Genomic DNA, 56287 nt, shown 5'->3' with positions numbered 1-56287 from the left:
CGGTCACCCGCAGCACGCCCTGCCGCAGGTTCACCGCCGTTGCCGGCAGCAGTACCAGTTCGCTCACGCGCAGGCCCGCGGCGTACATGAGCTCCAGCATGGCCCGATCGCGCAGCCCCAGCGGACTGCCGACATCCGGCGCGGCCAGCAACGCATCGATCTGGCTTTCGGCCAGCGCCTTGGGCAGCAGGCGTGGCAGCTTCGGCGGATCCAGCAGAGCGCCGGGGTCCTCGCTGCGCTCGCCGCGACGCACGCCATCGGCGAAGAACGCACGCAGCGCCGACAGCAGGCGCGCATTGCTGCGTGGCGACCAGCCATGGCGCGTGCGCCAGGCCAGGTAGTCGAACAACCCGGCGCGTTCGACGCCGGCCAGGCCCCCTTCGCGGCCGTCCAGCCAGCGTGCCAACCCTTCCAGATCGCGTCGGTAGCTGTCCAGGGTGGCCCTGGCCAGACCGTTCTCCGCCCAGATGGCATCAAGGAAGCGCTGGATGCGCATGCTGTCGTCGGCACGCAGTGCAGGCAGTTGCTGGACCAGCTGACGGCGCTCGGCGGGGGTGGAAATGACGGCCATGCGTGGAGGATACGAGGGTGACTGCGGACGCGGCCAGCTTTGCGTATGCTCGGCGCATGTCCAGCCCTGCCACCGACGTGTCTTCCACTGCCACGCCCGAGGCGCAGCGCCCCCGTGCGCTGCTGCCGTGGCGCGTGCTGGCGATGGTCTACGACGCGCTGCCCGTGCTCGCGCTGTGGATGCTGGCCGGCACGGCGTTTACCCTGGCCTATACCTTCAGTGGCCATGCACAGCGCGAGAACATCGCGCCCTTCAGTGCCTGGCAATGGCTGTTGTGGGCGGTGTGCTGGGTCGTCACCGGGGCCTATGCAACCGCCAGCTGGCGCCGGGGTGGGCAGACCCTTGGCATGCGGCCGTGGCGGCTGAAACTGGTGTCGGCCGACGGCACCGCGCTGCGGCGCGCGCAGCTGTGGCTGCGGTTTGCGGTGGCAACGCTGTCGCTGCTGCTGGGCGGGCTGGGCTTCTGGTGGGCCCTGCTGGATCGCCAACGCCTGGCGTGGCACGACCGTGCCAGTGGCACGCGTCTGGTGCGGATGCCCAAGCGCTGAAGTGTCCTGCTGGCGCCGGGCATGGCCCGGCGTTGCCGGAATCAGCCCGATTTCCGCCGGAACAGCAGGCCTGACACCACCAGCATCACGATCGGCGGCAGCGCGTAGGCGATGCGGTAATCAAACTTCAGTGCGCCGGCCATGCGCCCGAAGAACAGCTGCAGCAGCCAGAAGCCCAACGCGAACAGGATGCCGAGGAACAGGCGCTTGCCCATGCCACCACTGCGCAGCGAACCAAACGCGAACGGCACGGCGGCCAGGCACAGCGCCAGTACGTTCACCGGATAGAACCAGCGGCTCCAGTACACATCCTCGAAGTCACGCGCATCCAGGCCGTTGCGCTCGCGATAGGCGATGCTCGTGCTCAGTTCGGACACGCTCAGGTTGCGCGGCTTGGCGATACCGGTCGCCAGTGCCGCCGCGTCCAGCTTGGAATTCCAGGGCTCGCGCGCCACTTCCTCGCGCGTTGCCGAGCGCTCGCCGAAGGTATCGCGGCGCACGCCGGTCAATACCCAGCCGTCCTTGTCATGTTCGGCAGTGGCGGCGTGGGTCAGGGATGCGATCCGCCCGTCTTCGGCGATCCGGTACAGGCGGACGTCACGCAGGATCAATCGCGTTCCTGTGTTGCCGACCAGCTGTTCCTCACCGCTCTGTGCGTTGAGGAAGGTATCGCCTTCGCGTGCCCACATGCCGGAATAACGGGCCACGGCCATGTCCTGGCCCCATTTGGCACTCATCTTCAGCGAATCGGCACGGTTCTGCCCCCACGGGCCCAGCGTCTCGGCGCTGAACACCATCACTGCGGTCAGCAGCGACAGGGCAATCGCCACCGACACGCTCAGGCGTTTGCGGGACAGGCCCAGCGCACGCAGCGCGGTCAGTTCGGAGGTCGCCGCCAGCTGGCCCAGCCCCATCAGCGCGCCGATCACCGCCGCGGTCGGGAAGAAGGTGTAGGCGCGGCGTGGCACCGTATACAGCACCCACGCCGCGGCGTGTCCCAGGGTGTAGCCGTTCTTGCCGATGTCCTTGAACTCGCCGGAGAAGGCCATCACCACGTCCAGGCCGGTCAGCACCGCCCAGGTCAACAGCACGGTGCCGAACACCGCGCGCCCGAGGTAGAAATCGAACCGCATCGGTCGCAGCATCATGCGCGGGCCCCCTTGGGCAGGCTCATGCGTCCATCACGCGCATACATCCAGACCGCGAACGCCAGTAGTGGCAGGGTCAGCCACCACAGGCCCAGCATCGCCGGCAGCTTGCCACTGGCGATCCAGCCGGCGCCGATGAACGTCAGGTTGGTGCCGACCATGTAGGCCAGCAGGGCCAGCATCATGCGCCCGTAGCGCTGCTGGCGCGGCGAGCTGCGCCCCAGCGGCACGGTCAGCAGGGCGAACGCCAGGGCGATCAGCGGCGGGGCCAGCCGGCGATGCAGTTCGGCCTGGGCCTGGGTGCGGCCGTCGCCCAGCAGCTGCAGGGTCGACATCAGTTCCGGATCGTCATCCTTGCGGGTCTGCGCACCGTCAGGCAGGGCCACATCGTTGCGGGCGAAGGTGGCCAGCCGGTAATCCAGCGCACCGGCCAGCGGACCCTCGACCTGGTGGCCCTTGTCCAGTTCCAAGAAGCGCTGCCGCTCGCCCTCGAAGTACATGCGGCCGCTGGCGGCAGAGACCACTTCCAGCCGGTCGTCCTTGGCACGCTGCAGGAACACCTTGCCCAGCTGGGTGCCATCGGGCGAAATCGAGGACAGGTAGACCACGCCGCCGTTGGGCAGCGGGGTGAAGCGCCCGGGTTCCAGGCCGGCCATCAGTACGCTGCGGTTGGCGTCCTGGATCATCTGCTCGGCGGTGCGTGAGGCCCACGGCCCCAGCCACAGCGAGCAGGCGCCCACCACCGCCACCACCGGCACCACCAGCATCAGCAGCGGCCGCAGCAGGCGCCTGGGGCCCACGCCGATGGCGGTGATCACCGCCATTTCCGAGTCGCGGTAGAGGCGGGCGATCGCCAGCAGCAGGCCCAGCATCAACGCCAGCGGCAGGATCAGCGGCATGTAGACGATGAACTGCAGCGCCAGCTGCGAGAACAGCAGCCTGGCCGGCAGGCGCCCGTCGGCGATGTTGCCGAGGATGTCCACCAGCACGCCGCCCACGCTGACCACCAGCAGGACGATCAGGGTGGCCAGGAAACTCTGGACGAAATCGCCCAGCAGGTAGCGGTCGAGCTTCAACATGGGGCGGTGGTTTAAACTCTGGGGTTCGTTCGCGGTGCCGCCCAGTCTAGCGTCTGGGCGTAAACGGTCCGCGATTGTACGGACTTGCCAATGGAATCTGCTCAATGGCTCTCGAATTCACCCTGAACCACCTCGCCCCGGCCGCCGCCCCCGTTGACTGCCTGGTGGTCGGCGCGTACGCCGACCATACCCTGACTCCGGCTGCACAGGCGCTGGATGCCGCCAGCGGCGGCCGCCTGTCGGCCCTCGCCCAGCGCGGCGACCTGTCCGGCAAGACCGGTGCCACCAGCCTGCTGCACGACCTGCCGGGCGTGGCAGCACCGCGCGTGCTGGTGGTCGGGCTGGGTGAAGCCGCCCGCTTCGGCGTGCCGCAGTACCTGAAGGCCGTAGGCGACGCCGTTCGCGCGTTGAAGGCAGGCGCCACCCGCAGTGCGCTGTTCACCCTGTCTGAAGTGGCTGTGAAGGAGCGCGATGCGGCCTGGGCGATCCGCCAGGCAGTGATCGCCGCCGATCACGCGGCGTACCGCTACACCGCCACGCTGGGCAAGAAGAAGGCCGATGATGCCGGGCTGGCCCAGCTGGCCATCGCCGGTGACGACGCGCAGGCCCTGGCCCAAGGCCAGGCCATCGCTGCCGGTGTCGAGTTCGCCCGCGAGCTGGGCAACCTGCCGCCGAACTACTGCACCCCGGCCTACCTGGCCGAAGTCGGCGTGAAGTTCGCCAGCGAGCATGACGGCGCCGAGGCCGAGATCCTCGACGAGACCCAGATGGAAGCCCTGGGCATGGGCTCGCTGCTGGCCGTGGCCCGTGGTTCGGCCAATCGCCCGCGCCTGGTCGTGCTGAAGTGGACCGGCGCCGGCGATGCCAAGCCCTATGTGCTGGTCGGCAAGGGCATCACCTTCGATACCGGCGGCGTCAACCTGAAGACCCAGGGCGGCATCGAGGAAATGAAGTACGACATGTGCGGCGGCGCCAACGTCATCGGCACCTTCGTCGCTGCGGTCAAGGCCAGGCTGCCGCTCAACCTGGTGGTGGTGGTGCCGGCCGTGGAGAACGCCATCGATGGCAATGCCTACCGCCCGTCCGACGTCATCACCTCGATGTCGGGCAAGACCATCGAAGTCGGCAACACCGACGCCGAAGGCCGCCTGATCCTGTGCGATGCGCTGACCTACGCGCAGCGCTTCGAGCCGGCCGCGCTGGTCGACGTCGCCACCCTGACCGGCGCCTGCATGGTCGCCCTCGGCCACCAGACCGCGGGCCTGATGAGCAAGCATGACGACCTGGCCAACGAGCTGTTGGCCGCCGGCGAGCACGTGTTCGACCGCGCCTGGCGCCTGCCGCTCTGGGATGAGTACCAGCCGATGCTGGATTCGACCTTCGCCGACGTCTACAACATCGGCGGCCGCTGGGCTGGCGCCATCACCGCCGGCTGCTTCCTGTCGCGCTTCGCCGAAGGCCAGCGCTGGGCTCACCTGGACATCGCCGGCGTCGCCAGCGACGAGGGCAAGCGTGGCATGGCCACCGGCCGCCCGGTCGGTCTGCTGAGCCAGTGGCTGCTGGACCAGGCCGCCCGCGCCTGATGCTGTACCAGACCCTGGCCGGCCACCGCCGGCCAGGGCCTCGCCCGGCCAGGCCGGGCCCCCGCCTGTTCCGGACCCTGCCATGCCCCGCGCCGACTTCTACCTGATCGCCAAGCCCCGTTTCCTGACCGAGCCGTTGCGCCTGGTCTGCGAGCTGGCACGCAAGGCCAACGATGCCGGCCTGTTCACCCTGGTGCTGGCGCGCGACCAGGCCCAGGCCGAGGAACTGGACGAACTGCTGTGGGCGTTCGATGACGACGCCTACATCCCGCATCAGATTGCCGGCGAGGACATGGACGAGGAAGAAGCGCTGGTGCTGATCGCCGTGCCCGGCACCGAGGCGCCGGCCCGCCCGCTGGTGATCAACCTGCGCGACGACCCCTGGCTGGGCCAGTGCGAGCGCGTGCTGGAAGTGGTCCCGGCCGACCCTGAAGCGCGCGAACCGCTGCGCGAACGCTGGCGCCAGTACAAGGCCGCCGGTTACGACCTGAACAAGCACGACATGTGAGCGCCCCGCGGCCCCCTTGATGGGCCGCCGCCGCGCCCTGATCCTTCAACGATTACCTCCTGGTTCCCCCGCATGACCCAACTCGCCTCCAGCTACGACCCGAAGTCCTTTGAGACCGACCTCTACGAGGCCTGGGAGAAGGCCGGCCACTTCAAGCCGTCCGGCCAGGGCGAGCCGTACACCATCCTGCTGCCACCGCCGAATGTGACGGGCACGCTGCACATGGGACACGCCTTCCAGCAGACCCTGATGGATGCGCTGGTGCGTTACCACCGCATGCGCGGCTACGACACGCTGTGGCAGGTCGGCACCGACCACGCCGGCATCGCCACCGAGATGGTGGTCAGCCGCAACCTGGCGCTGGAAGGCAAGGGCGAAACCCGTGACTCGCTGGGCCGCGAAGGCTTCATCGGCAAGGTCTGGGAGTGGAAGCAGCAGTCCGGCGACACCATCGAACGACAGATGCGCCGCCTCGGCACGTCGGCAGACTGGTCGCGCAGCACCTTCACCATGGACCCGCAGCCCTCGGCGGCGGTGATCGAGGCCTTCGTGCGCTGGCATGAGCAGGGCCTGATCTACCGCGGCCAGCGTCTGGTCAACTGGGATCCAGTGCTGAAAACCGCCATCTCCGACCTGGAAGTGGAGAGCGCCGAAGAAGACGGTTTCCTGTGGTCGATCGCCTATCAGCTCGATGACGGCCTCAGCTACGAGCACGTCGAGCGCGACGCCGACGGTAACGAAACCCTGCGCGAGACCCGCGATTACCTGGTGGTGGCCACCACCCGCCCGGAGACCCTGCTGGGCGACACCGCCGTGATGGTGCATCCGGAAGACGAGCGGTACGCGCACCTGATCGGCAAGAGCGTGGTGCTGCCGCTGACCGGCCGCCGCGTACCGGTGATCGCCGATGATTACGTGGACCGCGCGTTCGGTACCGGCGTGGTCAAGGTCACGCCTGCGCATGACTTCAACGATTACCAGGTCGGGGTGCGCCACAGCCTGCCGATGATCAACCTGTTCACTCCGGTGGCGGCGCTGAATGAGAACGCCCCGGAACGCTTCCAGGGCCTGGACCGCTATGAAGCACGCAAGGCCGTGCTGTCCGAGCTGGAAGACCTGGGCATCCTGGTCGAGACCAAGGCGCACAAGCTGCAGGTGCCGCGCGGCGACCGCACCGGCCAGGTGATCGAGCCGTACCTGACCGACCAGTGGTTCGTGAAGATGGACGAGCTGGCCAAGCGCGGCCTGGAGCTGGTCGAAGGTACCGATGGGAAGCCGGGCAGCATCTCCTTCGTGCCGCCGAACTGGATCAACACCTACCGTCACTGGATGGCCAACATCCAGGATTGGTGCATCAGCCGCCAGCTGTGGTGGGGCCACCGCATTCCGGCGTGGTTCGACGCTGCCACCGGCACCTGCTACGTCGGTCGCAGCGAGGATGAGGTGCGGGCAAAGCACGAGCTCGGCAGCGATGTCGTGCTGAACCAGGAAAGCGACGTGCTGGAAACGTGGTTCTCCTCCCAGCTGTGGCCGTTCTCCACCCTGGGCTGGCCGAACGAACAGGCCATGGCCGAGCGTGGCTTCGACCGCTACCTGCCGTCGTCGGTGCTGGTCACCGGCTTCGACATCATTTTCTTCTGGGTGGCCCGCATGATCATGGCCACCGACAACCTGACCGGAAAGATTCCGTTCAAGGACGTCTACTTCACCGGCCTGATCCGCGACGGACAAGGCCAGAAGATGTCCAAGAGCAAGGGCAACGTGCTCGACCCGCTGGACATCATCGATGGCATCAGCATCGATGACCTGGTCGCCAAGCGCACCGGCGGCCTGATGCAGCCGAAGATGGTGGAGAAGATCGAGAAAGCCACGCGCAGGGAGTTCCCGGACGGCATCGCCGCCCACGGCGCCGACGCGCTGCGCTTCACCATCGCGGCGCTGGCCACCCATGGCCGCGACATCAAGTTCGACATGAACCGAGCCGAAGGCTACAAGAACTTCTGCAACAAGCTGTGGAATGCCAGCCGCTTCGCGCTGATGAACACCGAAGGTGCGGCGTTCAGCGGCGTGCCGACACCGCGCACCGATGCCGAGCGCTGGATCCTTGCACGCCTGGCGGCCACCACCGCTGAAGCGCAGGGCCACTTCGCCGCCTACCGCTTCGACCTGCTGGCGCAGTGCCTGTACGAGTTCGCGTGGAATGCGTTCTGCGACTGGTTCCTCGAACTGAGCAAGCCGGCGCTGAGCGGCAGCGACGCAGCGGATGCCGAAAGCACCCGCCACACCCTGCTGTATGTGCTGGAAGCCCTGCTGCGCCTGCTGCACCCGTTGACGCCGTTCATCACCGAACAGCTGTGGCAGCAGCTCGCCCCGCGCCTGGGCCTGGCCGAAACCACGCTGTCGCTGCGCCCCTACCCGACCGCAGCCGAGTTCCAGGGCGATTTCGCCCAGGCCGAGGACGACGTCGAATGGCTCAAGGCGGTGATCAGCGCGGTGCGCCGCGTGCGCAGCGAACTGAACGTCGCACCGTCCAGGCTGGTGCCCCTGCGCCTGCAGGCCGGCCAGCAGCAGGATCGTGCCCGCGTCGAACGCTTCAGTGCGTCGCTGTCGTTCCTGCTGAAGCTGGACAGCGTGCAGTGGCTGGGCGAAGGCGAAAGCGCTCCGCCTGCGGCCGCCGCCATCGTCGGTGAGTTGAAGCTGCTGGTGCCGCTGGAAGGCCTGGTCGATCTGGATGCCGAACGTGCACGCCTGGACAAGGAGATCAAGCGCGTGGAAGGCGAGCAGGAGAAGAGCGAAACCAAGCTGGCCCGGTTCACCGACAAGGTGCCGGCTGCGGTGGTCGAGCAGGAGCGCGTGCGCCTGGCCGACTGGAACACCCAGCTGGCCGGCCTGCGCGAACAACGCGCGAAGCTGTAACAGCCGACCGGCGGGTGCGGATCCAGGTCCGCACCCGCCCAGGTCTTTTGGCATCATCAGAGGATGCCGCTTTCGATCTTCCTGCTGGTTCTCGCCGCTGCCGCGCTGCATGCCAGCTGGAACGCCATCGTCAAGCGTGGCGCCGACAAGCTCCTCGGCACCGTGCTCGTCACCGGCAGCGCCGCACTGCTGTCCGCCGCGCTGCTGCCTCTCCTTCCTCTGCCGGACGTGACCAGCTGGCCGTGGCTGGCGGCCTCGGTACTGCTGCAGGTGGTCTATTACGCGCTGGTCGCGCGCTGCTATCAGCAGGTGGACATGAGCCTGGCGTATCCGCTCATGCGCGGTTGCGCACCGATCCTGGTCGCGCTGGCTGGCACCGTGCTCGGCGAATCACTGCCCGCAGCGGCGTGGCTGGGCGTGGCGCTGGTCAGCAGCGGCATCCTGGCCATGGCACTGGGCGCGCGCGCAGGCCAGCTCGGCCTGCCGCTGCTGACGGCGACGATGATCGCAACCTACACCCTGGTCGATGCGCACGGCGCGCGCCTGTCGGGCAGCCCGCTGGCCTACACGTTGTGGCTGTTCCTGCTGTCGGGCATCCCGCTGCCGCTGTGGGCGCTGTACACCCGCCGCAGCGCGGTGCTGACCTATGCGCGCCAGCATTGGCCGCTGGGCCTGGCCGGCGGCGTGGGCACCACCGCGTCCTATGCGATGGCACTGTGGGCGATGACCCAGGTACCGGTCGCGATGGTGTCGGCCCTGCGCGAGTCATCGATCCTGTTCGCCCTGCTGATCTCGGCATTCCTGCTGCGTGAACGGATACCGCGCGTGCGCTGGCTGGCGGCGTCGCTGATCGTCAGCGGAGTGCTGGCCCTGCGGCTGGCGTGAGCCACACGTGCCCGCCAAGGTTGGCATTTGCCGCCAGCGCCCGGCCGTACCGGCGGGCAACGCGGCGCATGCCGGTTACAGCGGCGGCATCGTCTGCAGGTCGCCCTCGACCAGCTCGATCGCCATCACCACCGCGTCCTCGCGCCCCTGCGCGGCCGGGTAATAGCGCGGACGCCGGCCGATTTCGTTGAACCCTTCGCTGTGATACAGCGCCAGCGCCGGCGCATTGGACGGGCGCACTTCCAGGAACACACGCTGGGCACCGCGATCACCAGCCAGCTGCACCAGCGCACGCAGCAGCTGCCGCCCCAGCCCGCGTGACTGCACCAGCGGATCGATGCAGATGTTCAGCACATGCGCCTCGTCGGCAGCGATGCTCAGCACGCCGTAGCCGAGCAGCTGGCCATCGCGCTCCATTGCCAGACCGGGATAACCCGCACGCAGGCAATCGATGAAAATGCCGCGGGTCCACGGGAAGGGATAGCCACGCACCTCGATCGCCATCACCTCGGCAAGATCGCTCTCGCGCAGCGCCCGCAGGCGCACCGGACCGGGCTGGCTGACCGCACTCACGGCGCGCCCCGCTTGCGCAGGGCGCGCAGCTGCGGCCACAGCGCGCGCTTGGCGGCTGGATCACGGCGCAGCTGCTCCAACGGCCAGCTGTCCATCAGCGCCTGCGTCGCGGCATCGTTCGGATTGCAGCCGGACGCGCGCAGCAGCGCGATCTGCAGGCGATCAGGCAGACGTACCGCCGGCTGCCGGGTGGTGCCCGCCGAGGCTGCGCGTGCCGCCTGCGGTTCGGTTGCCGACACCACGGCGGGCGCGGTGCGAGGCGGCGGCGACGGACTCCGCGGCTGGCGCGGTGCCGGCTCCACCGCTGCCGGTTCGGGCTGGCGTGACGGAGACTGCGCTGCCGGGCTGGCCGCATCGGCGTCGGCCACGCTCAGCTGCAATGCAGCGTCCAGCTCCGCGGCGAGCTGGCCGTCGTGATAGACGGTATAGCCCATCGCCTGCAGCCAGGCCTGCTGGGCCGGTGACCACAGCACGGGCAGATCCTGGCTCACGCGGCCTCGGACTTCTTGCGCAGACGCTGCACCGCCCACATCACCGGGCCGGACAGGGCATACAGGATGCCCACGGCGAACAGGACGCGCGGCAGGTCGATCACCGCGATCGCGATGGCCATCGGTACCAGTGCCAGGACCAGGAACGGCACCCGGTCGGAACGGGAATCCTTGGCGGCACCGCCCTTGAAGCTCCAGAAGCGGATGCGGCTGACCATCAGCAGCGCAGCGACCAGCGTCACCGCCAGCGCCACATAGCGCAGCTGATTGCCATCCCAGCCCAGGTTGCCATCGGCGAAGGCCCAGACGAACGACATCATCAGCCCGGCAGCGGCCGGGCTGGCCAGGCCGACGAACCAGCGCTTGTCCACCACCGCGACCTGGGTATTGAAGCGGGCCAGGCGCAGCGCCGCGCATGCGGCGTACAGGAAGGCCACGGCCCAGCCGACACGGCCCAGCAGGGGATCATCGAATTTCAGCCAGGACAGCGACCAGTGGTACATCACCAGTGCCGGCGCCATGCCGAAGCTGACCAGGTCGGCCAGCGAGTCGTACTGCACGCCGAACTCGCTGCTGGTGCCGGTCAGGCGCGCGACGCGGCCATCCAGGCCGTCCATCACCGCCGCCACGAACACCGCGATGCTGGCATTGACGAAATCCCCGTTGGCAGCGGCGATGATCGCGTAGAAGCCCGCGAACAGGCCCGCAGTGGTGAACAGGTTGGGCAGCAGGTAAATCGTGCGCGAACGCGGCGGCGGTGTGATCGGGTCCATGGAATCCAGTTTAATCGACTTGCCAGCGGTCGGTGCCAATGCTGCAATCGGCGTTCTACGCCCATTCCGCGGAGTTTGCCATGCGTGCCCTGTCCTGCCTGGGATGCCTGCTGCTGTTGGCCAGTACCAGTGCCATGGCCGGCCCCGTCTACAAGTGGAAGGACGCCAACGGCGTCACCCAGTATTCGGAAACCCCGCCAGCAGGCAGGACCTACGAGACCCGGGCACAGGCGCGCTCGGCGCCATCGGCTGACAGCACCGAACGCCCGGCCGCACCCGTACCGGAGCAGTGCAGCACCGCCCGTGCCAACCTGGCCCTGCTGGAGGGGTCCGGCCAGGTGATGCAGGACACCGACGGCGACGGCAAGGGCGACACCGTACTGACCGCGGAGCAGCGCACCGCGCAGAAGGGACTGGCTGAAGCCAGCATCAAGGCCTACTGCCCAGCAGCCGGTTGAGGGGTCGGCAGGGCTGCGCCCTGCACCTGCTTCAGGCAACGGCAACGTCAAATGCCAAAGCGGCTCTGGTTTTCTGCTGGTCTGGCGGGGCGGTGTGGGCTGGCAGGACACGCCGTAAAGCCATCCATGGGGCTACATGGAATCCAAAATGGGGTCAGATCCGTTTCCGCAGGAAAACGGATCTGACCCCAGGGCATGTCCTGGCAGGTCGCAGAAATCCGTCGAAGGCGGGGTGGGTCCGGTGGCAGGGGTGTGAGCGGCATGGATGCCGCGACCAAGCCCCCATGGACGGGTTCACGGCGTCCCCTGCCACCGGATCCACCCCGCCATCCCACGCGAAGCCCGCTGTTGCTGTGGCAGTTGAAGTTGCCTGAGACGGGTGCAGGGCGCAGCCCTGCCGATACCCTCCCCCCGCCCGGGCTGGCAGAATAGGGATCTCTGCCGTAGACCGAAGCCGACGATGCGCCTCTCCCAGTTCCACCTGCACACCACCAAGGAAACCCCCAGCGACGCGGAGCTGACCAGCCACCGCCTGATGCTGCGTGCGGGCATGATCCGCAAGCTCGCCTCCGGCCTGTACACCTGGTCGCCGCTGGGACTGCGCGTGCTGCGCAAGGTCGAACGCATCGTGCGGGAGGAAATGGATCGCGCCGGTGCCGTGGAGTTCCAGATTCCGACCATCCAGCCCAAGGAGCTCTGGGAGCAGACCGGCCGTTGGCAGAAATTCGGGCCGCAGCTGCTGAAGATCAAGGATCGCAAGGACCAGGTGTTCTGCTACAGCCCGACCGCCGAGGAAGCCGCATGCGACTTCGCGCGCAGCGAACTGTCCAGCTACAAGCAGCTGCCGGTGAACTTCTATCAGATCCAGACCAAGTTCCGCGATGAGATCCGCCCGCGCTTCGGCGTGATGCGTGCACGCGAATTCCTGATGAAGGACGCCTATTCGTTCCACCTGCACGATGAGTGCCTGGTGCGCGAGTACGAGAACATGAAGGCCGCCTACAGCCGCATCTTCACCCGGCTGGGCCTGGACTTCCGCATGGTGCAGGCCGATTCCGGCGCGATCGGTGGCGACGCGTCGCAGGAATTCCATGTGATCGCCGATTCGGGCGAGGACGCGCTGGTGTTCTCCACCGGCTCGGACTACGCGGCCAACATGGAAGCGGCGATCGCCGCGGAACCGGCACCGCGCGCGGCAGCCGGCGAGACGATGCGCAAGGTCGAGACCCCCACCCAGAAGACCTGCGAGGACGTTGCCGCCCTGCTCGGCATCGCCCTGCAGCGCACGGTGAAGTCGGTGGCGCTGATGACCGCCGAAGGGTTCGTGCTGGTGCTGGTCCGTGGCGACCACGAGGTCAACGAGATCAAGCTGGGCAAGGTTGCCGGCCTGGAAGAGCAGCGCTTTGCCAGCGAAGCGGAGATCGCCGAGTACCTGGGCAGCGTGCCCGGCTTCCTCGGCCCGGTTTCACCGGCCAAGGCGATCCGCGTGGTGGCCGACCGCGAAGTGGCGGCGATGTCCGATTTCGTGGTCGGTGCCAATGAAGCGGGCTTCCACCTGGCTGGAGTCAACTGGGGCCGCGACCTGCCGGAACCGGAAGTGGTCGATATCCGCAACGTGCGTGCCGGTGACCGTGCGCTGGACGGCGGCGAGTTGAAGATCGCCCGTGGCATCGAAGTCGGCCACGTGTTCCAGCTTGGCCGCAAGTACGCTGAAGCGCTGGACGCGACCGTACTGGACGAGAACGGCAAGGCCGCAGTGATGGCAATGGGCTGCTACGGGATCGGCATCTCGCGCGTGGTCGCTGCCGCGATCGAACAGAATCATGACGATGCCGGCATCATCTGGCCGGACGCGATGGCGCCGTGGCAGGTGGTGGTGTGCGTCATCAACCCCAAGGGCGATGCCGCTGTGGCCGAAGCCGCTGCCGGCCTGCTGCAGGAACTGCGCGATGCCGGTCTCGATGCCGCGCTGGATGATCGCGGGCTGCGCCCGGGTGCGATGTTTGCCGACATGGAGTTGATCGGCATCCCGCATCGCGTGGTGGTCAGCGAGCGCGGCCTGGCGGCCGGCACGTACGAGTACCGCTCGCGACGTGCCAGCGAAGCCGAAAGCCTGGACAAGGCTACCCTGCTGCAACGCCTGCAGGGTTGAGTGACAGGACCGGGGCATGCCCCGGTCTTTTTCTTTGTACCGGCGGTGGGCCGGTGAATATGCAGCTGGACATAATCCGGTCAAAATGGTCACGATGCAGTCGGTCCATCGCCATACCCTGACCTGCATGATTTGTACTGGATTTAATTCATCATTATCCTGTGCGCCGACGCCACGGACCGGCTCGTCCCTGTCCCTTATTAGTTTCCGGAGTAACCGTAGATGAGCATCGACCTGACCGGCCTGTCGGCACGCGAGCTGGGCGCATTGATCCGCACCGCGAAAAAGCAGCAGACCATCGTCGCCAAGCGTCGCCCGATCGCCAAGGTGCGGGCCCAGCTGAGCAAGCTGGCCAAGACCGAGGGTTACACCATCGAGGAGTTGTTCGGTACCGCTACCACGGCTGCCAAGCCACGCGCCCGCAAGGCAGCGGCGCCGTCCAAGACCGCCGGCCGCAAGCTGGGCAAGGTCGCCCCGAAGTACCGCAACCCGGCCAACCCGAAGGAAACCTGGACCGGCCGTGGCAAGCAGCCGCGCTGGATGGCCGAGCTGACCGCCAAGGGCAGCAAGAAGCCGGAAGATTTCCTGATCAAGAAGGCCTGAGGCCGGATCGGAAAGAATGAAGAACGCCGGCGCAAGCCGGCGTTCTTCATTCCATCACAACGTCTTGCGCGCCGGCATCAACAGGTTGCCGAACAGCAGGCCCGCCACCAGCGCCATCACCACGTTGAGCACGGTCAGGAACACGCTCTGGCCGGCACCGACATCCTGCTGCTGGACGAGCGTCAGCACGCCACGCAGGCTGGTGCTGCCAGGGACCATCATGATGATGCCCGGCAGGCGGATGATCGCACCCGGACGCCCGGCCAGCCGACCGAACAGGTTGCCGCCGGCGGTCAGCACCATCGCCGACAGGAAGATGCCTGCCGGTGCCCCCCAGGCGTGCCCGCCAAACTTGGAAATGGCATAGCCGGCCACGGACGCGGCAATCACCCAGGGATAATCGCGACGGCTGGCCTTGAACAGCATCGCGAAGGCGAAGGCCGCAGTCAGCAGCGACCCCCACTCCACCCACGGTCCCTGCGGTCGCGAGGCACGGATCACCGGGTCCAGGCCCAGCACATCGGCCAGGGTCACCGCGATCATCGCGCCGACGCTCAGTTTCATGATCGTGGTCAGCGCACCGGCAAACCGCGCGGTGCCTGACACCCAGTGCTGGCTGGCCAGTTCGTTGACCGCATTGGTCAGCGACATGCCGGGCAGCAGCACCACCAGCGAGGCGATGATCACCGTGTTGAGGTTGAGCGCGCCGACAAACGAAGCGATCAGGGTGGCAACCAGGCCGGCCAGCAGCGCGGCCAGCGCCTCGGCGGCCTCACGGGTCGCCGGGCGACGGTCGGTGACCATGCCGAGCAGGCCGATCATCAGGCCGATGACACCGGCGGTGGCGATGTCCAGCCAGGGCAGCTTCCACATGCCGGCGACACCGGCCGCGCCGAGCGTGAACGAGAGGATGGTGCGGAGCTTGCCGCGACGGCCGGGATCCTTGTCCAGCTGACGCAGCGCGGTGTGCCCCTGCGCGATGCTCATCCGCCCGTTGGCCACTTCCTCGGCGATCCGGTCGGCGACACTGAGCTTGTGCAGGTCGTTCTCGCCCGGTGCCAGGCGGATCACGCGGGTGATGTCGCTGGAGCCGATCGCCTGGGCCGGGTCGCTGAAGCTGAGGATGATGCCGGTGGGGTTAGACCACGGTTCACAATCGAGATCGAGCTGTTTTGCCAGTGCAACCACGGCCGTTTCCAGACGCTGGGCCGTGGTGCCGTAGCTGTGGAGGCGGCCGGCGATCTCGGAAACGAAGGCCACGCGCTGCGCGTAGGTGGCCTGGGGCGTGGGGATCGTGTGAGCGTCTGCGGACATGCGCCGTAGTATTACCTAGGCCGGGCCCCGCCGGAGGAATTCATCCTGGTTCAACGCGAAGCACAATACAGAACGGTTATGCTGCGACCCGAATGGCCCACGTGACCCAGAACCTCGCCCCCCAGCTCGAACAGGACGCCCACGACCCCGGGCTGATCCGCCTGTCCGGCCACTGGACCTTGAAGACCGCGCTGGCCGCGGCCGAGGTGCTGCGCGCCGTTCCCGACAAACTGACCGGCATTGACGCCACGGGCATCGAGCAGCTCGATTCGGCCGGCGTACTGCAGCTGTTGCGCGTGGCCCATCGCGCCGACCTCGGTGAGGATGCGCTGCAGTTCCGGCCGGATCACCAGGCACTGGTGTGCACCATCGAGGAAGTGGCCGACGACCGGCCCAAGCCCAAGCGCGACTTCGGCGTGCTGGCCGCGCTGGAACGGCTGGGCGTCAGCATGCATGGCACCGGCCACAACATCGTGGCCCTGGCCAGCTTCCTCGGCGAGGCGATGGTCAAGACCGCTCGCCTGGTCAAGCAGCCGCGGCGCTTCCGCCTCACCGCCACCGTGCATCAGATGGAGCAGGTGGGCCTGGACGCCGTGCCGCTGGTGGCGCTGCTGTCCTACCTGGTCGGTGCGGTGATCGCGTTCCTGGGCTCGACCATCCTGCGCGACTTCGGCGCGGAGATCTACGTGGTCGAGCTGGTCAACATCGCCTTCCTGCGCGAGTTCGCCGTGCTGCTGACCGCGATCGTGCTGGCCGGCCGCACGGCAAGCGCGTTCACCGCGCAGATCGGCGCGATGAAGGCCCGCGAGGAGATCGATGCGATGCGCACGCTGGGCCTGGACCCGATCGACCTGCTGGTACTGCCGCGCCTGTTCGCGCTGCTGGTGACCCTGCCGCTGCTGACCTTCATCGCGATGATTGCCGGCCTGGCCGGCGGCATCACGGTCGGCGCGTTCGATCTGGACATTCCGCCGCAGATGTACATCGCGCGGATGCACGACACGATGGAGGTGCGGCACATGCTGGTCGGCCTGTCCAAGGCGCCCGTCTTCGCGGTGGTGATCGGCCTGATCGGCTGCCTGGAGGGCCTGAAGGTGACCGGCACCGCGCAGTCGGTCGGCGAGCGCACCACATCCAGCGTGGTGCAGACCATCTCGCTGGTGATCATCATCGACGCCTTTGCGGCGTTGTGGTTCATGCATATGGACTGGTGACATGAACACGACCTCCGGTTCCGGCACCTTCGAGATGCGTGATGACGATGGCCATGACCTGGCCATCCGCTTGCGCGGGCTGGTCAACCGCTTCGGCAGCCAGACCGTCCATGAGGACCTCGACCTGGACGTGCGGCGCGGCGAGATCCTCGGCGTCGTCGGCGGCTCGGGCACCGGCAAGTCCGTGCTGATGCGCTCGATCCTGGGCCTGCGCGTGCCGGATGAAGGACAGATCGAAGTGCTCGGCCGCGATGCGCGTGCCGACGATGCCGAAAGCCGGCTGCATATCGAGCGCAACACCGGCGTGCTGTTCCAGGATGGCGCGTTGTTCTCCTCGCTGACCGTCGGCGAGAACGTGCAGGTTCCGCTGAAGGAGCATCATCGCGACCTTCCCGAACGCTGGCACTACGAGCTGGCACTGCTGAAGGTGAAGCTGGCCGGCCTGCCCGCCGATGCGATCAACAAGCTGCCCTCGCAGCTGTCCGGCGGCATGCGCAAGCGTGCCGGCCTGGCCCGCGCGCTGGCACTGGACCCGCCGCTGCTGTTCCTGGACGAACCGACCGCCGGCCTGGACCCGATCGGCGCGGCAGCCTTCGACCGGCTGATCAAGACCCTGCAGGAAGCGCTGGGCCTGACCGTGTTCCTGATCACCCATGACCTGGACACGCTGTATGCCATCTGCGACCGCGTCGCCGTGCTGGCCGACCACAAGGTGATCGCCAACGCACCGCTTGCGGAAATCGAGAAACTGGATCATCCGTGGATCCAGGAATACTTCCACGGACCACGTGCGCGTGCCGCGCGTGGCGAACAGATCGAGAGTGCCTGAGCCATGGAAACCAAAGCCAACTACGTGCTGATCGGCGCGTTCACCCTGATCACCGGCCTGGCCCTGCTGGCCTTCGGCCTGTGGGCAGCCAAGTACTCTTCCGACCGCACCTGGCAGGAATACCGCGTGGTGTTCCGCGAGGCGGTGACCGGCCTGTCGGTCGGCAGCCCGGTGCAGTACAACGGCATCGCGGTCGGCTCGATCATCGAGCTGAACCTGGTACCGGACGATCCGCGCCAGGTGGTGGCGCGCATCCGCCTGAACTCCACCACCCCGGTGAAGACCGATACCCGTGCCAAGCTGGCGATCACCAGCCTGACCGGTCCGTCGATCATCCAGCTCAGCGGCGGCACGCCGCAGTCGCCGGCACTGACCACGGTCAACAAGGACCCGGCGCCGATCATCCCGACCACGCCTTCGGCATTGCAGAACATCACCGATGTGGCCAACCGCATCGTCGAGCGCATGGACCAGATCCTCAGCGATCGCAACGTGGCGTCGATCAACGCGACCCTGGCCAACCTGGAAACCATCAGCGGCGGACTGGCCGACCGTGACCAGGGCACACAGGCGCTGCTGCTCAGCGCGCGCGATGCCGCACGCAGCCTGGACACCACGCTGAAGACCACCAACGGCACCATCGAGCGCCTCGACAAGAACCTGGTGCAGCAGCTGCCGGGCATCATCGACAAGCTCGACGCTACCCTGGTCAAGCTCGATTCGGCTGCCGGCAATGCCGATTCGATCCTTGGCGAGAACCGCGCCGCGATCAACAGCTTCGCCAATGACGGGCTCGGCCAGCTGGGCCCGACCCTGACCGAACTGCGTGGCCTGATCCGCGACCTGCGCCGGGTCAGCGACCGCCTCGAGAACAACCCCGCGCGCTATCTGCTCGGCCGCGATGCCCCGAAGGAGTTCGAACCCAAATGAGCCCGACCCTCTTCCCACGCCTGCTGCTGCCAGGCCTGGCCCTGGCGCTGCTGTCGGGCTGCTCGATCCTCGGCAGCGGCGACAAGAATCCCGTCACCCTGTACTCGCCTGCCGTGCAGGTGAAGGTCGATCCCAGCTGGCCCCAGGTCGCCTGGCAGCTGGTGCTGGCCAAACCCAGCGCGGCGCGCATGGTCGACAGCCCGCGCATCAACGTGCGTCCCACGCCATCGGAGCTGGAGATCTACAGGGGCGCCAGCTGGGCCCAGCCGGCCACCGACATGATCGAGGACACGCTGCTGCGCGGTTTCGAGGACTCCGGCCGCATCAACGGCGTGGCCCGCACCGCCGCCGGTATCCGCGCCGATTACAAGCTGTCCACGGACATCCGTCGTTTCGAATCGGACTACCAGGGCCAGACCACGCCGACGGTGGTGATCGAACTCAATGCCAAGCTGATCCACGTGGCCGACCAGCGCGTGGTCGCTGATCGCACCTTCCGTCAGGCGCAGCCCGTTGGCAGTACCGATGTGCCGGCGGTTGCGGCGGCGTTCGAACGTGGCCTGCAGCAGATCGCGCAGGACGTGGTCGGCTGGACGCTGGTCAGTGGGCAGAACGACAGCGCCGCAGCACCGCGCTGATCCCTCGCTCAGCGCGGCGTGATCCAACGGAATGTCAGGTTGATCCGCTCGCCCTGGGCCCGCGCCATCTTCGGCAACGCGTGCTGATAGAAGCGCTGGGTGCTGCCGGCCATCAACAGCAGATCGCCATGGCCCAGCAGGAACTCCGCCTTGCGTGCCGGCTCGTCGCGCCGTCGCAGCAGGAAACGCCGCGCCGCACCCAGGCTCAGTGAAGCGATCACCGGCGCCGGTCCCAGTTCGGGTTCGTCGTCGCTGTGCCACCCCATGTAATCGCCACCATCGCGGTATCGATTGAGCAGCACGCTGTTGAACCGGCCGATACCCTCTTCCTGCAATCGCACGCGCAGCGCCTGCAAAGCCGGCAGCCAGGGCCGCGGGACGAACTCGGCGCCGGAATACCGGTAGCGCGCCTGCGGATCGCCGATCCAACTGCTCAGCCGCGGCGAATCCACCCAGTGACCGAACATCCGGATGCGGTGCACATCCCAGGCCACCTGTTCGCCCAGCGCCCGCTGCAGCGCATCCGCCCGATCCGGCCGCAGCCAGCCCGGTACATGACGGACGTCGGCATCGGGCAGCTCGTGTGGAAACAGCATCGGGATCGCCAGGCAGTGTCGGGGCGGCACGAGGCCGCCCCGCCGGACTCAGGCACGCCGGAACGGCACGCCGGTCTTTTCCTTCAGCTCTTCCTCGCCAACCCCCGGCGCGGTCTCCACCAGCACCAGTCCGGCATCGGTCACATCGAACACAGCCAGATCGGTGATGATGCGGTCGACCACGCCCACGCCGGTCAACGGCAGCGTGCATTCGGCCAGCACCTTGTGCTCGCCGTTCTTCGCGGTGTGCTCCATCAGCACCACCACGCGCTGCACGCCGGCCACCAGGTCCATCGCGCCGCCCATGCCCTTGACCATCTTGCCGGGCACCATCCAGTTCGCCAGATCGCCCTTGTCGGTCACCTGCATCGCGCCAAGAATGGCCAGGTTGATGTGGCCGCCACGGATCATGGCGAAACTGTCATGGCTGCCGAAGTAGCTGGCACCGGCGCGCGCGGTCACGGTCTGCTTGCCGGCGTTGATCAGGTCGGCATCGACCTCGGCTTCGGTCGGGAACGGGCCGATGCCAAGCAGGCCGTTCTCGGATTGCAGCCACACGTCCACGCCTTCGGGAATGTGGTTGGCGACCAGGGTCGGCAGGCCGATGCCCAGGTTCACATAGGCACCGTCGGTCAGTTCACGGGCGGCGCGGGCCGCCATCTCATCGCGGGTCCACGCCATGTCAGTTGCCCTCCGCACGCACGGTGCGCTGCTCGATTCGCTTTTCAGGATGCGCGTTGTGCACGATGCGATGCACATAGATCCCCGGCAGATGCACCTGGTCCGGATCGATCGCACCGACCGGCACCACCTCTTCCACTTCGGCGATGCACACCTTGCCGGCCATCGCGCAGGCAGGATTGAAATTGCGCGCGGTCTTGCGGAACACCAGGTTGCCGGCTTCGTCGGCCTTCCACGCCTTCACCAGGGCAACGTCGGCACGCAGCGCGGTTTCCAGCACATAGTGCCTGCCGTCGAATTCGCGGGTCTCCTTGCCTTCGGCCACCACCGTGCCGTAGCCGGTGGCAGTGAAGAAGGCAGGAATTCCGGCGCCGCCGGCACGCAGGCGCTCGGCCAGGGTGCCCTGTGGATTGAATTCCAGCTCCAGCTCACCGGCCAGGAACTGGCGCTCGAACTCCTTGTTCTCGCCCACGTACGACGAAATCATCCTGCTGATCTGGCGTGTTTCCAGCAGCTGGCCCAGGCCGAAGCCATCGACGCCGGCGTTGTTGGAGATCACGGTCAGGCCCTTGACTCCACTGTCGCGCAAGGCTGCGATCAGTGCCTCGGGTATGCCACACAGGCCGAAGCCGCCGACGGCCAGCGTCTGGCCATCGGCGACCACGCCCTCCAGCGCCTGGGCCGCGCTGGCATAGCGCTTGCTGCGCTTGCCGCCGGTATTGGACTTGTCCATCGCTTTGCTGTCCCACACGGTAAGGATGCCCGCATTCTAGCGGCACACCCGCATCCGGCTGGGATGCGCCGCAGCAATTGCGGCGTGCCCTCAGCCGCGCGCGATCGCGGCCATGACCTGCTTCAGGCCGTCCTGCCACGGCGGCAGCACGATGCCCAGCGCCTGCTGCAGGGCGCTGTTGTCCAGCACCGACCAGGCCGGCCGCCGCGCCGGGGTCGGATACTCGGCACCCGGAATCGCTTCAACCACCGGCACCCTGTGCAGGGCACCGGTTGCCAGCGCTTCGGCGAAGATCGCTTCAGCGAAGCCGTGCCAGCTGGTCTGGCCACTGGCGGTGAGGTGCCAGGTACCGGAGAGCGCGGCAGGATGCTGCAGCGCGAGCGCGGTGACATCGGCGATCAGCGCAGCCGGCGTCGGCGTGCCGATCTGGTCGGCCACCACACGCAGATGGTCGCGCTCTGCGGCCAGGCGCAGCATCGTGCGCAGGAAGTTCGCGCCGTGCTCGGCATACACCCATGCGGTACGGAAGATCAGGTGGCGGCCACCGGCAGCGCGCACGGCGTCTTCGCCATCGCGCTTGCTGGTGCCATACACACCCAGCGGCGCGGTCGGCTCGTCCTCGCGATAGGGCGCGGAACCTTCGCCGTCGAACACGTAGTCGGTGGAGTAATGCACGAACGGCACGCCCTGCGCCTGGCACCAGCGCGCGATCACGCCCGGGGCCTGCGCATTGGCGGCGAAGGCGGCCTCGATGTCCTGCTCGGCGCGATCCACGGCGGTATAGGCCGCCGCATTGACCACCACCGATGGCTGCACGCGATCCAGCAGCGCCGGCAGGCTCGCGGGCTGGCCGAAGTCCGCCGTCTCGCAGGGGCTGCCATCAGGCAGCCGGCCACTGCGGGTGGTGGCGACCACCGGCCCCAACGGCGCCAGCGCGCGCAGCAGCTCCTGGCCGACCTGGCCGTTGCCACCCAGCACGAGAACCGTCATGGCGCGAAGACCGGCAGACGTTCCTCGGCGATGTCCTTCAGGAACGGCGCATGTTCGTCCTTGGGCGAGAGCGTCGGCGCGCCCACCGGCCAGTCCACTGCGATGTCCGCGTCGTTCCAGCGCACTCCGGCATCGGCTTCCTTCACGTACACATCGGTACACAGGTAGTGGAACAGCGCGGTGTCGGACAGCACGGCAAATCCGTGCGCGAAGCCTTCCGGAATCCAGAACTGGCGCTTGTTCTGCGCGCTCAGCACCACCGCTTCCCATTGGCCGAAGGTGGGCGATCCGCGGCGGATATCGACGGCCACGTCGTACACCTCGCCTTCCAGCACGCTCACCAGCTTGCCCTGCGGTCGCGGCCACTGGTAATGCAGGCCGCGCAGCACGCCCTTGCTCGATGAGGAGACATTGCTCTGCACGAAGCGATCGGGCAGGCCCAGCTGGCCGAATCGCGCCGCGTTCCAGCCCTCGAAGAAGAAGCCGCGCTCGTCACCGAACACCGCCGGTTCAATCACCACACATCCCGGCAACCGGGTTTCAATCACTTTCACGGAACCACTCCACGCAATGCGAGTGTGTGCAGGTACTGGCCGTAGCCATTCTTGATCAACGGGGCGGCCAGCGCTTCCAGCTGCTCGGCATTGATCCAGCCCTGCCCGAACGCCACTTCTTCCGGACAGCAGACCTGCAGGCCCTGGCGCGTCTGGATGGTCTCGATGAAGTTGGACGCTTCCAGCAGCGACTGGTGAGTGCCGGTATCCAGCCATGCATAGCCACGCCCCAGCGCCTCCAGATGCAGGCTGCCCGCACCGAGATAGCGCTGGTTGAGATCGGTGATTTCCAGCTCGCCGCGCGGCGAAGGCCTCAGCTCGGCCGCATAATCGCTGGCGTTGCCATCATAGAAATACAGGCCGGTGACCGCGTAGTTGGAACGCGGGTTCTGCGGCTTTTCGACCAGGCCGACAACCCGGCCGTCCTTGTCGAATTCGGCCACGCCGTAACGCTCGGGATCGTTGACCCAGTAGCCGAACACGGTCGCGCCATCGGCGCGGGCGTCGGCCCGCCGGAGCACGTCGCGCAGGCCGTGGCCATGGAAGATGTTGTCGCCGAGGACCAGGCAGCTGGGCTTGCCGGCGACGAACTCGCGGCCGATCAGATACGCCTGCGCCAGCCCATCCGGACTGGGCTGCACGGCGTACTGGATGTCCATGCCCCATTGCGAGCCATCACCCAGCAGCTGCTGGAACAGGGCCTGCTCATGCGGGGTGTTGATGATCAGCACTTCCCGGATGCCGGCCAGCATCAGCACGCTGAGCGGGTAGTAGATCATCGGCTTGTCGTACACGGGCAACAGCTGCTTGCTGACGCCCTTGGTGATCGGATACAGCCGGGTGCCGGTTCCGCCGGCGAGGATGATGCCCTTGCGCTGGGTCATGACGTCTCCTGGGTTCAGGCCGTAGTGCCGATGCGCTGCAGGCGGTAGCTGCCGTCAAGCACGCCCTCGACCCAGTCCTGGTTCTCCAGGTACCAGTCAACAGTGAAGGCGATGCCCTGCTCGAACGTGTGCGCCGGCTGCCAGCCCAGTTCGTTCTTCAGCTTGCTGGCATCGATCGCATAGCGACGGTCATGGCCGGGGCGATCGGCCACATGGGTGATCTGGCTGCTGCGCGGCTGCCCGTCAGCGCGCGGACGGCGCTGGTCCAGCAGAGCGCAGATCGCATGCACCACGTCGATGTTCTGCCGTTCCGAATTGCCGCCCACATTGTAGGTCTCGCCCACCCGGCCCTTGGCCAGCACGGTGCGGATCGCCTCGCAGTGATCTGACACGAACAGCCAGTCACGCACCTGCCTGCCGTCGCCGTAGACCGGCAGCGGTTCGCCGGCCAGCGCCTTGGCGATCACCAGCGGGATGAGCTTTTCCGGGAAGTGGTAGGGGCCGTAGTTGTTGGAGCAGTTGGTGGTCAGCACCGGCAGCCCGTAGGTGTGGTGGAACGCACGCACCAGGTGATCGGACGCGGCCTTGGACGCCGAGTACGGCGAGTTCGGCGCGTACGGGGTGGTCTCGCTGAACGCGCCGGTCTCGCCCAGCGTGCCGTACACCTCGTCGGTGGACACATGCAGGAAGCGGAACGCTGCGCCGCGCTCGGCCGGCAACGCCTTCCAGTAGTCGCGCACCGCTTCGAGCAGGCCCAGGGTCCCCACCACATTGGTCTGGATGAAGGCCCCGGGGCCATCGATGGAGCGGTCGACGTGGCTCTCGGCTGCGAAGTTCAGCACCGCATCGGGCTGATGCTCGGCGAGCAGGCGGGCGACCCGCTCACGGTCGCCGATGTCCCCGTGCACGAACACGTGGTCCGGATTACCTTCCAGGCTGGACAGCGTCTGCAGGTTGCCGGCGTAGGTCAGTGCATCGAGGTTGACGACCTTGACGCCACGGGCCACGGCCTCGAGGACGAAATTGCCGCCAATGAACCCGGCGCCGCCGGTGACAATCCAAGTTGGCACTACCCGTTACTCCTGTTCGATCAAGGCTCCCGCGCCGCCTGGCAGTCGGGTGCAGCGCAGCAGGATACATCGGGCCCACCTTTACCACTGCCTCTGACGGGTGAACAGAGCCCCTTCCCTGAGGGAGCATTAGTGCGCCGCAGCACAACCATACGCATTCGCATGGTTGCCCCAAGCCAGCTAGAATCAGGATCCCACCCCCGAACCGGTTGCTGTCAGGACCGGACGTTCTCCCTGTTACTGAAGGACCCCGTACCAGATGAAAATCCTCGTCGCATACAAGCGCGTGGTGGACTACAACGTCCGCATTCAGGTCAAGCCGGACGGTTCCGGCGTGGTCACCGACGGCGTCAAGCTGTCTCCCAATCCTTTCGATGAAATCGCCCTGGAAGAAGCCCTGCGCCTGCGCGACAAGGGCATCGCCACGGAGGTGGTGGTGGCCACCATCGCCCCGGCCGACGCCCAGGCGCATCTGCGCAACGGCCTGGCCATGGGCGCCAACCGTGCCGTGCACGTGGTCACCGACCAGGCCATCCAGCCGCTGACCGCCGCGCGCACCCTGCTCAAGCTGGTCGAGAAGGAGCAGCCGGACCTGGTGATCCTCGGCAAGCAGGCCATCGACGATGACGCCAACCAGACCGGGCAGATGCTGGCCACGCTCTGGGGCCGCCCGCAGGCGACCTTCGCCAGCAAGCTGGACATCGCCGATGGCAAGGCCACGGTGACCCGTGAGGTCGACGCCGGCCTGGAAACACTGGAAGTGGATCTGCCGGCGGTCGTCACCACCGACCTGCGCCTGAACGAGCCGCGCTTCATCAAGCTGCCGGACATCATGAAGGCCAAGGCCAAGCCGCTGGAAACCCTGCAGCTGGCCGACCTCGGCGTTGAAGCCGCCGACACCTTCAAGACCACCCGGTACGCTGCGCCGTCCAAGCGCAGCAAGGGTGTAATGGTCAAGGACGCGGCCGAACTGGTGGCCGCACTCAAGCAGAAGGGGTTGCTGTAATGAGCAAGATTCTCGTCATCGCCGAGCACCACGACGGCAAGCTCAACGCCGCCACCGCCAAGACCGTCAGCGCCGCCGCTGCCATCAGCGGTGCCAGCATCGACGTGCTGGTGCTGGCCGCCGATCCGACGGCCGTCGCCGCCGAGGCCGCCAGGATCGCCGGCGTCGCCAAGGTCCTGACCGTGGCCAACGCCGCCAACGCACAGGCCCTGGCCCAGGTGCTGGCGCCGCAGATCGCACAGCTGGCCAAGGGCTACAGCCACGTGTTCGGCCCATCCACCACCTTCGGCAAGGACCTGATGCCGTGCGTGGCCGCCCTGCTGGGCGTCAACCAGGTCTCCGACCTGATGGCCGTGGAAGGCAGCCACACCTTCAAGCGCCCGATCTACGCCGGCAACGCCATCATCACTGTGGAAGCCCCGGCCGACCAGGTCGTGGTCGCCACCGTGCGTGCCGCGTCGTGGCCGGAAGCCGCGCAGGGCGGCAGCGCTGCCATCGAAGCGGCCAGCGTCGATGCGGCACTGCCGACCCACACCCGCTTCGTCGGCCTGGCCGCCGGTGCCAGCGACCGTCCGGACCTGCAGAGCGCCAAGCGCGTGGTCTCCGGTGGCCGTGGTGTCGGCTCGGAAGAGAACTTCAAGGTCGTCTTCCAGCTGGCCGACAAGCTCGGCGCCGCCGTCGGCGCCTCGCGCGCCGCCGTCGATGCCGGCTACGTGCCCAGCGACCTGCAGGTCGGCCAGACCGGCAAGATCATCGCGCCGGAGCTGTACGTGGCCGTCGGCATCAGCGGTGCGATCCAGCACCTGACCGGCATCAAGGATGCCGGCACGATCGTGGCGATCAACAAGGACGGCGATGCGCCGATCTTCGAGATTGCCGATATCGGCCTGGTCGGGGATCTGTTCACGATCCTGCCCGAACTCGAGGCCGCGCTGGGCTGAGCGCCCGCCCGGGGTGCCGCGTAATCAACAGGTTACGCGGCATTCCCTTCCTTCTGGGGCCCGCAGGGACGCTGGCCTGGCTCACCCGTCCTTGCAGTGCCTGTCGCTATAATCCGGGGTCAACCCGTGTAAGGACTGCATTGATGACGCTCCCGTGTTTCAAGGCCTATGACATCCGTGGCCGCGTTCCGGATGAACTGGATGAACGCCTTGCCCGCCGCATCGGCGCCGGCACTGCCGCGTTGCTGGGCCCGGGACCGGTGGTGGTGGGACACGATATCCGCCTGAGCAGCCCTGCCCTCCTGCAGGCCGCCATCGAAGGCCTGACCGCCAGCGGCCGCGATGTCATCGACATCGGCATGTGCGGTACCGAGGAGGTCTATTTCCAGACCTTCCACCGCAAGGCCGCCGGCGGCGTCATGGTCACCGCCAGCCACAACCCGATGGACTACAACGGGATGAAGCTGGTGCGCGAGGAGTCCAAGCCGATCAGCGGCGATACCGGCCTGTTCGACATCCGCGACTTCGCCGCCTCGGAGGCGCCGCTGGGAACCGGCCAGGGCGAGGTCCGCCAGGACACCGACAAGTCCGCCTACATCCAGCACCTGCTCGGCTACGTCGACGTGGCCGGCCTGAAGCCGCTGAAGATCGTCACCAACCCCGGCAACGGTGGCGCTGGCCTGGTGATCGACGAACTGGCGCCGCACCTGCCGTTCGAGTTCATCCGCATCCAGCACGAGGCCGATGGCAGTTTCCCGAATGGCATCCCCAATCCGCTGCTGCCGGAGAACCGTGCGGCAACGCGCGATGCCGTGCGCGCGCACGGTGCCGATTTCGGCATCGCCTGGGACGGCGATTTCGATCGCTGCTTCTTCTTCGACGCCGACGGCAACTTCATCGAGGGCTACTACCTGGTCGGGCTGCTGGCGACGGCACTGCTGGCCCGCCAGGCGGGCGGCAAGATCATCCACGACCCGCGCCTGACCTGGAACACCGTGGAAATGGTCGAGCAGGCCGGCGGCGTGCCGATCATGAGCAAGACCGGGCATGCGTTCATCAAGGAGCGCATGCGTGCCGAAGATGCCATCTACGGCGGCGAGATGAGCGCCCACCATTACTTCCGCGAGTTCGCCTACTGCGACTCGGGCATGATCCCGTGGCTGCTGATCGCGCAGCTGGTTTCCACGACCGGCAAGTCACTGGGCGAGCTGGTGGCCGATCGCATGAAGGCCTATCCGTGCAGCGGCGAGATCAACTTCCGTGTTGACGATGCCAAGGCGACCGTGGCGCGCGTGCTGGCGCATTTCCAGCAACAGCAGCCGGTACTGGACCATACCGATGGCGTCAGTGCGGATTTCGCCGACTGGCGCTTCAACCTGCGCAGCTCCAACACCGAGCCGCTGCTGCGCCTGAACATCGAAACCCGTGGCGATGACGCCCTGCTGCGCGAACGCATCGCCGAGCTGACCGCCCTGATCGGCGGCACGCCGGCAAACCATTAACCGAAGGACGCACCATGAATCCCATCGTTCCCGTCATTCTTTCCGGTGGCTCTGGCACGCGTCTGTGGCCGCTGTCGCGCGAAGCGTATCCGAAGCAGTTCCTGCCGCTGGTCGGCAACGACACGATGCTGCAGGCGACCTGGAAGCGCGTTGCGTCGATTGCCGGCGCGGCACCGATCGTGGTCGCCAACCAGGAACACCGTTTCATGGCGGCCGAGCAGCTGCGCGAATGCAAGGTGCTGCCGCAGGCGCTGATCCTCGAGCCGGTCGGCCGCAACACCGCGCCGGCGATCGCCATCGCCGCGCTGCAGGCACTGTCGGCCGGCGATGACGCGCTGCTGCTGGTGCTGCCGTCGGACCACGTGGTCCGCAACGAGGCGGCGTTCCATGCCGCGGTCAAGCAGGCCGCCGTCGCGGCCGAATCCGGCAAGCTGGTCACCTTCGGCATCGTGCCGACGGCGCCGGAGACCGGCTACGGCTACATCAAGGCCGCCACGGGTGAAGGCGTGCGTGCCGTCGACCGCTTCGTCGAGAAGCCCGACCTGGCTACCGCCGAACAGTACGTGGCATCCGGCGAGTACTTCTGGAACAGCGGCATGTTCCTGTTCAAGGCCTCGCGCTACCTGAAGGAACTGGAGACGCTGCAGCCGGCGATCCTCGCCGCCTGCCGCAATGCGCTCGACAAGGCCGCACGCGACAACGACTTCATCCGCCTCGACGCCGAGGCCTTCGCTGCCAGCCCGAACGACTCGATCGACTACGCGGTGATGGAAAAGACCGCCGATGCCGCCGTGGTACCGCTCGACGCGGAATGGAATGACGTCGGCTCGTGGTCGGCATTGTGGGAAGTGTCCGACAAGGATGCCGACGGCAACGCCTGTCATGGCGATGTCATCGCCCTGGACTGCAAGGACAGCTATGCCTATGGCAACCGCCTGATCGCGATGGTCGGCCTGCAGGACGTGGTGGTCGTGGAGACCGACGACGCCGTGTTCGTCGGCCACAAGGACCGCGTGCAGGACGTCAAGGAGATTGTCGGCCGGATCAAGCGCGAGGGCCGCAGTGAAGCTGCCGCGCACCGCAAGGTGTACCGTCCGTGGGGCGCCTACGATTCCATCGACAACGGCGACCGCTTCCAGGTCAAGCGCATCACCGTCAAGCCGGGCGCGACCCTGAGCCTGCAGATGCATCACCACCGCGCCGAGCACTGGATCGTAGTCAGCGGCACGGCCGAGGTGACCCGGGGCGACGAGGTCATCCTGCTGTCGGAAAACCAGAGCACGTACATCCCGCTGGGTGTCACCCATCGCCTGAAAAACCCGGGCAAGCTGCCGCTGGAGTTGATCGAAGTGCAGTCGGGCAGCTACCTGGGCGAGGACGATATCGTTCGTTTCGAAGACCAGTACGGCCGCGCGGGAGGCTGATCGGTGAGTGCTTCGGGTGCCGGCCGTTCGAGGCCGTTGTGTGTTGATCTGGACGGCACCCTGCTGCGCAGTGACCTGTTGTACGAGACCTTCCTGAGGATGCTGGCACGGCAGCCCTGGATGCTGTTCGTGCTGCCGTTCTGGCTGCTGCGTGGCAAGGCGCACCTGAAGCACCAGCTGGCGGTGCACGGTGCCGGCGATCCGGCACTGCTGCCGTACGACCCGCGCGTGGTCGAACTGCTGCGGACCAGCAGTGATCGCAGGCGGGTCCTGTGCACGGCATCGGACGCGGCACTGGTGGAGCCGATCGCGCGCCATCTGGGCGTGTTCGACGACGTGTTCTGCAGCGATGGACACACCAATCTTGCCGGGCATCGCAAGGCCGATCTGCTGGTGAAGGCGTTCGGCGAGCGTGGTTTCGACTACATGGGCAACGCGCGGGTCGATCTGGCCATCTGGAAGCACGCGCATTCGGCCTGGGTGGTCAACGCCGGTGCCGGCGTCGCCCGCGCTGCGGCGCACTGTTCGGAGCTTGCCGCACACTGGCCCCGCGAAGGCGGCGGCCCACGCGCCTGGCTCAAGGCGATGCGTGTCCACCAGTGGCTGAAGAACGTGCTGGTATTCGTGCCATTGCTGGCGAGTCATCGTTTCCTGGAGCTGGAGACCACGCTCAACGCGGTGCTGGCGTTCATGGCCTTCGGGCTGTGCGCATCCGGCGTGTATCTGTTCAATGATCTGCTGGACCTCGACTCGGACCGGCAGCATCCGCGCAAGCGCAAGCGCCCGTTCGCCTGTGGCCGGCTGGATCTGCGTTCGGGGCTGCTGGCCACGCCGGTACTGACCCTGGCCGGCTTCCTGCTGGCGGCCATTGTCGCCCCTGCATTCCTGCTGGTACTGGCCATCTATTTCTGCCTCACCCTGGCCTATTCCCTGCGGATGAAGCAGGTGGTGATGATCGATGTGGTGATGCTGGCCGCGCTCTACACCATCCGCATCGTCGGCGGTGCCGCGGCAATCGACGTCACGCTTTCGTTCTGGCTGCTGACCTTCTCGATGTTCATCTTCCTCAGCCTGGCCATGCTCAAGCGCTACACCGAACTGCGCATGACGCTGGCCAGCGGCAAGGAGAAGCCCAGCGGGCGTGGCTACCACGTCGAGGACCTGGGACTGGTACAGGCCCTGGGTACCGCGTCGGGCATGGCGTCGGTACTGGTGCTGTGCCTGTACATCAACGCGCCGGAAAGCCAGGAGCTCTACGGGCATCCGCTGTTCCTGTGGCTGCTGTGCCCGGTCCTGCTCTACTGGATCTGCCGCACCTGGCTGCTGGCCCACCGTGGACAGATGCACGACGACCCGGTCGTGTTCGCAGTGAAGGATCCCGGCAGCCTGATCACGGTGCTGGTGGGTGGCCTGTCGGTACTGGCGGCGATCTGAATCAGGCACATCACGGCTGCGCCACCGGCGCGCAGCCGTCATTCGAGCGCGGGGAATGACGGTGCCGTCGCTGCCCGCAGGCAGCGCTGGCAACCCGGCCAGGTGGGATCAGGCCGGACGCTCGGGCCCGGTGCGATCCAGCAGCATGGCTTCCTGCAGGTCGTAGAAGCGCCGCAGCGGATAGGCCTGCAGTGCCTGTGCGCGTACCTCGGCACGGCTTGCCGCATCGCGGCTGGCCATCAGGCGCAGCATCGCTGCCGCCAGTGCCGGTGCATCGCCGACCGGCACCACTTCGCCATTGCCGGTGTTCTGCACGATGGTGCGCACGCCCGGCAGGTTCGACGCGATCACCCGTGAACCACTGAGCATCGCCTCCAGCTGCACCATGCCGAACGCTTCATAGCGGTTGACGCTGGGCAGTACCAGCACATCGAGCTGCGCATAGAACGCCTGCAGTTCCTGTTCGCTGACGCGACCGCGCACGTCGACCGCATCCCCCAGCGCGGCGATGCTGCCGTGGATGGCATCCATGATGCCGCCGCCGGCGATGTTGTGGGTATCCCCGACCAGCACCAGGCGGACACGGTCGCCATGCAGGGCATGGACCTGGCTGAAGGCCTCCAGCAGGACAGGCAGGCCTTTCTCGGCGACGAAGCGGCCCACGAAACCAAAGCGGAACACCCCGTCGGTACTCGCCGGGCGATCCTGCCAGGGCATCGCCTTCATCGGCGCCAGCACTTCATGCTGCTTGTGGCGGATACCGGACAACCAGGCCGAAGAGCTCGCGTAATCATGGGTGAGTACCCCGACATCACGGGCCCGCCGCGTGGCCAGCCAGCAGGACACACGGGTGACGTTCACCGCCAGCCGGTCCAGCAGTCCACCCACCACGGCCATGTCGCACTGGTAGTTCACCACCAGCTTGCGGGCCGGGACCAGCAATGACAGCAGGCCCGACTCCAGCATCGGCATATGCAGGTTGACCACATCATGCTGCCGCGCCAGTCGGCGGAACCAGGTGATGAACTTCCAGCTCAGGACGCCTTTGTGCATGCGGGCGAACACCGGTGCGCGCACCACGTGCACGCCGTTGATGGTCTCTTCCACCGGCAGGGATGCATCGTGCTGGGTGGTGAGCACGGTGACCTCGTGGCGATGGGACAGGTCCTCGGCAAGCATCCGCGCGAATTCAGTCACCCCGCTCATGTAGGGCGTGTAGTAGGTCAGGACGATCAGGATCTTCATGCTCAGCTCGCGCTCACCAGTACCACGCCCAGCACGATCAGGCCGATTCCGGCCATGCGCAGTGGGCCGATGTGCTCGCCCAGGAACAGCACGGCAAGCACCGGTGTCACCACGTAGGTCAGGGCGATCATCGGCTGCAGCTTGGTCAGTGGCATGTACTTGAGCAGCACCACCCACGACACCAGCGGGACCATCTGCAGGATGAAGCCGGTCACCAGTGGCAGGTTGAACGCAGACGACAGCATGGGCAGGAGGCCGTCGGAATAGGTGACACGCCCTGCCCCGACCTTCAGCAGGACGGTTCCACAGGCGCCGAGGATGACCAGGCCGAAGACGATCAGGAGTTGCATGGGAGACCTCTTGCGCCGTGGCCGTGGCCCGACGCTGTTCGATGGATGATTGCGAAGACCGTCATTCTGCCGGCTCGGCAGGCACGCCGCAGCTGATGCGGGCGTGGGACACGTTGGCGAACAGAGGCCGGGGATCGGTTGATAGACCCAACGCCTGCGGCGACGCAACCGGCCAATCCGGCGCGAGGACGACCACCGAGCTGCCGCCGGCCAGCGGCAGACTGACCTCGCCCTGGTGCCCGTCGACGGTTGCTGCTTCCACACCGTTGACGGTCACATGGATACGTCCCTCGGCGGGTGGCTGCAGCAGATCCAGATCAACCTGCAGTCGTGCGCCCGCACATCCTTTGGGCACGAAGGTTTCAAGGCTGAAGGCGCCGCGGGTCCAGCAGTGATCCTGTTCGCAGGTGTGCCAGCCCGTACCCGCCTGGGCCAGCGGCAACTGACCGGACTGCAGCGAGAACAATGCGAATGTGGGATCTTCCAGGAGCGGGGCAGTACCCGGCGGCAGCGCTGGGCCCGTTCCGGGCTGCCTGAGTACCAGCAGCCAATCGGGTGATTCGGCACCGCGCAGGCTGTCATTGAGCAGGGCATCGCTGTACCCCACCGGAGCGTCGCCACGGTCGGCAATGCGCGCGCGCACCCCGCGCCGATGCAGCTCCAGCACAGCAAAGTCCTGCTTGACGTAGCGCTCCGGCCCGTTGACCCCGGACGTGTCGATGACAACCTCATCTCCCTTCTGCGGCAGCCTGATCGCTTCCGAGAGGGCATGGGTGATACCCGAAGGCACATGCGAGACCAGGATTGATCGCGAACGCACGGCGTAGGCCGCCGACAGCGCCCCCAGCGTCGCCATCAGCAGCAGTACCACACCTGTGCGGCCGCGACGGCGCGCATGGCGCAGCAGAAGCCAGCTCAACAGCGCCACCCATGCCGGCCCGAGCACCTGCACCAGCTTGTGCTCGCCGTACTGATAGCCATGGCTCTGCACATAGGCAACCAGCACCATGCTGGCTGCCAGCAAGCCGACGAAGAACCGCCAGCGTCCCTCCCGGATGGAAAGCCATGCAGTGGACGCCATCAGCACCAGCCCGAGCATGATGGCTTCCGGATTCACGGCAGGTTCGCCGGTCATCAACAGGCCGGCGAAGGGAGCCGACAGCCACCAACCCCAGAAGGGCTGCCGGATGTACCAGCTGGGCCACGACGACTGCGCGACGATGCCACTGACCTGGGCATAGGATGCCATCAGCTCGGGCAGCATCCGGTTGAGGACGATCGCGCAGGCCAGCATCGCCAGCAGGCCGCCCAGCAGGAACACCCGCCAGGAACGCAGCCACATGGCCGTCACCAGTACGGCCAGGGCCACGATCATGCACGCATGCACCGCCGCTTCGCCGTATGCCATGCCGGTACAGCCCGCGGCTGCACCCAGCATGATCCACTTTGCACCCAGCGACTGCATCGGCGTAAGTGCCCACAGCACGATCATCATCAGCAGGGCGCCCGCCATCGCCGTACCGATGTTCTCGTTGACCACCGCAAGCATCATGCCGGTACCCAGCATGCACAGCACCGCCAGCAGGAAGGCCACCGCGGTTCCCCGCGGCCAGCGACGCGCGCCGCCGAAGCGGCCTGCCATCGAGGGCAGCATGCCGAGCACCGGGAACAGTGCGGCGGTGCCGATCATCGCCCGCACCTGGTTTGGGCCTGCCTCCGGCACGAAGCTGGACGCCAGTGCCAACAGGCTGTACGCCCCATTGCGCTGCACGATGCAGCCGTTGCCGATGAACTGCATGCCCTGACCGCATTGCCCCAGCGCCCACTCGCGGGCCACCGTGGCCTGCTCGACCCAGAGCGGGTGTTGCATGGCCCATTTGGCACCGCCGTAGAAGAACACCAGATCATGGTTGGTGCCTTCAAGCATCCACAGATGCCGGGAGGCGAACATGAGATTCCACCATGCGACCAGCAGAACGCCCGCAAGCAGACTGATCGTGAACGCCCAGATCGACGCATGGGCGAGCGGATCGGCGAAGCCACGGCGAAGCGCCACGAGGGCTCCCACGGCCCCGCTGATCAGGAAACAGGGAAACACCACGTAGCCGGGCAGCCACGCATTGGCATTCATCAGCAGGGCCAGTACGCACACGCTTGCAAGCAGCAACGCCTGGACCGGCCCGATCTGTCGCAGATGCGGGCTCACGCGGATGCCGGCGACGGCCAGCAGGGTCGAGCTGCCGATGACAGCAAGACACATCGCCAATACCGGCGCAATCAGTTGCCAGACATAATGCACTGCGTGTTCTCCCTGCACTGAAGGCGGGATCCGCCGAAGCGGACCCCGCGCTCTTTCAGGCCTCCGCGCGGGCCTGGTACATCCAACGAAGCGTCTCACCCAGATCGAAGTCCGGCAATGAGCCGACCGCGGCCCGCAGCTTGCCGTTGTCACCACGCAGCGACTTGACCTCGTTGGCGCGGACGAAGGCGGGATTCACTTTCACTTCGATGTCGCGGCCGGAGATGCCACGCATGCGTTCGATGACCTCATGCAGCGAATGCTCCTGGCCGGAGCAGACGTTGTAGGTCTGGCCATTGCCCGGCAGTGCCAGCAGGCCTTCGTAGGCAGCGGCCACGCCACGCACGTCATTGAAATCGCGCGAGACATCGGTGTTGCCCAGCTCGATCACATCGGCACCGCGGCGGAAGTGCGCCACGATCTTCGGAATCAGGAACTTCTCATCCTGTCCCACGCCGGTGTAGTTGAATGGACGCACCAGGGTCAGCGGAAGCTGATCGATCCACAGCGCCGCCATGGCCTCCATCGCCATCTTGCTGACCGCGTAGTCGTTCTGCGGCGAAAGCGGCGCCTGCTCGTCGAGCACGCCGGACGCGTTGCCGTAGACATTGGCACTGCTGGCCAGCAGTACATTGCTCGGCGCCTCGTCCAGAGACGCCAGCGCTTCCAGCAGATTGCGCGTACCCACCACGTTGACCCGGTAGATCTCGTCGGCATCACCGTGGGCGACGAACGAGATCGCAGCCAGATGGACCACGCGCTGCGGACGCACTCTGGCGACGTGCTGCTTGAGCGCAGCACGGTCGAGCAGATTGACCGACGTTGCGGTGTCGCCGGAATGCAGATCATGCACATCGCAACCGGCAGCACGCAGGCGCTCGATCACGTAGCGCCCGGTGAACCCGGACGCCCCCGTGACCAGCACGCGCTGGCCTGACAACTCAGAACGAGAAGCCACGCTCGTTCCTCTTGAGGTCAGCCTCGACCATCATCTGGCACAGCTGCTCCAGGCTGGTCTGCGGCTTCCAGCCAAGGATGCGCTCGGCCTTTTCCGGGTTGCCGATCAGCAGATCGACTTCGGCCGGGCGGTGGAACTTCGGATTGATGCGCATCACGGTCTTGCCGGTGGCGGTGTCCACCGCGACTTCGTCCACGTCCTTGCCCTTGAACTCGACATCGATGCCGGCGCCCTTGAACGCCATCGCCACGAAGTCGCGCACGGTCTCGGTACGGTTGGTGGCCAGCACGAAGGTGTCCGGCTGCTCGGCCTGCAGCATGCGCCACATGCCTTCCACGTATTCCTTGGCGAAGCCCCAGTCACGCTTGGCGTCCAGGTTGCCCAGTTCCAGGACGTCCAGCTGGCCCAGCTTGATCTTGGCAACCGAGTCGGTGATCTTGCGGGTCACGAACTCGCGCCCGCGCAGCGGGCTTTCGTGGTTGAACAGGATGCCGCTGGAACCGAAGATGTCGTAGCTCTCGCGGTAGTTGACGGTGATCCAGTGCGCGTAGAGCTTGGCCACGCCGTACGGGCTGCGCGGGTAGAACGGGGTGTCCTCCACCTGCGGCACGGCCTGCACCTTGCCGAACATTTCCGAGGTCGACGCCTGGTAGAAGCGGATCTTCGGATTGACCAGGCGGATCGCTTCCAGCAGGTTCAGTGCACCCACGCCGGTGATCTGCGCGGTGGTGGTCGGCTGGTCGAAGCTGACGCCGACGAAGCTCTGTGCGGCCAGGTTGTAGATCTCGTCCGGCTGGATCTTCTGCACCATCGCCAGCGACGTGCCGAGGTCGGTCAGGTCGTACTCCACCAGGTGCAGGTTCGGGTGGTTGGTCACGCCCAGCTCATCCAGGCGCCAGAAATTGACCGAGCTGGTGCGGCGGTAGGTGCCGTGGACTTCATAGCCCTTCTCCAGCAGCAGCTGGGTGAGATAGGCGCCGTCCTGACCCGTGATGCCTGTGATGATTGCCTTCTTCATTGCTTCTCGTCCTGATGATTGAGTGTATTTGCAGCCAGAACCTGCCGACGCGTGCGGAGGATCTGTCGAGCCATGGAGTCCAGACGGCGGGCCAGCGCAGGATACCGGTGTTCGGCGCGCCATTGTGCGGCACGCTGCTGCACATCGGCCAACACTGGATCGCCGTCACGGCTGGCACGCAGCAGTTGCCGCAGACCGGCCGCAAGATCGGCCGGGGAGGTCCCGGGCAGACGGTGAACGACGTCGCCGACGTTGTCGAAGATCGCCAGCGGCGTGACGGCCACCGGGCGGCCTGAGGCCAGCCCGTAGCGGACTGCCGCGCTGGAGGATTCGCCGGTGCCCTGGTATGGGAACACCACCACATCGGCCTGCACCAGCTCCTGCATGCTCTCCTGGTCACGCAGGAAACGGGTCACCATCCGCACGCGTGACTGCAGGCCGTGCTGCACGACGCGCGCCACCGCCTGGTCGATCTGCTGCCGCGAGACATCCACTGGATATTCGGCATTGATCATCGCCAGTTCGACGTCCACGCCCTGGGCGACCATCAACGCAACAGCGTCGATCAGTTCCAGCAACCCCTTGTGCGGCAGGAAGAATCCGTAGGAAACGACGCGCAGCCGTGCACCCGTGTTTGCCGCCGCCGGCTCAGCCGGTTCCAGGATGCCGTGCGGGAACATCGCGGTGTTGCGCTCCACGCCGATGTCCTTGAGACGGTTGAGGTCGTGTATGGAGTGCACCAGCACGCGATCGCAGCCGGCCAGTGCCGGCCCCAGGTCGCGCAGCCGCTTGCGCGGATTCTCCGCGGCATCAACGGTTGCATGCATCATCACGATCAGGCCCCTGCCGGCCGCCTGCTGCCGCTCAAGGAAGGCCGAGAACGCGGGGAAGTCAAAGAAGCCGTACTGGAACTGGATGATCAGCGTGTCCAGCTTCAGACGCTCGATCTGCTGTTCCAGCCGCTCAAGCATGTCGCCTTCGCCCTGCCGCCAGCAGCGGACAACCTCTGGCCCATCGCGGAACGTGCGGTCATCGGCCTCGGCCGCCAGGATCGCCACCGGCGTTCCGCCGCTCTCCACGAGATAGCTGGCGTAACTGGCCACGCCGCAGCGCGTATTCCAGGTCGTGATCCAGCCGACGCGCGCATCGGGCAGCGTCGGCTGCGCCGCGAACGCGCGTACGTCCTGCTCCAGTCTCCGCGCGGCATCGGACCACGTGAAGCGCGACTTCAGAAGTCGCCGCGCGGCCTCGACCTTGTCCCGCACACGCGCCGGATCGGCGCCGTGCACCTCACGCATTGCGGCGGCCAGCGCGTCGACATCGGGTTCGGCCCAGACCGAATTGCGCAGATTGAAGTGGGTCTGCGCCGGAACGAAGCGGTAATCCACCATCCAGGCGGTTTCTTCGCTGCAGAAATCCAGCTGCCCCCCCCAGTTGGTGGTGATCACCGGCAGGCCGCCCAGCATCGCTTCGGCCAATGGCAGGCCAAAGCCTTCAGCCCGGCTCGGCGCCAGCAGCGCGTTGCAGCTCGCGTACAGATGCTTGAGCTGGGCGTCGCTCACGTCCTCCTCGATGATGTGCACGTCCGGATAATCCGGGTTGTCGCGGCGTGCTTCAGCCAGCCAGCGATGCACTTCATTGTGTGGATTGGCGAAGGTCTTGATGACGAGGCTGACATCGTCGGCGGCGCTGAACGCCTTGCCATAGGCCAGAAGCATCGCGTCCACGCCCTTGCGCGGGAAGCACGAGGACACGTGGAGGAAGCGGAACCCCCTGCCCGGCACCGGATAGGTCGCATCGGCAACAATCTGCTCCCAGTGATCCACGCCGTTCCAGCAGACGCCAAGGGGAACCGACACGCCGTTATCCACCATGATCTTCTCGACATGATGCGAAACGCAGGAGATCCCCTGCAGGCTGTCATTGAACTCCTCGACCCACTCCTGCGGAAAACCGCTCTCCTCCCAGGGATAGGCGTGCAGCAGATTCATCCTTGCGCGTGCATCGGCAACCCGTGGCGGATACAGCAGTCGGCTGGTCACATCGGCCTGGTCGGCCGGGATCGCGGCCACGGCAGCATGCAGCGCCGCCACGCGCGGATTGCGCGCAAGGAACTGCGGTGACGGATCGAAATCACCCGGGCCCTCGGTCGAATGCAGACCCACGCGGTGGCCACGATCGGCCAATGCTTCCGCGAGGCAACGGTTCACCAGGGCCAGGCTGTAGCTGCTGTCGAATGGCCCTTCCACGCGCCAGGACAGCGATGCGGGCAGCTCACCGCCGCGTGCGAGCGCCTCGTTGGCCGCCATTCCGGAGGAGATCAGCGCTGCCGCCTGCTGCAGTTCGAAGGGTTCCGGCTCGCAGCCGACGTCCAGCCCACCCACCGCCTGGACCAGGGTGCGGTAGCCGGCGTCGAGTGCAGGCGACGCGGCGACCCAGCGGCGATCGCGTGGCGCACGACGCGATGCGACCGCTTCCATGGCCTGCAGCGCGGCCTTGGCCGAATTGTCCCACGAGAACTTCGCCGCCTGTCGGGGAGCATGGGCACGCAGGGAATCGGCGAATGCGGTGTCAGTCAGGACGTTCTGCATGGAGCGGGCGATCGAAGCAGGCTCCGTTGGATCGAACAACGCATCTTCACGACCGATCACCTCGGGGATGCTGGTCGTGCCTGAGCCAATGGTCGGTGCTCCGCAGGACATGGCCTCCAGCGCGGGCAGGCCAAAGCCTTCATGCAACGAGGGGAACACGAAGGCCGCCGTCGCGCTGTACAGCGCGATCAGCTCTTCGTCGGTGATATAGCCGGTGAACACCACCTGGTTGCTGACGCCGAGCTGCGCTGACAGCGCATCGAAATTGCGGCGGTCGTGCTCGGACACTTTGCCGGCGATGACCAGCTGCGTCGACGCACGTACGGCAGGATCCATCAGGGAGAATGCCCGCAGCAGACCCTCTGCATTCTTGCGCGGCTCCATTGCCCCGCTGTACATCACGTAGCGGCCACGCAGGCCGAAGCGCTCGCGGAACAGGGTCTGCTCGCGTTCGCCGATGACCATCGGCACGAAGTGCGGCGAGATTGCCGAGGAAATGTTGACCACACGCGCCGGATCGATATCCAACGCCTGCAATGCCTCCTGCCGGGCATGCTGGGAGATCGACAGCAGCAGGTCGGCGCGCTTGAGCGACTCGACCTTGTCCATGTACCAGGACCGTACCCAGTCCGATGCCAGATAGACGTCGGGATTGAGCAGCGGAATCAGGTCATAAAGGGTCAGCGCAGTCGCCGCCCGTACGCCCGGCAACTTGCCGATCGAGCCGACCGCACCGCCCTGGGAACCTTCGAACAGGCTGGATACGTGGATGAAGTCGGGCTGGAGCCCATCCAGGAACGCTTCCCACATCAGCTCGGATGCACCACGCCGCCACGCATCTGCGGCGTTCGGCCAGCCTACCCGGCTGAAGGTATCGAACTGACGGATCCGTTCCTGCGGGACCAGGCCATCCAGGGCCTGGCGGATGTCGCCGATGCCATCGGGGAAGGTGCCGTTGACCGCCACCCAGATCTCATGGTCGCCCGCATTGCGGGCCATCGCTTGCGCCAGCGAGGTCGAATAGCGCCCGATGCCCCGGAATCGGCTCTCGGTCTGTGCACCCTGCAGGTCAATCAGCACTCTCATCGGGCAGCCCTTTCATTCCTTGAACGCTTCAGGTCTTCCAGCACGCGCCGGGCCCGTCGATCCAGATGGACGACAGTGACTTCGTGCTCGTTGCCCTCCATTGCAGCCAATCGCGCCCGCTCGATCTCGAACAGCTGTTCGCTGATGGCGATCTTCTGCAGGCGCTGGTGAAGGAAGGGAATGCGCGTAACCAGGGGCTTGGCCAGGCGTCGCAGCCACGGTGCGGCCATGGCGACCTTCAGCGCGCGCACGACCGCCGGCCGCAGCGCACGTTTCATGCGGCCCAGCACGCTGGACGACAGGCGTCGGCGCACGGCCCGGAACGGCCGCGTGAGCTGCCACGAACGGCTGCGTTCGATCGCATCCAGCTGCGCGCGCACCTGCTCATGCGCCAACCACCAGCGATGGGCCTCGTGCTTGCCCTTGGTGACCTGCTCAGTCAGCTCATGCAGTTCGGCCAGCGCCTTCCTGTCGAGCAGGCTGCGCTCACGCTCATGCTTGCTCACCAGTTCCCGCTGGGCCACTGCCATCGCACGGACCGCGCCCTCGTGCTCGCTGCGCAGCCTTTCCATTGCCCGGGCGTTGTGCTCGGTTGCCTCGGCGGATTCTTCCTGCGCCCGCTGCAGTGCCGCGTCCAGATCCTGGATCCGCTCGTTCAGTTCGACCTCGCGTCGATCCGCCAGCGTCTGCAGTTCGTGATAGGCCAGGTTGATCTGCGAGCAGAACTGCGAGCCCGAACTCAGACTGAAATCATCGAACACATTGGGTCCGCTCTCGAATGCCGCATCCAGTTCGGGATGCTGCGCACTGGCGTAGAACCGGTTGAGGCCGTCGAAATAGACGAACCGGTACCCCTTGTCGAGCAGGATCGGTTCCCAGTTCTGGTGGGATTGTTCCGAACTCAGCGGACGCGTGCTTTCCACCACCACCAGCCAGGGCAAGCGGGTATCGCGCTGCCAGCCGCGCAGCACCAGTTCCTCGGCGCCCTCGACGTCGACCTTCAACCAGTGGATGTCGGTGGCTGGCACCTGCTCCAGCACGGTGTCCAGCGTCAGCGCCGGCACACGCACGTCGGAGACGTTGAAGCCCGCCTCCCGATGTTCGGCAGCGATGGCCGGATCCGTGGTGCTCAGGCCGGTATCGGCGATGTTGAAGAACTGCAGTATCCCGGGTTGATCGCTTACGGCAACCTGCAGCACCACCTCATCCGGCCGGCGATCGCGCAGCAGGTTGGCATACTGCGGCGTGGGCTCCACGTGCACACCGCGCCAGCCATGCTCGTAGAACATCCGGCTTACCGAGTCGGTGTCGGGGCTCTGTGCGCCCACATCGACATAGCAGCCATTGACCACATGTGACAGCGCGCGCCAGAGCATGACGTCTTCGAAATTCTGCGCGTAGGAAATCAGCTTTGACATGGTTGTCCGTCAGTCCGCCTGCACACCATCGGCCGATGCGCGGCTGCGTTCGACGCTGAAGGCAGCATCAAGCCAGTTCGATCCGATGAACGTGGTCCTGTCGGCATTCATCACGTCGAACACCAGCAGGTTGTCCACCCACTCGAAGTTGTCGACCATGTGCGTTTCGGTGCTGACCAGCGCCGGCGACACCGAGTAGGAACCCGGGCCCAGCGTACAGGTGAAGTCCAGGTGGTAGACCACCTGTTCTCCGCCCCGCACATCACGCTGGACCTGACCGGTATGCCAGGTATTGCTGCCCCAGATGATGTGGCCCTGCTTGTCGCGCAGCATGAACCCCAGTACCAGGCTGGGCAGGTCGGCACTGACCTGTGCCTTCAGTTCAAGCCGGAGCTTCTGGCCAACGGTTGCCAGCTTGACCTCCTGGCTGCTTTCGCCATCGAGCAGTCGCAGCGATTCCACGCGGGCCTGGCCGGTCCCGCTCCGGGTAGTCACCCAGCCGGATTTGCCACGGCGCTGCTCGACCGCAAGCGTCTCGTTTTCCTTCTTCGCGATCAGCGCGTTGTAGAAATCGATGACCTCGTCCGGCTCGCCATCCTTCAGCACTCGTCCCTTGTCCAGCAGGATCGCGCGGTCGCACAGTGCCTTCACGTCGCTGAGGCTGTGCGAGACCAGCATGATCGACGTGCCCTCCTCGCGGAAGCGACGCATGCGGTCGAAGCTCTTGTGCTGGAAGTAGCTGTCGCCGACCGACAGGGCCTCGTCGACGATCAGCAGGTCCGGGGTGAATGCAGTGGCGACGGCAAACGCCACGCGCACCTGCATGCCGCTGGAATAGGTACGCACGGGCTGGTCGAAATACTCGCCCACTTCGGCGAACGCCTCGATCTCCGGCATCGCGGCTTCGATCTGCTCCTGCGAGTAGCCCATCAGGCCTGCGGAGTGGAACGCGTTCTGGCGACCGGTGAGGTCGGGGTTGAAGCCCATGCCCAGCTCGAGAATCGCCGCAACGCGGCCGGTCCGCGTCACCTGGCCCTCGGTGGGCTGGGCGGTTCCGGTGATGAGCTTGAGCAGGGTGCTCTTGCCCGCGCCGTTCTGGCCGATCACGCCCACGGCTTCGCCGGGCGCGATGGTGAAAGACACATTGCGCAGCACCCAGTTCTCTTCCTTGGGCCGCGTCGGCACACCGAACCAGCGGGCCGCGCGCAGCCACTCGCTCGTCCAGACGCGATACGCCTTGCCGACGTTGTCGACCTTCAGTTCACCACTCATAGCGCATCCACCATTTCCGGGCTGGCACGACGGAACATCACCAGCGAAGCCAATGCCAGCACCACCGTGGCGATCATCAGCCACAACAGGTCACCCCAGACCGGCGGCTTGTCGAACAGCAGCACGTTCTGGTAGCTGGTAACCAGCGGCAGCAACGGGTTGAGCCGGAAGATCGCCTGCACGCGCTCGGGCAGGATGGTGATGTGGTAGACGATGGGAGTCAGCCAGAACAATGCCTGCAGGACCACCGGAACCACCTGGCCGATATCGCGCATGAACACGTTGAGCACGCCCAGCAGCAGGCCCAGCGCCATCGAGAAACTCAGCGTCAGCAGCATCAGCGCCGGCAGCCACAGGGCCTCGGCCGTGGGCATGTGGCCCATCACCGCGAACACCGCGAAGATCGCCACCAGCAGCAGCACGTTGTTGACCAGCATCGTGCCGCCGGCAATGAACGGAAGGCAGATGCGGGGGAACGACATCTTCTTCATCAGGTTGCCGCTGTCGACGAACAGGTTCACCGACTTGCCGATGGTCTCGGAGAACATCGTCCAGCACAGGGTGCCGGACATCAGGTACAGCGCGTAACCGTACTTGTCATCGATGCCCGGCAGCTTGGCGGCCAGCACCTCGGACAGGATCGTGGCGAAGATCAGCACCTGCATCAGCGGGTGGATGATCATCCACAGGGCGCCCAGGCGGCTGCGGATGAAGCGCAGCCGCAGCTCGTTCTTGATCGAGGAAAAAATGAAATAGCGGTAGTTCCACAGGGCTTTCAGCATACCCAGCATGTCCAATCCTCGTGCCCGGTGGTGGTGGTTCTTGGGTTCATCGGTCGTGTCGTTCCAAAGACTGCAATCGAGCGCGCATGGCCGTCGCGGCGGCCTGCAGGCTCATGGTTTCCAGGATGTCGCTGCGTGCCTGCGCGCCGATCTGCTGCGCCAGGCCCGGTTCACGGGCCAACCGGCGCATCCACGCTGCCGCGGCCGGCACGTCGGCCTCGGCCCAGGTGCCGCCATCGGCGAAGGGATACTCCCCCGGGCGGATCGGCACCGTGCGGAACGGCACCAGGCAGCTGTTGCCCTCGTTCATGAAATCGAGATTGCCCGACCAGGCGGTGGCGATCACCGGCTTGCCACGGGCCATGCTCTCGGCCAGTCCGAGCCCCAGCCCTTCCGCGCGGTGCAGCGAGACATAGGCATCGGCGGTTTCCTGCAGTGCGTGCAGCTGCGCATCGTCGAGCACCTGGTCGCGTACCAGGATGCGCGGATCACCGGCAGCCTGCTGCATCAGCTCGCGCAGCCGCTGCGGATGGCGGAAGCCGTTGCTGCACTTCATCACCAGCTGCACGTTGTCCGGTGCGCCATCGAAGGCCGCGCGGAACGCCGCCAGCACCGCCCACGGATTCTTGCGGTGGATCGACGAATTGAAGTCGAAGCTGCACAGGAACACGAAGGCGTCGTCGTCCAGGCCGAAGCTGGACCGGGCCAGGTCCGCGCCGGGCTGCGGCACGATCGGATGCGGAATGCGCACCACCGGCTTGCCGGTCGCGCGCCGGAAGGCATCCTCGACGAAGCGGGTGGAGACCCAGACTTCGTCGACCTGCTCCAGCGTTCGCTGCCATGCGGCCGGCACGGTATCCAGTTCCCAGAACCAGAACGCGATGGTGTAGGTATCGCGCGGCAGGCGGGGCGCCAGTTCACCGAACAGGTCCGGATTCACGAATACCAGGTTGAATGGATACGGCGCGCCCCGTCCAAGCTGACCGGACAGGCTGTGGTCATTGCACGCGTGCGGGATGCGGAGGGCGGCATCGTTCACCGCAACCGGATATCCCTCACCCAGCAGGGCACGGGCATACATCCGTGCCGCCTGACCCAGGCCGAACTGGCCGTGGATGTAGCCGTACAGATTGACGCCCGGCCCCAGGGTGGGATCTGTCGGCGGGAAGACCAGCGTTTCACCGCGCGCGTCGCCAGCGGCCGGTGCGGGCAGCGTGGGGAAACGTGCCTGCTCCAGTCCGCGGGCAAGCCACCAACGGCGCAGCCCGCCCAGGCGGGCGCGCAGGGCGTGGACGATGCGACGTGGCGCCCGCCTCCCTCCCCGGCTTTCGTCGTTGCTGGCCATGGTGCGGCTCAACCCAGCGCCCGTTCCAGGTCCAGCTGCAGGTCGCCCAGGTCCTCCACCCCCACGCTCAGGCGCACCAGCGCATCGCTGATGCCCAGCTGCTCGCGGCGCGCGACCGGGATCGACGCATGGGTCATCACGGCAGGATGGTTGACCAGGCTCTCCACGCCGCCGAGCGATTCGGCCAGGGTGAACAGCTCGGTCTTCTCGCAGAAGCGCTTGGCCGCCTCGAAACCGCCCTTGAGGACGATCGAGACGATGCCGCCGTAGCCGCCCATCTGGCGGGTCGCCAGGTCGTGCTGCGGGTGCGAGGCCAGGCCGGGGTAGATCACCTTGTCCACCGCCGGGTGCTTTTCCAGCCATTGGGCCAGGGCCAGCGCATTGGCGCAGTGCGCCTTCATGCGCAGCGGCAGGGTCTTCAGGCCACGCAGGGCCAGGAAGCTGTCGAACGGCCCCTGCACGCCCCCCACCGAGTTCTGCAGGAACGCCATCTGCTCGGCCAGTTCGGCGTTGTCGCCGACCACGACCATGCCGCCGACCATGTCCGAATGCCCGTTGAGGTACTTGGTGGCCGAGTGCAGGACCAGGTCCGCCCCCAGTTCCAGCGGACGCTGCAGCATCGGTGAGGCGAATGTGTTGTCCACCACCACGATCAGGCCATGGCGCTTGGCGATGGCGGCGACCGCAGCGATGTCCACGATCTTCAGCATCGGGTTGGTCGGGGTTTCGATCCATACCATGCGCGAGGCCGGCGTGATCGCAGCCTCGAACGCGGCCAGGTCGGTCAGATCGACGAAGCTGAAGTCCAGCCCGGCGGTACGACGGCGCACGCGCTCGAACAGGCGGAAGCTGCCGCCGTAGATGTCATCCATCGCCACCACGTGGCTGCCGGCGTCCAGCAGTTCGATCACGGTCGAGCTGGCGGCCATGCCGGAAGCAAAGGCGAAACCGCGGGTTCCCCCCTCCAGCGAGGCGACGCAGCGCTCATAGGCAAAGCGGGTCGGATTGTGCGTACGCGAGTATTCGAAGCCCTGGTGCTCGCCCGGGCTGGACTGCGCATAGGTCGAGGTGGCGTAGATCGGCGGCATCACCGCGCCGGTGCTCGGATCGGGCGACTGGCCGCCGTGGATGGCCAGGGTGGCCAGGGCGAGCGCGCGATCCTGGGAAGAAGCGTTGGACATGTTGATTCCTGATGGGCACCGGTGGACGGTGCCGTCGAAGGAGCGGAAGTCTATCAGCGCGGCCTTAACAACCTTTGACGCGAATAAACGTGAATTCAGCTGCGATCGTCTGCGATCTTCGCGTTACTGAACGCGACGCCGCAGGTAGTTGAGCAGATCGATCCGGGTGATCAGGCCAAGGAAGGCATTGCCGTCCATGACGATCGCCACCTGGCCACGATCGAAGACGGGCAGCAGGGCTTCGATCGGCGACTTCACGTCCAGCCGGTCCAGCTTGCTGACCATGGCCGTGGCCACCGGATCCCGGAAGCGCGCCTCGTCGCCGTAGACATGCAGCAGTACGTCGCTTTCATCGACGATGCCGACCAGCTGGTCGCCCTCCATCACCGGCAGCTGCGAGACGTCGTACAGCTTCATCCGCTGGTAGGCGGTGGTCAACAGATCATTCGGGCCGATCACGACGGTGTCGCGCTGGCCGTACGGGCGCAGGATCAGGTCGCGCAGGTCGCCGTGCTGCGGGCGCTCGAGGAAGCCGTTGTCCAGCATCCAGTAGTCGTTGTACATCTTCGACAGGTACTTGTTGCCGGTGTCGCACACCAGCACCAGCACCTTCTTCGGCGTGGTCTGCTCGCGGCAGTACTTCAGTGCGGCGGCGAGCAGGGTACCCGTGGAGGAGCCACCGAGGATGCCTTCCTTGCCCAGCAGTTCGCGTGCGGTGTGGAAGCTCTCGGCGTCGCTGATGGCATAGGCCTTGGTGACACGGCTGAAATCGGAGATCGAGGGCAGGAAATCCTCGCCGATGCCTTCCACCAGCCAGCTGCCCGACTTGTCATTGAGCACGCCATCGTTGATGTACTCGGCCAGGATCGACCCGACCGGGTCGGCCAGCACCAGCTCGGTCTTCGGCGACAGCGTGGCGAAGGCGCGCGACAGGCCGGTCATGGTGCCCGAGCTGCCGCAGCCGAACACGATGGCGTCCAGATCGCCGCCCATCTGCTCCAGGATCTCCGGGCCGGTGCCGAATTCGTGGGCGGCCGGATTGTCGGGGTTGCCGAACTGGTTGATGAAGTAGGCGCCCGGCGTCTGCTCGGCGATGGTCTTCGCCAGATCCTGGTAGTACTCCGGGTGGCCCTTGGCCACGTCCGAGCGGGTCAGACGCACTTCAGCGCCCATCGCCTTCAGATTGAAGATCTTTTCCCGGCTCATCTTGTCGGGAACGACCAGGATCAACTTGTAGCCCTTCTGCTGGGCGACCAGGGCCAGGCCCAGTCCGGTGTTGCCCGCGGTGCCCTCGACCAGCGTCGCGCCCGGCTTCAGGTCCCCGCGCTTCTCCGCTGCCTCGATCATCGACAGGCCGATGCGATCCTTGATCGATCCACCCGGGTTGGCGTTCTCGAGCTTCAGATAGAGCTCGCAGACACCGGTGTCCAGGCGCTGGGCCTTGACGATCGGGGTCTGGCCAATGAGTTCGAGGACGGAAGAATGGATGGGCATTCGCAGGACTTTCGGTTCGCGCCACACAGGGCCGGACAGATGATTATCCGACGGATGGCGCTGAAAGTCAGGTCAGTCCGGGCATGGGCGCGACGCTGCCGGAAAAGGGATGCGGACGGCCCCGGATCGACGAGGAGACCGGTACCGTCCGCATCGATGAGACAGGGACGTGCGGGCCAAGGCACCACCGCCTGTGGTGCCTTGGCGCGGCCGCCGTCATCGGCGGTACCGCGACGCCAGGGCGCGAGCGCCTGGCCGGGCCTTCTGTGGCCGGATCACGCCGTTCCGGGCGTGACGAGGTGCGTCACAGCGTGGCGGACGTCGTTGGGAGCGGTGTTTCGTACATTCGCAGAAGTCGTTGCTTGGCCAGCAGCTTCTCACGCTTCATGCGACCCAGGGTGACATCATCGATCGGGAGTACACCCAACTCCGCGTCCATGCACTTCTTGTTCAACTTGCGGTGCTGGTCATGGAGTGCCCTGAACTCCGGATCACGCGCGCGACGTGCGTCGATCTCGCTCTGGGGCTGATCTTCAAACATGATGGACCTCCTTCGACAGATACGCGAACGCCCCGGCCGCAAGGCACGGGGCGTTGTTCATGGAGGAGCGCCGTTCGATGGCTGCATGGGTGCGCACAACGACCTGCGGCACTGGCCTGCGCACGTCGGTCTGCTGCGGTTCGCGCCCTGCTTGCATCGGCCCGGCCCTCCCATCGTCCGGTCCGCGGCATTGCGTCCCGGACGATTGACCCTACGCCTGCTCCGGGCGGGGTACAAGACCCCTGCGACAAAAAGACCGAACCCCGCCGGGGCGGGGTTCAGGCTGAATGCTCAACGCAACGAAAAACAAACAATATCAATCAATTACGGGGCGATGATGACCTCGGCCGAGCGCGCCCGGGTCGACGCCGCCTTCTTGCCGCTGATCTGGATGCGGTTGCTGGCGACACCGCCCGCCACCAGTGCATCACGCAGGGCCTCGGCGCGCTTCTGCCCGACGCCGTTGGCGCTGTCGTAGGCCTCGATGCGCAGCCGGCCCTTCTTGCCGATGTTCAGGTACTCGGCCAATGCCTTGGCCTGGTTGCGCGCCCCGGCGGACAGACTGGAGCCGCCCGCTCCGAAAGCATCACCGGCGAAGGTGAAGACCTCGCCGCGTCCGTCGAACTTCGAGCCCGGCAGCTTCTGCCCGGACACCAGCTCGGCCTCCTCGCGGGCCAGTTTCGCCGCATTCTGCTGGGCCGCGCTCAATCGCTGCTGCTGCTTGCCGGCCACGCTGGTCAGCGCGTTCTCGGCGTCCTGCCGCGCCAGCGTCTCGGCCTCGGCAGCCTGACGCAGGCGTTCAGCTTCCTCGGCCTGCATCTGCGCCTGCATGCGCAGCTGTTCGGCCTCCTGGCGGGCGCGGGCGGCATCGCGGCGGCTCGCCTCGATCAGCAGGTCACTGCGGGTCCGCTCGAGCCGATCGACCTCACGGGCGGCCAGGGCCGCGCGTACGGCGGTCTCGGCGATCTCGACCCGGCGCTGGGCCAGGTAGGTCGCCAACTCCTGGTCGCGGCGCTTGGCCTTGTCCAGGGTGGCAATGGCCTGCTGGGCCTGCATGCGCTCGAAGGCGCCCAGTTCGGCGGTGTCCGGGTTGGCCTGGATGGCCATCAGGCGCTGGCTCAGCTGGGCCACCACGGGGTTGTCGGCCGCCAGGGCAAGGGTCGGCAGAGCCAGCAGTACGGCCAGGGTTACGGCGTTCACGGGTTTCACCGGCGGTCCTCCCCGGTCGAGAGCTGGCGCTGCAGCTGGTTGACCTCGTTGCGGCGCAGCTGCAGCTGCGCGGTGGCAGTGGCCTCCTCGCTGCGGGCGCGGGCCAGGTCGGCATCGGCCGCCGCGCGCAGGGCCATGGCCGGGGCGTTCTTGCGTTCGCGGCGATCGCCAGCGGCGCGCTGCGCCTGCTCCAGGCCCTGCCGGGCCAGATCGATCAGGTCCGGCGCGTACTGGTCGGCATCGGCCTGGGTGGCCTTGTCCACCGCCTGCCGGGCCTGGGCCAGTTCCAGCGCACCGTCCTGCGCCCAGGCGGGGGCAGACAGTGCGAATGCAAACGCCATCACATACAGGCCGTGGCGCATTCGTGCGAAGCTAGGTCGTTTCATTGGGGAGGCCGTACCGGTTGTCGGTTCACGGCCATTGTCGTCAAGCCAGCGCCGTGCTTGCAACGGGCGCCGGCAGTTTCGTTGGGGAAAATTCGCGATGGATATCGGCTACTTCCTGAAGCTGATGACCGAAAAGAACGCCTCGGACATGTTCCTGACCACCGGAGCACCGGTCTACATCAAGATCGAGGGGAAGCTTTACCCGCTGGGCAACACCGGCCTGCCGCCCGGCATGGTCAAGAAGATCGCCTATTCGCTGATGGACGAGGGCCAGGTGCCGCAGTTCGAGCGCGAGCTGGAGCTCAACATGGCCATCGCCCTGGCCGATGCCGGCCGTTTCCGGGTGAACGTGTTCAAGCAGCGGGGCGAGGTCGGCATGGTCATCCGCGCCATCCGCAGCCGGATCCCGAGCATCGAGGAGCTGAACCTGCCGCAGGTGCTGAAGGACGTCATCATGACCCCGCGCGGGCTGGTGCTGGTGGTGGGGTCCACCGGTTCCGGCAAATCGACCTCGCTGGCGTCGATGATCGACCATCGCAACAGCACCACGACCGGACACATCCTCACCATCGAGGATCCGATCGAGTACCTGCACAAGCACAAGATGTCCATCGTCAACCAGCGTGAAGTGGGGCTGGACACCCATGCCTTCCACAATGCGCTGAAGAACGCGATGCGCGAGGCACCGGACGTCATCCTGATCGGCGAGATCCTGGATGCCGAGACGATGGAAGCGGCCATCGCCTTCGCCGAGACCGGCCATCTGTGCCTGGCCACGCTGCATTCCAACAATGCCGACCAGACCATCGAGCGGATCCTCAACTTCTTCCCGGAAAGCGCGCACAAGAACGTGCTGATGAACCTGGCGCTGAACCTGCGTGCGGTGATCAGCCAGCGCCTGGTGAAGAACAAGGACGGCCGCCGTCTTCCAGCCACCGAGGTGCTGATCAACACCCCGATGATCCGCGACCTGCTGCGACGCGGCCAGGTGCACGAGATCAAGGCAGCGATGGAAGCCTCGCTGGAAGAAGGCATGGAGAGCTTCGACCAATGCCTGTTCCGGCTCGCCAAGTCCGGCGTGATCGAGCAGGAGGAAGCCTTGCGCGCTGCCGATTCGCGCGACGGCCTGGCGCTGAAGTTCCGCCTCTCCGAAGGCAGCAGCGGCGAGCACGACCCGTACGCCGACTATTCAGCAGGCCAGCCGAGCATCACCCACGGCTTCTGATCCACCCCCGCCGGGCCATGCCCGGCGGTGGTGCCAGTGCATCGGTAGCGCCGGGCCATGCCCGGCGGCAGATCCTGAAGAGTTCAGGGGCTGTCTCATCCAATGAGACAGCCCCTGCGTAGCGTGCCGCCATGGACACCCTCCGCAAGCTGGCCATTCTTGCCGACGCCGCCAAATACGACGCCTCCTGTGCTTCCAGCGGGTCCGGCAAGCGCGACTCCCGGACCAGCGGTGGCATCGGCAGCACCGAGGGCATGGGCATCTGCCACAGCTACACGCCGGACGGCCGCTGCGTGTCCCTGTTGAAGATCCTGCTCACCAACTTCTGCGTCTACGACTGTGCGTACTGCATCAACCGCGTCTCCAGCAACGTGCCACGCGCGCGTTTCAGTGTGGATGAGGTGGTCGCGCTGACCCTGGACTTCTACAAGCGCAACTACATCGAGGGCCTGTTCCTTTCCAGCGGAATCATCCGCAATGCGGATTACACGATGGAGCGCCTGGTGGAAGTCGCCCGCCGGCTGCGCGAGGAACATCGCTTCGCCGGCTACATCCACCTCAAGACCATTCCCGAAGCATCGCCGGAACTGCTGGCAGCGGCCGGCCGGCACGCCGACCGTCTTTCGATCAATGTCGAACTGCCCACCGAGGCCGGATTGACGAAACTGGCTCCGGAGAAGACCGTCGGCTCGATCCGCGGCGCCATGGGCGAGCTGCGCTGGCGCATCGAGGAGGCCAAGGAGGCCGGCAAGGCATCGCGCGCGATCACCGCGGGCGCGCCGCGCCGGACGCGAGCGAAAGCCCCGCGCTTCGCACCGGCGGGGCAGAGCACGCAGATGATCGTTGGTGCCGATGGCGCCAGCGACAGGCAGATCCTCTGCAGTGCCGACAATCTGTACGGAAGTTACCGGATGCGCCGCGTCTACTACTCGGCCTTCAGCCCCATTCCCGACGCCAGTCTGCAGTTGCCGGTACAGCCGCCGCCACTGCAGCGCGAGCATCGGCTGTACCAGGCGGACTGGCTGCTGCGCTTCTATGGCTACGGCGTGGAAGAGATCACCGACACCGCGCAGGGGGGCATGCTGGATCTGGACATCGATCCGAAGATGGCCTGGGCGATCCGCCATCCCGAGCGCTTCCCGGTCGACCTCAATCGTGCGCCGAAGGAACTGCTGCTGCGGGTTCCCGGGCTCGGCGTACGCAATGTGAAACGCGTGTTGATGGCGCGCCGCCATGGCCGGCTGCGGGTGGCGGACATTGCGAGGCTGAAGGCACCGATGGGCAAGCTGCTGCCGTTCGTGCTGCTGGCTGACCACCAGCCACGCAAGGCGCTGGAGGATCCTGTGGCATTGCGTGCGCGTTTGGCGCCGCCGCCCCGCCAGGGATCGCTGTTCGATGCACCGCCGGCGGCCTGACGCCCAGCGCTGGTCGCTGCGGGTCGATCCCCCGTGGTCGCTCGATGCCTGGCGGGGTGCAGCGCGCGAAGCGCTGCTGCGCGGACTGTCGCCCGAGCAGCTGGACTGGTTGGAAAGCAGCGCCGGGTCGTTGCTGGATGCTCCTGCAGCGACCCAGGCCCCGCTTCTGGAAACGCCCTCCGTGCCACATGTGCCGAGTGCGTTCCTTGAGCTGGCCTCCACCTGCCTGTGCCATGCCGATGCGCAGCCGATGCCACTGCTGTACCGGCTGCTGTGGCGGATCGTGCACGGCGAGCGCGCGCTGCTCTCCAATCCAACCGACGCCGATGTGCTGCGCGCGATGACGATGGCGCAGGCGGTCCGCCGCGACACGCACAAGATGAAGGCGTTCGTGCGCTTCCGCGAGATCCCCGGCGAGCAGGATGCCTTCATCGCATGGTTCGAACCGCAGCATCGGATCGTCGACCGGGTCGCGGCGTTCTTCGCACGCCGCTTCGCTGGCATGCGCTGGGCCATCCTCACCCCCTACCGGAGCGTGCACTGGGATGGCCAGGCGCTGTCCTTCGGCGCTGGCGGGCACCGCGAGCAGGCGCCGGCGGAGGACGCACGCGAGACGCTCTGGCAGACCTACTACGCAAGCATCTTCAATCCCGCACGCCTCAACACGCGGATGATGCAGCAGGAGATGCCTGCCCGGTACTGGCGGCACCTGCCCGAGGCGCAGCTGCTGCCCGGGCTGATCCGCGATGCTGGCGACCGCGTGCAGGCCATGCACGATCGTCCGGCGCAGCCACCCCAGCGGCGGATTCCATCGCGGCAGGCGACATCCCCGGTCCCCTCACCCTCCAGTGATCTGGCTACCCTGCAGCGCCAGGCAGCGGGCTGCCGGCAGTGCCCCCTGTGGGAGTCCACCACCCAGGTGGTGTTCGGTGAAGGGCCTGGCGATGCACGGGTGATGCTGGTCGGCGAACAGCCGGGCGACACTGAGGACCTGTGCGGACGCCCCTTCGCGGGACCTGCCGGCGCGCTGCTGGACCGTGCCCTCTCCGAGCTGGGTATCGCCCGCTCCACGCTGTACCTGACCAACGCAGTGAAGCATTTCCACCACGAGAGGCGCGGCAAGGTGCGCCTGCACAAACGTCCGCAGGGCCGCCATGTGCAGGCCTGCCGTCCGTGGCTGCTGGGCGAGATCGAGCGGGTGCGGCCGGCGATCATCGTGTGCCTGGGCGCAACGGCGGCGTCGGCGGTGTTCGGCAGCCATTTCAGCCTGACGCGTGATCGCGCCCGTTGGCACACCCTGCCGGATGGCACCCGTGGCTCTGCCACGGTGCATCCCGCATGGGTGTTGCGGCAGGCCGACGAGGTCCGTCGAGAAGACGCCTACCGGCTGTTCCGCGATGACCTGCGGCAGTTGCTCATCGGGGATGCGGAATCCACCGGGCGTCGCCCCGCGCTGCCACCGACCAGCGAGGGGTAGCGCCGGACCATGCCCGGCGATCGCAGCGGCAATCAGGCCGCGTCGACCTGGTTTTCGGGGCGCGCACGCTCGAATGCGTCCAGCGCCTGGCAGGCGGCTTCGATGCGGCGCAGGGTCGGATACGGCGACAGATCCAGACCAAAGCGATGTGCGTTGTACACCTGCGGCAGCAGGCAGATGTCGGCCAGGCCGGGCCGGTCGCCATGGCAGAAGGTGCCGGTGTCGCTGCTCCCGGCCAGCAGGGTTTCCAGGGCCGCAAAGCCTTCGGCGATCCACTGCAGCGTCCACTGGGTGCGGACCTCGGCGGACAGGTGCAGGCCGCGTTCCAGATGCTGCATCACCCGAAGGTTGTTCAGCGGATGGATGTCGCAGGCGACCAGCTGCGCCAGCGCACGGACGCGGGCGCGGCCGGCCGCATCGGCCGGCAGCAGCGGCATCTGCGGAAAACGTTCGTCCAGATACTCCAGGATCGCCAGCGACTGGGTCAGCACCTGCCCGTCGTGCAGCAGGGTCGGCACCCGCTCCTGCGGATTGAGTACGCGATAGGCTTCGCCGTGCTGTTCACCACCGTCGCGCAGCAGATGAACCGGGCGCGCCTCCCAGCGCAGGCCCTTCAGCTCCAGGCCGATGCGCACGCGGTAGGCGGCGCTGGATCGCCAGTAGGTGTACAGCACGATGCCGTCGTCGACCGGGATCTCCATCGCCGCGTCCCTCCTCAGGGCCTGGCCGCCTGCTCGATGCGCTGCTCGATCGCACCGAAGATGCTGTTGCCGGCGGCGTCGAACATTTCAATCCGCACCACGTCGCCGAACGACATGAACGGTGTGCTGGGCTTGCCGTCGCGCAGGGTTTCCACGGTGCGCTGCTCGGCAAAGCACGAAGCGCCCTTGCTGGTGTCCTCGTTGGCGATGGTGCCCGATCCCACGATGGTGCCGGCGCCCAGCGGACGGGTCCTGGCCGCATGCGCCACCAGCTGGGCGAAGTTGAACTGCATGTCCACGCCTGCCTCCGGTGCACCGAACCACGCACCATTGATGTGGGTGACCAGCGGCAGGTGCACCTTGTTGTCCTGCCAGGCGTCACCCAGTTCGTCAGGGGTGACGAACACGGGCGACAGTGCCGAGCGCGGCTTGGACTGCAGGAAGCCGAAGCCCTTGGCCAGCTCGCCCGGAATCAGGTTGCGCAGCGAAACGTCGTTGACCAGACCCACCAGCTGGATGTGGCCGGCGGCCTGCTCCGGGGTGACCGCCATCGGCACGTCGTCGGTGATGACCACCAGTTCGGCCTCCAGATCGATGCCGTACTCCTCGCTGACCACCTTCACCGCGTCGCGCGGGCCGTAGAAACCGGCACTGGTGGCCTGGTACATCAGCGGGTCGGTGTAGAAGCTTTCCGGAACCTCGGCCCCGCGGGCGCGGCGGACGCGCTCGACGTGCGGCAGGTAGGCGCTGCCATCGACGAATTCATAGGCGCGCGGCAGGGGCGCCGCCAGCGTCTGCGGGTCCAGGTCGAACACGCCATCGGCGTCACCGGCGTTCAGTGATTCGTAGAGCGCGTTCAGGCGCGGTGCGACACGGCTCCAGTCCTCCAGGGCCTGCTGCAGGGTGGCCGCGATGCCGGTGGCGCGGACGCCGTGGCGCAGATCACGCGAGACGACGATCAGGGTGCCGTCGCGGCCGCCTTCCTTCAAAGAACCAAGCTTCATGGGTGGGTGTCCGGAGTCATGGGCAAACAAGTTTCAAGTGTAATCAAATATGGGGCGGCGCCAAGCTGCAGCGCCGCATCGCTCCACCCTACCGTAGCGGGGTCAGGCAGGGCTGCGCCCTGCACCTGCTTCAAGCCAGGGCAACGTCAATGGCAACAGCCGGCTCTGGGTTGTCTGCGGATTTGGCGGGGCGGTGTGGGCGGGCAGGACACGCCGTAAACCCATCCCTGGGGGCTCGATGGCGCCATCCATGGCGCCAACG

51 protein-coding genes (1 of these 51 cut by a window edge) are annotated in these 56287 nt (G+C 66.6%); 20 read left to right on the top strand and 31 right to left on the bottom strand.

What is annotated here, in order from left to right; genetic code table 11:
• A protein-coding gene (xerD, locus tag IMX13_RS08485; RefSeq protein ID WP_065182490.1) for a site-specific tyrosine recombinase XerD crosses the window boundary here: on the bottom strand, window positions 1–571 show its 5' portion. The gene continues 407 nt to the left of window position 1, outside the view; 571 of the gene's 978 nt are visible here — the first part of the coding sequence; the start codon lies at window positions 569–571; the stop codon falls past the left edge of the window.
• A 56-nt stretch (window positions 572–627) separates the two neighbouring features.
• Between xerD and IMX13_RS08480 the strand changes: the two genes are divergently transcribed.
• Window positions 628–1119, top strand: a complete 492-nt coding sequence (locus tag IMX13_RS08480; protein WP_065175339.1) for an RDD family protein — start codon at window positions 628–630, stop codon at window positions 1117–1119.
• Between the two features lie 41 nt (window positions 1120–1160).
• On the opposite strand, the gene lptG is transcribed toward IMX13_RS08480, so the two are convergent.
• Window positions 1161–2267, bottom strand: coding sequence for an LPS export ABC transporter permease LptG (lptG, locus tag IMX13_RS08475; RefSeq protein ID WP_053516943.1), 1107 nt, complete (start codon window positions 2265–2267; stop codon window positions 1161–1163).
• Window positions 2264–3346: an LPS export ABC transporter permease LptF gene (lptF, locus tag IMX13_RS08470; protein WP_053516945.1), complete on the bottom strand. Its 1083-nt coding sequence runs from the start codon at window positions 3344–3346 to the stop codon at window positions 2264–2266. The genes lptG and lptF overlap by 4 nt, the downstream gene beginning before the upstream one ends.
• A 104-nt stretch (window positions 3347–3450) precedes the next feature.
• On the opposite strand from lptF, the gene IMX13_RS08465 reads away from it, so the two are divergent.
• From IMX13_RS08465 to IMX13_RS08450, 4 genes are all read left to right on the top strand, one after another.
• Complete coding sequence (locus IMX13_RS08465) at window positions 3451–4929, top strand: leucyl aminopeptidase (RefSeq protein ID WP_053516946.1); 1479 nt, start codon at window positions 3451–3453, stop codon at window positions 4927–4929.
• A gap of 82 nt (window positions 4930–5011) precedes the next feature.
• Entirely contained in the window at window positions 5012–5437 is a 426-nt protein-coding gene (locus IMX13_RS08460; protein WP_004154132.1) for a DNA polymerase III subunit chi, read from the top strand.
• 72 nt (window positions 5438–5509) lie between these two features.
• Complete coding sequence (locus IMX13_RS08455; RefSeq protein WP_193396189.1) at window positions 5510–8353, top strand: valine--tRNA ligase; 2844 nt, start codon at window positions 5510–5512, stop codon at window positions 8351–8353.
• Window positions 8354–8416: 63 nt separating this feature from the next.
• Window positions 8417–9238, top strand: a complete 822-nt coding sequence (locus IMX13_RS08450) for an EamA family transporter (protein ID WP_111186577.1) — start codon at window positions 8417–8419, stop codon at window positions 9236–9238.
• Window positions 9239–9313: 75 nt separating this feature from the next.
• Here the strand turns inward: IMX13_RS08450 and rimI are convergent, their stop codons facing one another.
• Genes rimI through pssA form a run of 3 tightly spaced genes read right to left on the bottom strand, consistent with a single transcriptional unit; the run spans window position 9314 to window position 11075 of the window.
• On the bottom strand, window positions 9314–9811 hold the full coding sequence (gene rimI, locus IMX13_RS08445; protein WP_053516950.1) for a ribosomal protein S18-alanine N-acetyltransferase: 498 nt from the start codon (window positions 9809–9811) through the stop codon (window positions 9314–9316).
• Window positions 9808–10302, bottom strand: a complete 495-nt coding sequence (locus IMX13_RS08440; protein ID WP_065182497.1) for a hypothetical protein — start codon at window positions 10300–10302, stop codon at window positions 9808–9810. The genes rimI and IMX13_RS08440 overlap by 4 nt, the downstream gene beginning before the upstream one ends.
• Window positions 10299–11075 (bottom strand): CDP-diacylglycerol--serine O-phosphatidyltransferase, encoded by a 777-nt coding sequence (pssA, locus tag IMX13_RS08435; RefSeq protein ID WP_053516952.1) that lies wholly within the window; start codon window positions 11073–11075, stop codon window positions 10299–10301. Before pssA ends, IMX13_RS08440 begins: the two co-directional genes overlap by 4 nt.
• A gap of 80 nt (window positions 11076–11155) precedes the next feature.
• Between pssA and IMX13_RS08430 the strand changes: the two genes are divergently transcribed.
• The 3 genes from IMX13_RS08430 (at window position 11156) to IMX13_RS08420 (ending at window position 14288) form a co-directional block, all read left to right on the top strand.
• Entirely contained in the window at window positions 11156–11533 is a 378-nt protein-coding gene (locus IMX13_RS08430; protein ID WP_193396188.1) for a DUF4124 domain-containing protein, read from the top strand.
• A 460-nt stretch (window positions 11534–11993) separates the two neighbouring features.
• Window positions 11994–13685, top strand: a complete 1692-nt coding sequence (locus IMX13_RS08425) for a proline--tRNA ligase (protein WP_053516953.1) — start codon at window positions 11994–11996, stop codon at window positions 13683–13685.
• A gap of 222 nt (window positions 13686–13907) precedes the next feature.
• Complete coding sequence (locus IMX13_RS08420; protein WP_053516955.1) at window positions 13908–14288, top strand: H-NS histone family protein; 381 nt, start codon at window positions 13908–13910, stop codon at window positions 14286–14288.
• Between the two features lie 54 nt (window positions 14289–14342).
• On the opposite strand, the gene IMX13_RS08415 is transcribed toward IMX13_RS08420, so the two are convergent.
• Window positions 14343–15602, bottom strand: a complete 1260-nt coding sequence (locus tag IMX13_RS08415) for a threonine/serine exporter family protein (protein WP_065182498.1) — start codon at window positions 15600–15602, stop codon at window positions 14343–14345.
• A gap of 92 nt (window positions 15603–15694) precedes the next feature.
• Between IMX13_RS08415 and IMX13_RS08410 the strand changes: the two genes are divergently transcribed.
• The 4 genes from IMX13_RS08410 to IMX13_RS08395 are packed head-to-tail and all read left to right on the top strand — an operon-like array spanning window position 15695 to window position 19213.
• A complete protein-coding gene (locus IMX13_RS08410) occupies window positions 15695–16816 on the top strand; it encodes an ABC transporter permease (protein ID WP_053516957.1) in 1122 nt (373 codons plus the stop codon).
• A 1-nt stretch (window position 16817) separates the two neighbouring features.
• Complete coding sequence (locus IMX13_RS08405; RefSeq protein WP_193396187.1) at window positions 16818–17645, top strand: ABC transporter ATP-binding protein; 828 nt, start codon at window positions 16818–16820, stop codon at window positions 17643–17645.
• A 3-nt stretch (window positions 17646–17648) separates the two neighbouring features.
• Entirely contained in the window at window positions 17649–18575 is a 927-nt protein-coding gene (locus IMX13_RS08400; RefSeq protein WP_128988236.1) for an MlaD family protein, read from the top strand.
• Entirely contained in the window at window positions 18572–19213 is a 642-nt protein-coding gene (locus tag IMX13_RS08395; RefSeq protein WP_053516961.1) for an ABC-type transport auxiliary lipoprotein family protein, read from the top strand. Before IMX13_RS08400 ends, IMX13_RS08395 begins: the two co-directional genes overlap by 4 nt.
• 8 nt (window positions 19214–19221) lie before the next feature.
• Here the strand turns inward: IMX13_RS08395 and IMX13_RS08390 are convergent, their stop codons facing one another.
• The 7 genes from IMX13_RS08390 to rfbB all read right to left on the bottom strand — a co-directional run bounded on the left by IMX13_RS08390 (window position 19222) and on the right by rfbB (window position 24721).
• Window positions 19222–19809: an alpha-ketoglutarate-dependent dioxygenase AlkB gene (locus tag IMX13_RS08390; protein ID WP_193396186.1), complete on the bottom strand. Its 588-nt coding sequence runs from the start codon at window positions 19807–19809 to the stop codon at window positions 19222–19224.
• Window positions 19810–19857: 48 nt separating this feature from the next.
• Window positions 19858–20490 (bottom strand): CoA transferase subunit B, encoded by a 633-nt coding sequence (locus IMX13_RS08385; RefSeq protein WP_193396185.1) that lies wholly within the window; start codon window positions 20488–20490, stop codon window positions 19858–19860.
• 1 nt (window position 20491) lies between these two features.
• The gene (locus IMX13_RS08380; protein ID WP_053516964.1) at window positions 20492–21223 is read right to left on the bottom strand and encodes a CoA transferase subunit A; all 732 of its coding nucleotides are present in this window, start codon (window positions 21221–21223) and stop codon (window positions 20492–20494) included.
• A 90-nt stretch (window positions 21224–21313) separates the two neighbouring features.
• Window positions 21314–22213 carry a dTDP-4-dehydrorhamnose reductase gene (gene rfbD, locus IMX13_RS08375; protein WP_193396184.1) on the bottom strand — a complete coding sequence of 300 codons (900 nt, stop codon included), beginning with the start codon at window positions 22211–22213 and terminating at the stop codon, window positions 21314–21316.
• On the bottom strand, window positions 22210–22767 hold the full coding sequence (rfbC, locus tag IMX13_RS08370) for a dTDP-4-dehydrorhamnose 3,5-epimerase (protein ID WP_053516966.1): 558 nt from the start codon (window positions 22765–22767) through the stop codon (window positions 22210–22212). Before rfbC ends, rfbD begins: the two co-directional genes overlap by 4 nt.
• Window positions 22764–23651, bottom strand: a complete 888-nt coding sequence (gene rfbA, locus IMX13_RS08365; RefSeq protein ID WP_193396183.1) for a glucose-1-phosphate thymidylyltransferase RfbA — start codon at window positions 23649–23651, stop codon at window positions 22764–22766. The genes rfbC and rfbA overlap by 4 nt, the downstream gene beginning before the upstream one ends.
• Before the next feature lie 14 nt (window positions 23652–23665).
• Window positions 23666–24721: a dTDP-glucose 4,6-dehydratase gene (gene rfbB / locus IMX13_RS08360; protein ID WP_193396182.1), complete on the bottom strand. Its 1056-nt coding sequence runs from the start codon at window positions 24719–24721 to the stop codon at window positions 23666–23668.
• A 259-nt stretch (window positions 24722–24980) separates the two neighbouring features.
• On the opposite strand from rfbB, the gene IMX13_RS08355 reads away from it, so the two are divergent.
• The 5 genes from IMX13_RS08355 to IMX13_RS08335 all read left to right on the top strand — a co-directional run bounded on the left by IMX13_RS08355 (window position 24981) and on the right by IMX13_RS08335 (window position 31028).
• Window positions 24981–25727, top strand: coding sequence for an electron transfer flavoprotein subunit beta/FixA family protein (locus IMX13_RS08355; RefSeq protein ID WP_053516970.1), 747 nt, complete (start codon window positions 24981–24983; stop codon window positions 25725–25727).
• A complete protein-coding gene (locus tag IMX13_RS08350; RefSeq protein WP_065182502.1) occupies window positions 25727–26668 on the top strand; it encodes an electron transfer flavoprotein subunit alpha/FixB family protein in 942 nt (313 codons plus the stop codon). Before IMX13_RS08355 ends, IMX13_RS08350 begins: the two co-directional genes overlap by 1 nt.
• 143 nt (window positions 26669–26811) lie before the next feature.
• Complete coding sequence (locus tag IMX13_RS08345) at window positions 26812–28170, top strand: phosphomannomutase (protein WP_319637177.1); 1359 nt, start codon at window positions 26812–26814, stop codon at window positions 28168–28170.
• A gap of 14 nt (window positions 28171–28184) precedes the next feature.
• Window positions 28185–29594, top strand: a complete 1410-nt coding sequence (locus IMX13_RS08340) for a mannose-1-phosphate guanylyltransferase/mannose-6-phosphate isomerase (protein WP_065175349.1) — start codon at window positions 28185–28187, stop codon at window positions 29592–29594.
• A gap of 3 nt (window positions 29595–29597) precedes the next feature.
• Entirely contained in the window at window positions 29598–31028 is a 1431-nt protein-coding gene (locus tag IMX13_RS08335; RefSeq protein WP_193396180.1) for a UbiA family prenyltransferase, read from the top strand.
• Window positions 31029–31136: 108 nt separating this feature from the next.
• Here the strand turns inward: IMX13_RS08335 and IMX13_RS08330 are convergent, their stop codons facing one another.
• The 15 genes from IMX13_RS08330 to IMX13_RS08260 all read right to left on the bottom strand — a co-directional run bounded on the left by IMX13_RS08330 (window position 31137) and on the right by IMX13_RS08260 (window position 50179).
• The gene (locus IMX13_RS08330) at window positions 31137–32273 is read right to left on the bottom strand and encodes a glycosyltransferase family 4 protein (RefSeq protein WP_193396179.1); all 1137 of its coding nucleotides are present in this window, start codon (window positions 32271–32273) and stop codon (window positions 31137–31139) included.
• A gap of 2 nt (window positions 32274–32275) precedes the next feature.
• Window positions 32276–32623 (bottom strand): EamA family transporter, encoded by a 348-nt coding sequence (locus tag IMX13_RS08325; RefSeq protein WP_193396178.1) that lies wholly within the window; start codon window positions 32621–32623, stop codon window positions 32276–32278.
• 61 nt (window positions 32624–32684) lie between these two features.
• Complete coding sequence (locus IMX13_RS08320) at window positions 32685–34883, bottom strand: hypothetical protein (RefSeq protein ID WP_193396177.1); 2199 nt, start codon at window positions 34881–34883, stop codon at window positions 32685–32687.
• A gap of 94 nt (window positions 34884–34977) precedes the next feature.
• The gene (locus IMX13_RS08315; protein ID WP_053516979.1) at window positions 34978–35880 is read right to left on the bottom strand and encodes a GDP-mannose 4,6-dehydratase; all 903 of its coding nucleotides are present in this window, start codon (window positions 35878–35880) and stop codon (window positions 34978–34980) included.
• Window positions 35864–36898 (bottom strand): GDP-mannose 4,6-dehydratase, encoded by a 1035-nt coding sequence (gene gmd, locus IMX13_RS08310; protein ID WP_053516980.1) that lies wholly within the window; start codon window positions 36896–36898, stop codon window positions 35864–35866. Before gmd ends, IMX13_RS08315 begins: the two co-directional genes overlap by 17 nt.
• Window positions 36895–40575, bottom strand: coding sequence for a glycosyltransferase (locus tag IMX13_RS08305; protein ID WP_193396176.1), 3681 nt, complete (start codon window positions 40573–40575; stop codon window positions 36895–36897). The genes gmd and IMX13_RS08305 overlap by 4 nt, the downstream gene beginning before the upstream one ends.
• Window positions 40572–41993, bottom strand: coding sequence for an FkbM family methyltransferase (locus tag IMX13_RS08300; RefSeq protein WP_193396175.1), 1422 nt, complete (start codon window positions 41991–41993; stop codon window positions 40572–40574). The genes IMX13_RS08305 and IMX13_RS08300 overlap by 4 nt, the downstream gene beginning before the upstream one ends.
• A 9-nt stretch (window positions 41994–42002) precedes the next feature.
• Window positions 42003–43265 (bottom strand): ABC transporter ATP-binding protein, encoded by a 1263-nt coding sequence (locus IMX13_RS08295; RefSeq protein ID WP_053516984.1) that lies wholly within the window; start codon window positions 43263–43265, stop codon window positions 42003–42005.
• The gene (locus IMX13_RS08290) at window positions 43262–44056 is read right to left on the bottom strand and encodes an ABC transporter permease (RefSeq protein WP_111186692.1); all 795 of its coding nucleotides are present in this window, start codon (window positions 44054–44056) and stop codon (window positions 43262–43264) included. Before IMX13_RS08290 ends, IMX13_RS08295 begins: the two co-directional genes overlap by 4 nt.
• Before the next feature lie 37 nt (window positions 44057–44093).
• On the bottom strand, window positions 44094–45392 hold the full coding sequence (locus IMX13_RS08285; protein WP_227255365.1) for a glycosyltransferase family 4 protein: 1299 nt from the start codon (window positions 45390–45392) through the stop codon (window positions 44094–44096).
• Window positions 45393–45400: 8 nt separating this feature from the next.
• Window positions 45401–46573 carry a cystathionine gamma-synthase gene (locus IMX13_RS08280; RefSeq protein WP_193396174.1) on the bottom strand — a complete coding sequence of 391 codons (1173 nt, stop codon included), beginning with the start codon at window positions 46571–46573 and terminating at the stop codon, window positions 45401–45403.
• A 123-nt stretch (window positions 46574–46696) separates the two neighbouring features.
• Window positions 46697–48067, bottom strand: a complete 1371-nt coding sequence (locus tag IMX13_RS08275; protein ID WP_053516986.1) for a pyridoxal-phosphate dependent enzyme — start codon at window positions 48065–48067, stop codon at window positions 46697–46699.
• A gap of 304 nt (window positions 48068–48371) precedes the next feature.
• Window positions 48372–48608 (bottom strand): YdcH family protein, encoded by a 237-nt coding sequence (locus IMX13_RS08270; RefSeq protein ID WP_053516987.1) that lies wholly within the window; start codon window positions 48606–48608, stop codon window positions 48372–48374.
• A gap of 324 nt (window positions 48609–48932) precedes the next feature.
• A complete protein-coding gene (locus IMX13_RS08265) occupies window positions 48933–49817 on the bottom strand; it encodes an OmpA family protein (protein WP_065182509.1) in 885 nt (294 codons plus the stop codon).
• On the bottom strand, window positions 49814–50179 hold the full coding sequence (locus IMX13_RS08260; RefSeq protein WP_053516990.1) for a DUF4398 domain-containing protein: 366 nt from the start codon (window positions 50177–50179) through the stop codon (window positions 49814–49816). Before IMX13_RS08260 ends, IMX13_RS08265 begins: the two co-directional genes overlap by 4 nt.
• 121 nt (window positions 50180–50300) lie before the next feature.
• On the opposite strand from IMX13_RS08260, the gene IMX13_RS08255 reads away from it, so the two are divergent.
• The 3 genes from IMX13_RS08255 (at window position 50301) to IMX13_RS08245 (ending at window position 54320) form a co-directional block, all read left to right on the top strand.
• Window positions 50301–51428 (top strand): PilT/PilU family type 4a pilus ATPase, encoded by a 1128-nt coding sequence (locus IMX13_RS08255; protein WP_053516991.1) that lies wholly within the window; start codon window positions 50301–50303, stop codon window positions 51426–51428.
• A gap of 131 nt (window positions 51429–51559) precedes the next feature.
• Window positions 51560–52843, top strand: coding sequence for a putative DNA modification/repair radical SAM protein (locus tag IMX13_RS08250; protein WP_065182510.1), 1284 nt, complete (start codon window positions 51560–51562; stop codon window positions 52841–52843).
• Window positions 52824–54320: a UdgX family uracil-DNA binding protein gene (locus IMX13_RS08245; protein WP_193396173.1), complete on the top strand. Its 1497-nt coding sequence runs from the start codon at window positions 52824–52826 to the stop codon at window positions 54318–54320. Before IMX13_RS08250 ends, IMX13_RS08245 begins: the two co-directional genes overlap by 20 nt.
• Before the next feature lie 32 nt (window positions 54321–54352).
• Here the strand turns inward: IMX13_RS08245 and maiA are convergent, their stop codons facing one another.
• Together maiA and IMX13_RS08235 are read right to left on the bottom strand one after the other, a co-directional pair.
• The gene (maiA, locus tag IMX13_RS08240) at window positions 54353–55021 is read right to left on the bottom strand and encodes a maleylacetoacetate isomerase (RefSeq protein ID WP_193396172.1); all 669 of its coding nucleotides are present in this window, start codon (window positions 55019–55021) and stop codon (window positions 54353–54355) included.
• 14 nt (window positions 55022–55035) lie between these two features.
• Complete coding sequence (locus tag IMX13_RS08235) at window positions 55036–56025, bottom strand: fumarylacetoacetate hydrolase family protein (RefSeq protein WP_111186697.1); 990 nt, start codon at window positions 56023–56025, stop codon at window positions 55036–55038.
• Window positions 56026–56287: the final 262 nt, after the last annotated feature.

Origin of the sequence: Stenotrophomonas sp. B2 (assembly GCF_014947095.1) — a bacterium.
Lineage (GTDB): Bacteria > Pseudomonadota > Gammaproteobacteria > Xanthomonadales > Xanthomonadaceae > Stenotrophomonas > Stenotrophomonas maltophilia_P.
This window is presented reverse-complemented; position numbering and strand designations above follow the sequence as displayed.

What these genes read in the sequence shown, in the direction of transcription:
- IMX13_RS08385 (WP_193396185.1), bottom strand. Translation starts at nt 20,490, where the DNA reads ATGGCGTGGACCCGCGATGAGATGGCGGCCCGCGCCGCCCGTGAACTG.
- IMX13_RS08430 (WP_193396188.1), top strand. Translation starts at nt 11,156, where the DNA reads ATGCGTGCCCTGTCCTGCCTGGGATGCCTGCTGCTGTTGGCCAGTACC.
- IMX13_RS08415 (WP_065182498.1), bottom strand. Translation starts at nt 15,602, where the DNA reads ATGTCCGCAGACGCTCACACGATCCCCACGCCCCAGGCCACCTACGCG.
- rfbD (WP_193396184.1), bottom strand. Translation starts at nt 22,213, where the DNA reads ATGACGGTTCTCGTGCTGGGTGGCAACGGCCAGGTCGGCCAGGAGCTG.
- IMX13_RS08270 (WP_053516987.1), bottom strand. Translation starts at nt 48,608, where the DNA reads ATGTTTGAAGATCAGCCCCAGAGCGAGATCGACGCACGTCGCGCGCGT.
- IMX13_RS08340 (WP_065175349.1), top strand. Translation starts at nt 28,185, where the DNA reads ATGAATCCCATCGTTCCCGTCATTCTTTCCGGTGGCTCTGGCACGCGT.
- IMX13_RS08350 (WP_065182502.1), top strand. Translation starts at nt 25,727, where the DNA reads ATGAGCAAGATTCTCGTCATCGCCGAGCACCACGACGGCAAGCTCAAC.
- lptG (WP_053516943.1), bottom strand. Translation starts at nt 2,267, where the DNA reads ATGATGCTGCGACCGATGCGGTTCGATTTCTACCTCGGGCGCGCGGTG.
- IMX13_RS08480 (WP_065175339.1), top strand. Translation starts at nt 628, where the DNA reads ATGTCCAGCCCTGCCACCGACGTGTCTTCCACTGCCACGCCCGAGGCG.
- IMX13_RS08305 (WP_193396176.1), bottom strand. Translation starts at nt 40,575, where the DNA reads ATGAGAGTGCTGATTGACCTGCAGGGTGCACAGACCGAGAGCCGATTC.
- IMX13_RS08300 (WP_193396175.1), bottom strand. Translation starts at nt 41,993, where the DNA reads ATGTCAAAGCTGATTTCCTACGCGCAGAATTTCGAAGACGTCATGCTC.
- pssA (WP_053516952.1), bottom strand. Translation starts at nt 11,075, where the DNA reads ATGGACCCGATCACACCGCCGCCGCGTTCGCGCACGATTTACCTGCTG.
- IMX13_RS08380 (WP_053516964.1), bottom strand. Translation starts at nt 21,223, where the DNA reads ATGGACAAGTCCAATACCGGCGGCAAGCGCAGCAAGCGCTATGCCAGC.
- IMX13_RS08460 (WP_004154132.1), top strand. Translation starts at nt 5,012, where the DNA reads ATGCCCCGCGCCGACTTCTACCTGATCGCCAAGCCCCGTTTCCTGACC.
- IMX13_RS08330 (WP_193396179.1), bottom strand. Translation starts at nt 32,273, where the DNA reads ATGAAGATCCTGATCGTCCTGACCTACTACACGCCCTACATGAGCGGG.
- IMX13_RS08355 (WP_053516970.1), top strand. Translation starts at nt 24,981, where the DNA reads ATGAAAATCCTCGTCGCATACAAGCGCGTGGTGGACTACAACGTCCGC.
- IMX13_RS08280 (WP_193396174.1), bottom strand. Translation starts at nt 46,573, where the DNA reads ATGTCCAACGCTTCTTCCCAGGATCGCGCGCTCGCCCTGGCCACCCTG.
- maiA (WP_193396172.1), bottom strand. Translation starts at nt 55,021, where the DNA reads ATGGAGATCCCGGTCGACGACGGCATCGTGCTGTACACCTACTGGCGA.
- IMX13_RS08255 (WP_053516991.1), top strand. Translation starts at nt 50,301, where the DNA reads ATGGATATCGGCTACTTCCTGAAGCTGATGACCGAAAAGAACGCCTCG.
- IMX13_RS08395 (WP_053516961.1), top strand. Translation starts at nt 18,572, where the DNA reads ATGAGCCCGACCCTCTTCCCACGCCTGCTGCTGCCAGGCCTGGCCCTG.
- IMX13_RS08285 (WP_227255365.1), bottom strand. Translation starts at nt 45,392, where the DNA reads ATGGCCAGCAACGACGAAAGCCGGGGAGGGAGGCGGGCGCCACGTCGC.
- IMX13_RS08450 (WP_111186577.1), top strand. Translation starts at nt 8,417, where the DNA reads ATGCCGCTTTCGATCTTCCTGCTGGTTCTCGCCGCTGCCGCGCTGCAT.
- IMX13_RS08260 (WP_053516990.1), bottom strand. Translation starts at nt 50,179, where the DNA reads ATGCGCCACGGCCTGTATGTGATGGCGTTTGCATTCGCACTGTCTGCC.
- IMX13_RS08455 (WP_193396189.1), top strand. Translation starts at nt 5,510, where the DNA reads ATGACCCAACTCGCCTCCAGCTACGACCCGAAGTCCTTTGAGACCGAC.
- IMX13_RS08410 (WP_053516957.1), top strand. Translation starts at nt 15,695, where the DNA reads ATGGCCCACGTGACCCAGAACCTCGCCCCCCAGCTCGAACAGGACGCC.
- IMX13_RS08250 (WP_065182510.1), top strand. Translation starts at nt 51,560, where the DNA reads ATGGACACCCTCCGCAAGCTGGCCATTCTTGCCGACGCCGCCAAATAC.
- lptF (WP_053516945.1), bottom strand. Translation starts at nt 3,346, where the DNA reads ATGTTGAAGCTCGACCGCTACCTGCTGGGCGATTTCGTCCAGAGTTTC.
- rfbA (WP_193396183.1), bottom strand. Translation starts at nt 23,651, where the DNA reads ATGACCCAGCGCAAGGGCATCATCCTCGCCGGCGGAACCGGCACCCGG.
- IMX13_RS08465 (WP_053516946.1), top strand. Translation starts at nt 3,451, where the DNA reads ATGGCTCTCGAATTCACCCTGAACCACCTCGCCCCGGCCGCCGCCCCC.
- IMX13_RS08320 (WP_193396177.1), bottom strand. Translation starts at nt 34,883, where the DNA reads ATGTGTCTTGCTGTCATCGGCAGCTCGACCCTGCTGGCCGTCGCCGGC.
- gmd (WP_053516980.1), bottom strand. Translation starts at nt 36,898, where the DNA reads ATGAAGAAGGCAATCATCACAGGCATCACGGGTCAGGACGGCGCCTAT.
- IMX13_RS08345 (WP_319637177.1), top strand. Translation starts at nt 26,812, where the DNA reads ATGACGCTCCCGTGTTTCAAGGCCTATGACATCCGTGGCCGCGTTCCG.
- IMX13_RS08390 (WP_193396186.1), bottom strand. Translation starts at nt 19,809, where the DNA reads ATGCTGTTTCCACACGAGCTGCCCGATGCCGACGTCCGTCATGTACCG.
- IMX13_RS08325 (WP_193396178.1), bottom strand. Translation starts at nt 32,623, where the DNA reads ATGCAACTCCTGATCGTCTTCGGCCTGGTCATCCTCGGCGCCTGTGGA.
- IMX13_RS08245 (WP_193396173.1), top strand. Translation starts at nt 52,824, where the DNA reads ATGCACCGCCGGCGGCCTGACGCCCAGCGCTGGTCGCTGCGGGTCGAT.
- IMX13_RS08425 (WP_053516953.1), top strand. Translation starts at nt 11,994, where the DNA reads ATGCGCCTCTCCCAGTTCCACCTGCACACCACCAAGGAAACCCCCAGC.
- IMX13_RS08295 (WP_053516984.1), bottom strand. Translation starts at nt 43,265, where the DNA reads ATGAGTGGTGAACTGAAGGTCGACAACGTCGGCAAGGCGTATCGCGTC.
- IMX13_RS08275 (WP_053516986.1), bottom strand. Translation starts at nt 48,067, where the DNA reads ATGCCCATCCATTCTTCCGTCCTCGAACTCATTGGCCAGACCCCGATC.
- IMX13_RS08405 (WP_193396187.1), top strand. Translation starts at nt 16,818, where the DNA reads ATGAACACGACCTCCGGTTCCGGCACCTTCGAGATGCGTGATGACGAT.
- IMX13_RS08235 (WP_111186697.1), bottom strand. Translation starts at nt 56,025, where the DNA reads ATGAAGCTTGGTTCTTTGAAGGAAGGCGGCCGCGACGGCACCCTGATC.
- IMX13_RS08290 (WP_111186692.1), bottom strand. Translation starts at nt 44,056, where the DNA reads ATGCTGGGTATGCTGAAAGCCCTGTGGAACTACCGCTATTTCATTTTT.
- IMX13_RS08400 (WP_128988236.1), top strand. Translation starts at nt 17,649, where the DNA reads ATGGAAACCAAAGCCAACTACGTGCTGATCGGCGCGTTCACCCTGATC.
- IMX13_RS08420 (WP_053516955.1), top strand. Translation starts at nt 13,908, where the DNA reads ATGAGCATCGACCTGACCGGCCTGTCGGCACGCGAGCTGGGCGCATTG.